General features: G+C 73.3%; 50 protein-coding genes and 1 pseudogene (1 of these 51 only partly in view). 33 read left to right on the top strand and 18 right to left on the bottom strand.

Going from position 1 to position 57,671, the window contains the following annotated elements; translation table 11 throughout:
• Positions 1-528: the 5' portion of an exodeoxyribonuclease III gene (locus tag PKA89_RS01190; RefSeq protein ID WP_324415944.1), read on the bottom strand. The gene continues 270 nt to the left of window position 1, outside the view; the window shows 528 of its 798 coding nt (coding positions 1-528); it begins with the start codon at positions 526-528; its stop codon lies beyond the left edge, outside the window.
• 239 nt (positions 529-767) lie between these two features.
• Between PKA89_RS01190 and PKA89_RS01185 the strand changes: the two genes are divergently transcribed.
• The 8 genes from PKA89_RS01185 (at position 768) to PKA89_RS01150 (ending at position 10,529) form a co-directional block, all read left to right on the top strand.
• Positions 768-2,561 (top strand): nucleoside-diphosphate sugar epimerase/dehydratase, encoded by a 1,794-nt coding sequence (locus tag PKA89_RS01185; protein WP_324415748.1) that lies wholly within the window; start codon positions 768-770, stop codon positions 2,559-2,561.
• The gene (locus tag PKA89_RS01180; protein ID WP_324415746.1) at positions 2,558-3,538 is read left to right on the top strand and encodes a UDP-phosphate glycosyltransferase; all 981 of its coding nucleotides are present in this window, start codon (positions 2,558-2,560) and stop codon (positions 3,536-3,538) included. The genes PKA89_RS01185 and PKA89_RS01180 overlap by 4 nt, the downstream gene beginning before the upstream one ends.
• Complete coding sequence (locus PKA89_RS01175; RefSeq protein WP_324415744.1) at positions 3,535-4,794, top strand: glycosyltransferase family 4 protein; 1,260 nt, start codon at positions 3,535-3,537, stop codon at positions 4,792-4,794. The genes PKA89_RS01180 and PKA89_RS01175 overlap by 4 nt, the downstream gene beginning before the upstream one ends.
• The gene (locus PKA89_RS01170) at positions 4,791-5,723 is read left to right on the top strand and encodes an NAD-dependent epimerase/dehydratase family protein (protein WP_324415742.1); all 933 of its coding nucleotides are present in this window, start codon (positions 4,791-4,793) and stop codon (positions 5,721-5,723) included. Before PKA89_RS01175 ends, PKA89_RS01170 begins: the two co-directional genes overlap by 4 nt.
• Complete coding sequence (locus PKA89_RS01165; RefSeq protein WP_324415740.1) at positions 5,720-6,763, top strand: polysaccharide biosynthesis protein; 1,044 nt, start codon at positions 5,720-5,722, stop codon at positions 6,761-6,763. The genes PKA89_RS01170 and PKA89_RS01165 overlap by 4 nt, the downstream gene beginning before the upstream one ends.
• On the top strand, positions 6,760-7,860 hold the full coding sequence (locus PKA89_RS01160) for an NAD-dependent epimerase/dehydratase family protein (RefSeq protein ID WP_324415738.1): 1,101 nt from the start codon (positions 6,760-6,762) through the stop codon (positions 7,858-7,860). Before PKA89_RS01165 ends, PKA89_RS01160 begins: the two co-directional genes overlap by 4 nt.
• Positions 7,860-9,002: a UDP-N-acetylglucosamine 2-epimerase (non-hydrolyzing) gene (gene wecB / locus PKA89_RS01155; protein WP_324415736.1), complete on the top strand. Its 1,143-nt coding sequence runs from the start codon at positions 7,860-7,862 to the stop codon at positions 9,000-9,002. Before PKA89_RS01160 ends, wecB begins: the two co-directional genes overlap by 1 nt.
• Positions 9,003-9,125: 123 nt before the next feature.
• Positions 9,126-10,529, top strand: a complete 1,404-nt coding sequence (locus tag PKA89_RS01150; protein ID WP_324415734.1) for an O-antigen ligase family protein — start codon at positions 9,126-9,128, stop codon at positions 10,527-10,529.
• A 125-nt stretch (positions 10,530-10,654) separates the two neighbouring features.
• Here the strand turns inward: PKA89_RS01150 and PKA89_RS01145 are convergent, their stop codons facing one another.
• The 4 genes from PKA89_RS01145 to PKA89_RS01130 form a co-directional block, all read right to left on the bottom strand.
• The gene (locus PKA89_RS01145) at positions 10,655-11,551 is read right to left on the bottom strand and encodes a glycosyltransferase (protein WP_324415732.1); all 897 of its coding nucleotides are present in this window, start codon (positions 11,549-11,551) and stop codon (positions 10,655-10,657) included.
• Between the two features lie 272 nt (positions 11,552-11,823).
• Positions 11,824-12,726: a hypothetical protein gene (locus PKA89_RS01140; protein ID WP_324415730.1), complete on the bottom strand. Its 903-nt coding sequence runs from the start codon at positions 12,724-12,726 to the stop codon at positions 11,824-11,826.
• 257 nt (positions 12,727-12,983) lie between these two features.
• Complete coding sequence (locus PKA89_RS01135) at positions 12,984-13,760, bottom strand: hypothetical protein (protein WP_324415728.1); 777 nt, start codon at positions 13,758-13,760, stop codon at positions 12,984-12,986.
• A 323-nt stretch (positions 13,761-14,083) separates the two neighbouring features.
• Entirely contained in the window at positions 14,084-15,376 is a 1,293-nt protein-coding gene (locus PKA89_RS01130; RefSeq protein ID WP_324415726.1) for a hypothetical protein, read from the bottom strand.
• Between the two features lie 321 nt (positions 15,377-15,697).
• Here PKA89_RS01130 and PKA89_RS01125 point away from each other — a divergent pair, with 321 nt between their 5' ends.
• The gene (locus PKA89_RS01125) at positions 15,698-17,914 is read left to right on the top strand and encodes an NADP-dependent isocitrate dehydrogenase (protein WP_324415724.1); all 2,217 of its coding nucleotides are present in this window, start codon (positions 15,698-15,700) and stop codon (positions 17,912-17,914) included.
• Between the two features lie 65 nt (positions 17,915-17,979).
• Entirely contained in the window at positions 17,980-18,795 is an 816-nt protein-coding gene (gene aqpZ, locus PKA89_RS01120) for an aquaporin Z (RefSeq protein ID WP_324415722.1), read from the top strand.
• A gap of 16 nt (positions 18,796-18,811) precedes the next feature.
• Here aqpZ and PKA89_RS01115 read toward each other — a convergent pair whose 3' ends face one another.
• Positions 18,812-19,588: a ceramidase domain-containing protein gene (locus tag PKA89_RS01115; RefSeq protein WP_324415720.1), complete on the bottom strand. Its 777-nt coding sequence runs from the start codon at positions 19,586-19,588 to the stop codon at positions 18,812-18,814.
• Between the two features lie 142 nt (positions 19,589-19,730).
• Between PKA89_RS01115 and PKA89_RS01110 the strand changes: the two genes are divergently transcribed.
• On the top strand, positions 19,731-20,720 hold the full coding sequence (locus PKA89_RS01110; RefSeq protein ID WP_324415718.1) for a malate dehydrogenase: 990 nt from the start codon (positions 19,731-19,733) through the stop codon (positions 20,718-20,720).
• Between the two features lie 114 nt (positions 20,721-20,834).
• Here the strand turns inward: PKA89_RS01110 and PKA89_RS01105 are convergent, their stop codons facing one another.
• Together PKA89_RS01105 and PKA89_RS01100 are read right to left on the bottom strand one after the other, a co-directional pair.
• Positions 20,835-21,938 (bottom strand): ionic transporter y4hA, encoded by a 1,104-nt coding sequence (locus PKA89_RS01105; RefSeq protein ID WP_324415716.1) that lies wholly within the window; start codon positions 21,936-21,938, stop codon positions 20,835-20,837.
• A 1-nt stretch (position 21,939) separates the two neighbouring features.
• On the bottom strand, positions 21,940-22,833 hold the full coding sequence (locus tag PKA89_RS01100) for a bifunctional methylenetetrahydrofolate dehydrogenase/methenyltetrahydrofolate cyclohydrolase (RefSeq protein ID WP_324415715.1): 894 nt from the start codon (positions 22,831-22,833) through the stop codon (positions 21,940-21,942).
• Between the two features lie 142 nt (positions 22,834-22,975).
• On the opposite strand from PKA89_RS01100, the gene PKA89_RS01095 reads away from it, so the two are divergent.
• Both PKA89_RS01095 and PKA89_RS01090 read left to right on the top strand, forming a co-directional pair.
• On the top strand, positions 22,976-23,296 hold the full coding sequence (locus PKA89_RS01095; protein WP_324415714.1) for a hypothetical protein: 321 nt from the start codon (positions 22,976-22,978) through the stop codon (positions 23,294-23,296).
• Complete coding sequence (locus PKA89_RS01090; protein ID WP_324415713.1) at positions 23,293-24,468, top strand: DUF418 domain-containing protein; 1,176 nt, start codon at positions 23,293-23,295, stop codon at positions 24,466-24,468. Before PKA89_RS01095 ends, PKA89_RS01090 begins: the two co-directional genes overlap by 4 nt.
• Here PKA89_RS01090 and PKA89_RS01085 read toward each other — a convergent pair.
• From PKA89_RS01085 to PKA89_RS01075, 3 genes are read right to left on the bottom strand one after another with little or no spacing between them, the layout of a single operon-like run.
• Positions 24,404-25,810 carry a DUF1116 domain-containing protein gene (locus PKA89_RS01085; RefSeq protein ID WP_324415711.1) on the bottom strand — a complete coding sequence of 469 codons (1,407 nt, stop codon included), beginning with the start codon at positions 25,808-25,810 and terminating at the stop codon, positions 24,404-24,406. The two genes, PKA89_RS01090 and PKA89_RS01085, sit on opposite strands and share 65 nt — an antisense overlap.
• Positions 25,807-27,297: an FdrA family protein gene (locus PKA89_RS01080; protein WP_324415708.1), complete on the bottom strand. Its 1,491-nt coding sequence runs from the start codon at positions 27,295-27,297 to the stop codon at positions 25,807-25,809. Before PKA89_RS01080 ends, PKA89_RS01085 begins: the two co-directional genes overlap by 4 nt.
• Positions 27,294-28,127: a DUF2877 domain-containing protein gene (locus PKA89_RS01075; protein WP_324415706.1), complete on the bottom strand. Its 834-nt coding sequence runs from the start codon at positions 28,125-28,127 to the stop codon at positions 27,294-27,296. Before PKA89_RS01075 ends, PKA89_RS01080 begins: the two co-directional genes overlap by 4 nt.
• A 76-nt stretch (positions 28,128-28,203) precedes the next feature.
• Between PKA89_RS01075 and PKA89_RS01070 the strand changes: the two genes are divergently transcribed.
• Positions 28,204-29,532, top strand: a complete 1,329-nt coding sequence (locus PKA89_RS01070; RefSeq protein ID WP_324415704.1) for a helix-turn-helix domain-containing protein — start codon at positions 28,204-28,206, stop codon at positions 29,530-29,532.
• A gap of 115 nt (positions 29,533-29,647) precedes the next feature.
• Entirely contained in the window at positions 29,648-31,225 is a 1,578-nt protein-coding gene (locus PKA89_RS01065; RefSeq protein ID WP_324415702.1) for an HNH endonuclease signature motif containing protein, read from the top strand.
• Between the two features lie 35 nt (positions 31,226-31,260).
• Here PKA89_RS01065 and PKA89_RS01060 read toward each other — a convergent pair whose 3' ends face one another.
• Positions 31,261-31,632: a MerR family transcriptional regulator gene (locus PKA89_RS01060; RefSeq protein ID WP_324415942.1), complete on the bottom strand. Its 372-nt coding sequence runs from the start codon at positions 31,630-31,632 to the stop codon at positions 31,261-31,263.
• Positions 31,633-31,865: 233 nt separating this feature from the next.
• Here PKA89_RS01060 and PKA89_RS01055 point away from each other — a divergent pair, with 233 nt between their 5' ends.
• The gene (locus PKA89_RS01055; protein WP_324415700.1) at positions 31,866-33,380 is read left to right on the top strand and encodes a SulP family inorganic anion transporter; all 1,515 of its coding nucleotides are present in this window, start codon (positions 31,866-31,868) and stop codon (positions 33,378-33,380) included.
• Positions 33,381-33,405: 25 nt separating this feature from the next.
• Here PKA89_RS01055 and PKA89_RS01050 read toward each other — a convergent pair whose 3' ends face one another.
• Together PKA89_RS01050 and PKA89_RS01045 are read right to left on the bottom strand one after the other, a co-directional pair.
• Positions 33,406-33,795 (bottom strand): hypothetical protein, encoded by a 390-nt coding sequence (locus PKA89_RS01050; RefSeq protein ID WP_324415698.1) that lies wholly within the window; start codon positions 33,793-33,795, stop codon positions 33,406-33,408.
• Complete coding sequence (locus tag PKA89_RS01045; protein WP_324415696.1) at positions 33,792-34,328, bottom strand: 2'-5' RNA ligase family protein; 537 nt, start codon at positions 34,326-34,328, stop codon at positions 33,792-33,794. Before PKA89_RS01045 ends, PKA89_RS01050 begins: the two co-directional genes overlap by 4 nt.
• Positions 34,329-34,398: 70 nt before the next feature.
• Here PKA89_RS01045 and PKA89_RS01040 point away from each other — a divergent pair, with 70 nt between their 5' ends.
• From PKA89_RS01040 to PKA89_RS01005, 8 genes are all read left to right on the top strand, one after another.
• Entirely contained in the window at positions 34,399-35,151 is a 753-nt protein-coding gene (locus PKA89_RS01040) for an SDR family oxidoreductase (RefSeq protein WP_324415694.1), read from the top strand.
• Positions 35,152-35,310: 159 nt separating this feature from the next.
• Positions 35,311-36,810 (top strand): solute carrier family 23 protein, encoded by a 1,500-nt coding sequence (locus PKA89_RS01035; protein WP_324415692.1) that lies wholly within the window; start codon positions 35,311-35,313, stop codon positions 36,808-36,810.
• A gap of 113 nt (positions 36,811-36,923) precedes the next feature.
• The gene (locus PKA89_RS01030; RefSeq protein ID WP_324415690.1) at positions 36,924-37,796 is read left to right on the top strand and encodes an FAD binding domain-containing protein; all 873 of its coding nucleotides are present in this window, start codon (positions 36,924-36,926) and stop codon (positions 37,794-37,796) included.
• Positions 37,793-38,305: a (2Fe-2S)-binding protein gene (locus PKA89_RS01025; protein WP_324415688.1), complete on the top strand. Its 513-nt coding sequence runs from the start codon at positions 37,793-37,795 to the stop codon at positions 38,303-38,305. Before PKA89_RS01030 ends, PKA89_RS01025 begins: the two co-directional genes overlap by 4 nt.
• Positions 38,302-40,701 carry an aerobic carbon-monoxide dehydrogenase large subunit gene (gene cutA / locus PKA89_RS01020; RefSeq protein ID WP_324415685.1) on the top strand — a complete coding sequence of 800 codons (2,400 nt, stop codon included), beginning with the start codon at positions 38,302-38,304 and terminating at the stop codon, positions 40,699-40,701. The genes PKA89_RS01025 and cutA overlap by 4 nt, the downstream gene beginning before the upstream one ends.
• Complete coding sequence (locus PKA89_RS01015; RefSeq protein WP_324415683.1) at positions 40,698-41,363, top strand: carbon monoxide dehydrogenase subunit G; 666 nt, start codon at positions 40,698-40,700, stop codon at positions 41,361-41,363. The genes cutA and PKA89_RS01015 overlap by 4 nt, the downstream gene beginning before the upstream one ends.
• Positions 41,363-42,262, top strand: coding sequence for a carbon-nitrogen hydrolase family protein (locus PKA89_RS01010; RefSeq protein WP_324415681.1), 900 nt, complete (start codon positions 41,363-41,365; stop codon positions 42,260-42,262). Before PKA89_RS01015 ends, PKA89_RS01010 begins: the two co-directional genes overlap by 1 nt.
• A 157-nt stretch (positions 42,263-42,419) precedes the next feature.
• Positions 42,420-42,569 carry a hypothetical protein gene (locus tag PKA89_RS01005; protein WP_324415679.1) on the top strand — a complete coding sequence of 50 codons (150 nt, stop codon included), beginning with the start codon at positions 42,420-42,422 and terminating at the stop codon, positions 42,567-42,569.
• Between the two features lie 10 nt (positions 42,570-42,579).
• Here the strand turns inward: PKA89_RS01005 and PKA89_RS01000 are convergent, their stop codons facing one another.
• Positions 42,580-43,344: a class I SAM-dependent methyltransferase gene (locus PKA89_RS01000; RefSeq protein WP_324415677.1), complete on the bottom strand. Its 765-nt coding sequence runs from the start codon at positions 43,342-43,344 to the stop codon at positions 42,580-42,582.
• Positions 43,345-43,507: 163 nt separating this feature from the next.
• Here PKA89_RS01000 and PKA89_RS00995 point away from each other — a divergent pair, with 163 nt between their 5' ends.
• The 6 genes from PKA89_RS00995 to PKA89_RS00970 all read left to right on the top strand — a co-directional run bounded on the left by PKA89_RS00995 (position 43,508) and on the right by PKA89_RS00970 (position 51,442).
• Entirely contained in the window at positions 43,508-44,005 is a 498-nt protein-coding gene (locus PKA89_RS00995) for a hypothetical protein (protein ID WP_324415675.1), read from the top strand.
• A gap of 105 nt (positions 44,006-44,110) precedes the next feature.
• Complete coding sequence (locus PKA89_RS00990) at positions 44,111-45,634, top strand: SPFH domain-containing protein (protein ID WP_324415673.1); 1,524 nt, start codon at positions 44,111-44,113, stop codon at positions 45,632-45,634.
• 13 nt (positions 45,635-45,647) lie between these two features.
• A complete protein-coding gene (locus PKA89_RS00985; protein WP_324415671.1) occupies positions 45,648-46,361 on the top strand; it encodes a GH25 family lysozyme in 714 nt (237 codons plus the stop codon).
• 97 nt (positions 46,362-46,458) lie between these two features.
• Positions 46,459-48,564: a hydantoinase/oxoprolinase family protein gene (locus PKA89_RS00980; RefSeq protein ID WP_324415669.1), complete on the top strand. Its 2,106-nt coding sequence runs from the start codon at positions 46,459-46,461 to the stop codon at positions 48,562-48,564.
• Positions 48,561-50,525, top strand: coding sequence for a hydantoinase B/oxoprolinase family protein (locus PKA89_RS00975; RefSeq protein ID WP_324415667.1), 1,965 nt, complete (start codon positions 48,561-48,563; stop codon positions 50,523-50,525). The genes PKA89_RS00980 and PKA89_RS00975 overlap by 4 nt, the downstream gene beginning before the upstream one ends.
• A 2-nt stretch (positions 50,526-50,527) precedes the next feature.
• A complete protein-coding gene (locus tag PKA89_RS00970) occupies positions 50,528-51,442 on the top strand; it encodes an NAD(P)H-binding protein (RefSeq protein ID WP_324415665.1) in 915 nt (304 codons plus the stop codon).
• 116 nt (positions 51,443-51,558) lie between these two features.
• On the opposite strand, the gene PKA89_RS00965 is transcribed toward PKA89_RS00970, so the two are convergent.
• Genes PKA89_RS00965 through PKA89_RS00955 form a run of 3 tightly spaced genes read right to left on the bottom strand, consistent with a single transcriptional unit; the run spans position 51,559 to position 54,350 of the window.
• Positions 51,559-52,182: a helix-turn-helix domain-containing protein gene (locus tag PKA89_RS00965; protein ID WP_324415663.1), complete on the bottom strand. Its 624-nt coding sequence runs from the start codon at positions 52,180-52,182 to the stop codon at positions 51,559-51,561.
• Entirely contained in the window at positions 52,179-53,444 is a 1,266-nt protein-coding gene (locus PKA89_RS00960; RefSeq protein WP_324415661.1) for a methyltransferase, read from the bottom strand. Before PKA89_RS00960 ends, PKA89_RS00965 begins: the two co-directional genes overlap by 4 nt.
• 6 nt (positions 53,445-53,450) lie before the next feature.
• Entirely contained in the window at positions 53,451-54,350 is a 900-nt protein-coding gene (locus tag PKA89_RS00955; RefSeq protein WP_324415659.1) for a hypothetical protein, read from the bottom strand.
• Between the two features lie 168 nt (positions 54,351-54,518).
• Between PKA89_RS00955 and PKA89_RS00950 the strand changes: the two genes are divergently transcribed.
• The 3 genes and pseudogenes from PKA89_RS00950 to PKA89_RS00940 form a co-directional block, all read left to right on the top strand.
• Positions 54,519-55,748, top strand: coding sequence for a CoA transferase (locus PKA89_RS00950; protein ID WP_324415657.1), 1,230 nt, complete (start codon positions 54,519-54,521; stop codon positions 55,746-55,748).
• Complete coding sequence (locus PKA89_RS00945) at positions 55,748-57,265, top strand: carboxyl transferase domain-containing protein (RefSeq protein ID WP_324415655.1); 1,518 nt, start codon at positions 55,748-55,750, stop codon at positions 57,263-57,265. Before PKA89_RS00950 ends, PKA89_RS00945 begins: the two co-directional genes overlap by 1 nt.
• 152 nt (positions 57,266-57,417) lie before the next feature.
• A pseudogene (locus PKA89_RS00940) lies at positions 57,418-57,671 on the top strand (carbamate kinase); the annotation flags it as partial.

Below are 57,671 nucleotides of genomic sequence, written 5' to 3'. Positions count from 1 at the left end.
CAGGAACCCGGCCTTGCCGCGGTTGCCCTTCCAGTTCTTGAGGTCGTCCGCGGTGTGCGCGACGTTGAGGTCGCCGGTCAGCACCGCCGGCCGCCCGTCCACGGCCCACTGCCCCACCCGCTCCCCCACCGCCGCGAGGAAGCGCTCCTTCTCGGCCTGCCGCGGGGTACCGGCCTGCCCCGTGTGCACGTACGCCGACGCGACCGTGACGACCTCACCCCCGACGACCACGTCCGCCTCGACCCAGCGCCCCGTGCCGGCGAACTCGTCCGCCACCTCGACCCGCACGTCCTTGACCGGGTGCCGCGACAGCACCGCCACCCCGGCGCGCCCCTTCTCGGCGGCCACGGCGTGCGCGACCTCCCACGCCTCGAGCGTGCTGCCGGCGAGCGCCGCCCGCAGCTGCGCGTCGTCGGCGCGCACCTCCTGGAGGGCGATGACGTCGGCCCCCGAGGCGACGAGCCAGTCCACCCCGCCGCGGCGCAGCGCGGCCCGGATGCCGTTGACGTTCGCCGAGACGAGGAGCATGCCCACCAGTGCACCATCCACCGACCCGGAGGAGCCACCCGCCCCACACCCAGGCGCTCCGCCGTCGCCACGCCGACGCGCCCCCCGACCCTCGACTCCGCGCCCTTGGTCGGTCACCGGTACGATGCGCCCAGGGGTGAGCGCGTTGGACGCCGACCGGCGAGTCATGACGAACGGTGCTGTACCACGACGAACGGGACGGGCGCGGTAGAGGGCGGAGGCATTGGATGAGACCGCGAATGCGGGCGATCCTCACGAGGGTCCGCTGGACGGTGCTCGACATCCTCCTCTGGGCCGGAGCGCTGACCGCCGCCACCATCCTGCGTCTCGACTTCGGCATCCCGCGGACCTATGGCCAAGGCTTGGTGCTCGCCACCGCCGTCGTCGCGTGTCTCCAGATCGTCGGCGGATGGCTCTTCGGCCCCTACGGCATCGACCACGAGCTCGGCTCCTTCGAGGAGACGAGCGACCTCGCCCGCACCACGGTGATCGTGGGATCCGTGCTGGTCGTCATCACCTTCGCGACAGACTCCGTCAGCCTCCCCCGCAGCGTCCCCATCACAGGAACGGTGCTCGCGCTGGCATTCATGTTTGCCGCGCGGTTCGTCGTGCGCTCGCGTCGCACGCGTCGCCGCCAAGAGATTGACGGCGTGCGACGGGCCATCGTGTTCGGTGCCGGTTCCGGAGGGCGCGTCCTCGTCGAGAGTCTCGCCCGCGACCCCGAAAGCGGGCTGGTCGCCGTCGCCCTCGTTGACGACGACCCCCTGAAGCAGCGCCTGCGCATCGCAGGGATGCGCGTGCGCGGCCGGTCCGCGGCCATCCCCGCACTCGCCGAGAAGTACGAGGCCGACACCCTGATCATCGCGGCGCCGAGCGCCGCCGCTGAGAGCGTGAGGAAGGTCTCGTCGATCGCGACGGATGCCGGGCTGTCGGTGCTGGTCCTCCCCCCGGTCAAGGACCTCTTCGGCCAGCGCCCGCGGGCCTCGGACCTTCACGACCTCGACATCGCCGACCTCCTGGGCCGCACGCCGGTCGACCTCGACATGGCTGCCATCTCCGAGCACCTGTCCGGTCGACGCGTGCTCGTCACCGGCGCGGGCGGGTCGATCGGCGCGGAGCTCTGCCGGCAGATCACCCGCTTCTTCCCCGCCGAGCTGTTCATGCTCGATCGTGACGAGTCCGGACTCCACGCCACCCAGATGTCCATCGAGGGTCACGCACTCCTCGAGTCCGAGTCGCTCGTGCTGTGCGACATCCGCGATCCCGCCGCCGTCAACCGCGCGTTTCGACGCACCCGCCCTGAGATCGTCTTCCACGCCGCCGCGCTCAAGCACCTGACCCTCCTCGAGCGCTTCCCCACCGAGGCCCTCCAGACCAATGTGCTCGGCACCAAGCACGTCGTGGAGGCCGCGCGGGCCGTAGGTGTCAAGACCTTCGTCAACATCTCCACCGACAAGGCGGCGAGCCCCTCGTCGATCCTCGGGTACTCGAAGCGCGTTGCCGAGCGACTCACGGCGGCCGCCGACGCCCTCGAGCCGGCGGCTCGGTACGTCAGCGTCCGGTTCGGTAACGTCCTCGGCTCGCGCGGCTCGGTCGTCATCGCCTTCACCGAGCAGATCCGCGCCGGAGGGCCGGTCACCGTCACCCACCCGGACGTGGAGCGCTACTTCATGCTCATCCCCGAAGCCTGCCAGCTCGTGCTCCAGGCGAGCAGCATCGGCGAGGGCGGCGAGGTGATGGTCCTCGACATGGGCACGCCGGTGAAGATCGTCGACGTCGCGACGACGATGATCGGGATGGCCGGCCGCACCGACATCGACATCGTCTACACGGGCCTGCGGGCCGGCGAGAAGCTCACCGAGGAGCTGTTCACCCCCGGTGAGGACGTGCACCAGTCGACGCACCCGCTGATCCGCACGGTCGTCGTCCCCGGTCTCGACGCCGACGGCCTGCACCTGCCGACGCAGGAGGACGACGTCCGGTCCTGGTTGCACGCGTACTCGGCGTCCGGATCGGTGGGCTCGAGGCCGTGACGTCCCTGCTCCTGACCGGTCTCGTGTGCGGGGGTGTCACTACAGCCGCAGGCGGCGTGCTCGTCCCTCTGCTGCGCCGTGCCAACCGTCTCGACCTGCCGAACCACCGTTCCTCCCACACCGTCCCAACGCCCCGCGGGGGCGGCTCGGCGATCGTCGCCGGCCTGTTGGTCGCCGCTGTCGTGGCCGTCGCGACCGGCGCGGCCTGGCCGTCCGACGTGGTGCTCCTCGTCCTTGGTGCGCTGGCCCTCGCCGCCGTGGGCCTGCTCGACGACACCCGTGGGCTGGAGCCGCTCCCCCGCCTGCTGGCGCAGGTCGTCGTGGGCGCCCTCCTCGGATGGCTGGTCGGGGGCGCGGCCGGTCTCGTCGTCGGGATGCTCGTCGTCCCGGCGGCTGTCAACATGGTCAACTTCATGGACGGCATCAACGGCATCTGCGCCGCTCACGCCGCCGTCGGCGGGGCGGGGGCACTGTTCGCCGGCGCCGCCTCTGGCAACGAGGCCCTCTCGGTGATCGGGGCGCTGACGACCGGCGGAGCCCTCGGCTTCCTCCCGTGGAACGCGCCGCGGGCCAAGGTCTTCCTCGGCGACGTCGGCAGCTACCTCCTCGGCGGGCTCGCGGGGCTGACGGTCACGCTGGGCCTCACCGCCGGCGCGGACGGATGGCGGCCCGAGGTCCTCGGCTGCCTCGCCGCGCCTTACCTGCTCTTCGCCGTCGACACCGCGGCCACGCTCGCCCGACGCCATCGGCTTGGGGAGCCTCTGCTCGAGGCGCACCGCGGGCACGTCTACCAGCGGCTCGTCCACGAGCGCGGGCTCGCGCACTGGGCGGTCTCGTTCTCCATGGCCGTGGCGGCGCTCGTCGTGACCCTCGTGGTCCGGGAGGGATGGCTGCCCGGCCTCCTCGCCGCTGCCGTCGTCGTCGGCGGTTACCTCGCGCTCGCGCCGCGACCGAGCCGGGGCGTGGTGACGCCGTGACCCTCAAGGTCCTCATGGTGACCCAGTGGTTCGACCCCGAGGGCGGGTCGGCCGCGCAGGCCGGGGTCATCGCCCGCTCTTTGAAGCGTCATGGTGCGCACGTCGAGGTCCTGACGGGCTTCCCGAACTACCCGTCAGGACAGGTGGCCGACGGCTACCGCATCAGGCCCTACCTACGCGAGACACTCGACGGAATCACCGTGCACCGGGCGCCCCTGTGGCCGAGCCACGACTCTGCGGCCACCCGACGCATGCTCAACTACCTCAGCTGGGCGGCGGGCGCGGGTGTCGTCGGCGCCCTGCGCGCCCCGCCTGCGGACGCGGTGCTGGTTCACTCCACTCCGGGTACGGCGGGCCTCCCCGCTCTGGCGCTCAAGGCCACCCGGCGTCTCCCGTTCGTCGTCCACGTCCAGGACCTGTGGCCGCAGACGGTGCTGGCGTCGGACTTCCTCGCCTCGGGCCGAGCGCGCCGGCTCGAACGGCCGCTGCACCTCATGTGCGACACGATCTATCGCCACGCCTCGGCCATCGCCGTCACCTCGCCCAGCATGGCGCCGCGCGTCGCCGAGCGGGGGGTTCCGTCCGACAAGATCAGGGTGGCCGCGAACTGGGCCGACGAGTCGATCTTCCGGCCCGTCGCGCGGGACGAAGACCTTGCACAGCGCCTGGGTCTCACCCGTCCGTTCACGTTCATGTACGCCGGAAACCTCGGCCCGTACCAGGGGCTTGACACGTTGCTCGATGCCGCCGCGCTGTTGCGCGACCGCACCGACATCGGCATCGCGGTCGTCGGGGGTGGTGTCCGGGAGCAGGCCCTCAGGAACCGCGCTCGAACCATGGGGCTCCAGGCAGTTCAGTTCGTGGGTCCGGTGCCGTTCGCCGAGATGACCCCCGTGCTGGCGCTCGGGGACGCCCACCTCGTGAGCCTCCAGGATCTCCCCCTGTTCCGCATGACCCTGCCGAGCAAGCTCCAGGCCACGCTTGCCGCCGGTCGGCCACTCGTCGGTGCGGTCACGGGGGACGCCGCCCTTGTCGTCAGGGAGTCCGGTGCCGGACCGGTCGTGACCCCCGGTGACGCCCCCGCGCTCGCGGGTGCCATTCGCAACCTGGCGGATCTCTCCCGCGAGGCCTTGGCGGACCGGGGCCGGCGCGCTCGGGCTCACTACGTGGACAACTTCAGTGAGGACGTGTCCTCGAGGGTGCTCCTCGAGCTGCTCGAGCAGGCTGCGGGCACACGCGCGAGGGCTGCCGCATGAGTCGAATCGCGATCGTCGGGGCCTCGGGATTCGTCGGCTCCCATGTGGCCGACCAGGCCCAGCGCAGGGGCCACGCCGTCACGCGCCTGCGCGCCCCTCGCCTGTCCGGCCCGGCGGACGCCGATCCGGCGGTCCGGGAGCTGGCTGCGACGCTGGCCGGCCACGCCGTGGTCGTGAACTGCGCCGGAAACCCCGACGCCTCGTCCGGCGACTCAGCGGCCCTGGATGCGGCGAACGGGGTTCTGCCCGGGGTCGTCGGCCGCGCGGCAGATGCGGCAGGGGTGACGCGGTACGTCCACGTGAGCAGTGCTGTCGTCCAGGGTCGCCGGGTGGTCCTCGACAGCAGCGAGGACGTCGACCCCTTCTCCGCCTATGCCCGCAGCAAGATCGCAGGCGAACGAGCAGCGGTCTCCGGCGGACCCACGCAGACGGTCGTGTACCGGCCACCGAGCGTTCACGCGGCCGATCGAAGGGTCACTCGTCAGCTCTCCCGTATTGCGCGGTCACCGCTGTCGAGCGTGGCAGGGCACGGTGACGACCCCACACCCCAGACGCACATCGACGACGTCGCCTCGGCGATCGTCTTCCTCGCCACGTGTCCGATCGCGCCTCCGCGCATCGTCCACCATCCCGCACAGGGCCTGACCACTGCCGGACTGCTCCGCCACCTCGGCGGTGGTCGCGAACCGCGCCGCCTTCCCCGCAAGCTCTCCCGAGCGGCGATGGCCGGTGCGCGCGGGGCGGCGCGGTTGGCTCCCCGGCTCTCCCCATACGCTCGTCGCGTCGAGATGACGTGGTTCGGGCAGGCCCAGGCCCCGAGCTGGCTCGAACAGCAGGGCTGGACGCCGGTCACCTCGGACGACACCTGGCGCGACTTGGGGCGACTACTTGTTGACGAGACATCCACCACCACGAAGGGACGACGATGACCGAGGCGCACGAGAGCCCGTTCGCCGACAGCACCGTGACCATCACCGGCGGCACGGGGTCGTTCGGCTCGACGATGGTCGAGCACCTCCTGGCCCGTGGAGTCGGGCGCATCAACATCCTCAGCCGCGACGAGGCGAAGCAGGACGACATGCGCCAGCAGCTCGGTGACGGCCGGGTGAAGTTCTTCGTGGGCGACGTCCGCGACTTCGAGAGCGTCGCCAACGCGGTCGTCGGCGCCGACTACGTGTTCCACGCGGCCGCGCTCAAGCAGGTGCCCTCCTGCGAGTTCTTCCCCGACCAGGCCGTCAAGACCAACGTCCTCGGCAGCCACAACGTCATCGAGGCCTCGCACCGCCACGGCGTGCGCGCCCTCGTCTGCCTGAGCACGGACAAGGCCGTCTATCCCGTCAACGCGATGGGGATGTCGAAGGCCCTGATGGAGAAGACCGCGCAGGCCTTCGCCCGCAACCACCCCGAGTCGGCGACGACGGTGTCGATCACCCGCTACGGCAACGTCATGTACTCGCGCGGCTCGGTCATCCCGCTCTTCGTCAAGCTGCTGCAGTCAGGTCGGCCGCTCACCCTCACCGAGCCGAGCATGACCCGCTACCTGATGTCGCTCCAGGAGTCGGTCGACCTCGTCGAGCACGCCTTCCTCCACGCGGCCCCGGGCGACCTCTTCGTCAAGAAGGCCCCCGCCTGCACCGTCGAGACCCTCGCCCGGGCCACCTCGCGCGTGCTCGGCTTCGGCGAGCCGGAGATCAACGTCATCGGTATCCGGCACGGCGAGAAGATGTTCGAGACCCTCTTGACCCGCGAGGAACTCGCCCGGTCCGAGGACCAGGGCGAGTACTTCCGGGTCGCCGTCGACGCCCGGGCGCTCGACTACGGCATCTACGTCGACCACGGGGAGCCGGGCGAGGCCGTGATCGAGGAGTACGACTCCACCACCACGACCCAGATGACCGTCGAGGAGACAGAGGCCATGCTCCTGACCCTGCCCGAGATCCAGGCCCTCCTCGCGGCGAGCCGGTCGTGAGGGTCGTCCTCACCGGGGCCGCGGGGTTCCTCGGCTGGCACACCCGGGTGCGGATGCACGCGCAGGGCGAGCACGAGGTCGTGGCCGTGACCCGCGATGAGTGGGCGGACCTGCATGCGCTGGTGCGCAACGCCGACGCCGTCCTCCACGTCGCCGGGGTCAACCGGGGCTCCGACGACGAGGTGGAGGCCGGCAACGTCCGGCTCGCCGAGGACGTCGCCGCCGCCGTCCGCGCGGCCGGCCACCCGGTGCGGGTCGTGTACGCCAACTCCATCCAGGACGGCAACGGCACCGCGTACGGCACGGGCAAGGCGAGCGGTGCCGGCGTGCTCGGCGCGCTGCGTACCGAGGGCCACACTGTCGTCGATGTCCGCCTGCCCAACCTCTTCGGTGAGCACGGCCGTCCTCGCTACAACAGCTTCGTCGCCACCTTCGTCCACGCCGTGGCGGCCGGTGACGTTCCGCAGGTCGCGGACCGCCCGGTCGAGCTGCTGCACGTGCAGGACGCCGCCCAGGTGCTCCTCGACGCGCTGACCACGGACGCCGAGCGCCTCGACCCTCACGGCAGCGAAGTTGGCGTCCAGGAGACCCTCGACCTGCTCCGTGAGTTCGAGGAGTCCTACTCGTCCGGCGAGTTCCCCGACCTGTCCACGCCGTTCCGGGTAGCCCTCTTCAACACCTACCGCGCGGCGCTCTTCCCGACTGGCTACCCGCTGCCGCTCCAGCCGCACGCCGACGCGCGAGGCACCTTCGTCGAGACCGTGCGTAGCCGGGGCGGCGAGGGGCAGTCGAGCATCTCGACCACCGTCCCCGGCGTCACCCGCGGTGAGCACTACCACCTGACGAAGATCGAGCGCTTCGCCGTCGTCCAGGGCCGCGCGACCATCGCCCTGCGCCGGATGTTCCACGACGAGGTCGTCGAGTTCGAGGTCTCCGGCGAGGCGCCGTGCGCGGTCGACATGCCCACCGGGTGGGCGCACAACATCACCAACACCGGGGATGATGTGCTCCTCACCCAGTTCTGGTCGCACGAGCTGTTCCGCCCGGACGCGCCGGACACCTTCCCCCACCCTGTCGCGCAGGAGGTCGGCGCCTGATGCTCAAGGTCATGACCGTCGTCGGCACGCGCCCCGAACTGATCCGCCTCTCGCGCGTCATCGCCCGGCTCGACGCCACCGTCGAGCACGTCCTCGTGCACACCGGGCAGAACTACGACTACGCGCTCAACGAGGTGTTCTTCCGCGACCTCGGCATCCGCGAGCCGGACCACATGCTCGGCGTCGACACCTCGTCACTGGGGGCGGTGCTCGGCGGCACCCTCGTGGCCGCCGAGAAGGTGATGCTCGAGGAGCGCCCGGACGCCGTGGTCGTGCTCGGCGACACGAACTCCTGCATCGCCGCCGTGATGGCCAAGCGCCTGCGAATCCCGGTGTACCACATGGAAGCCGGCAACCGCTGCTTCGACGAGAACGTGCCAGAGGAGACCAACCGCCGGCTCGTCGACCACGTCGCCGACTTCAACCTCGTCTACACTGAGCACGCGCGCCGCAACCTCCTCGCCGAGGGTCTGCACCCCCGCCGCATCCTCAAGACCGGCTCGCCGATGCGTGAGGTGCTCGACGCCTACCGGGACCAGATCCTCGCCTCCGACGTCCTCTCGCGGCTCGCGCTCGAGGAGGAGGGCTACTTCCTCGTCAGCGCCCACCGCGAGGAGAACGTCGACTCCCCCGAACGCCTCGGCGCCCTCCTCGACTGCCTCGTCGCGGTGCGCGAGCGCTTCCGCCTGCCGGTCTTCGTCTCCACCCATCCGCGCACGCGCAAGCGGCTCGAGGCCCTGCCCGAGTGGTCGGAGCCCGAGGGCGTGACGTTCAGCGAGCCGCTCGGCTTCCACGACTACAACCGCCTCCAGCTCTCCGCAGCCTGCTGCCTCTCCGACAGCGGCACGATCGCCGAGGAGTCGACCCTGCTCGGCTTCCCCGCCGTCACGCTGCGCGACTCCATCGAGCGGCCGGAGGCCCTCGACACCGGCGGCATCCTCATGACCGGCCTCGACGCCCACGACGTCGTCGAGGCGGTCACCGTCGCGATGGGCGCGCCCCGCGTCCGCGGCGAGATCGGCGAGCGCACCCCCGAGGACTACCTCATCGCCAACACCAGCGAACGCACGGTCAACTTCATCCTCTCGACGGCCCGGCGTCATCACGACTGGGCCGGGATCCGCGTGACGCGTCATGACTGATACGCCCAAAGACCCGCCACCGGCAACTGCACGATGGGCGGCCGGCGGCTCTGAGGCATCACTCTGCGCGCCCGGAGCACCAAGGCGCCGTAGGGTGCCGACGAACGATCGACAGGAAGCGACATGACCGGTGAGCGCGAGCAGCTCGCGGCACTACCTCCTGCCGAGTCCACTCGTCCATGGGCAGTCCGAGCGTGGGTGGCACGGCATGAGTCCCACCTCGCCGAGGTGCGGCTGTGGCTCGTCGCGGTCATAGTGGGAATGTCCGTGGCCAATCCCGGCCTCTTCAATCGCTACGGTTTCCTTCTCGCGCTGGTCGTTGCTGCCCTCTCAGGCTGGCGGAGCTACCGAGCCGACATGGTCGTCGTGGCCACGACCGCCTTTGTCGTCTGGCAGACGGTCAGCTTGACGTGGGCGGTGAACCCTGAAGCCTTGAACTTCGTCGTTACGGCCGCGAAGACCGCTCTGATGTTCTTGATCTTGCGCGTGGCCGTGAGCACACGGCGCCAGCTGCGGGTCGTCGCTGGTACGTTCGTCGCCGCTGCCGTGCTAGGGGTGCTGCGCCTTTTCGTCGATGGCTACAACTACTCAGCGTTCTCGACGATCCGTTACACCATCGAGGGGATCAACGCCAACTACCTCGGCTATTCGCTGACGGCCGCGCTTGGGGCTGCAGTCCTGGTGTGGGGGACCACCACCGCGCGAAAGGTCAGGGGGCTTCTGATCGCTGCCGCCGTCGTGGTCCTCGTTGGGGCTTGGCTGACCGGGACCAGGGGGGCGGCCCTGGGAGCGGCGGCGCTGGCCTTCTGGCTCGTCGGGTCTCGCATCCTCTCGCGCCCTCCCTTCCGAACCCTGCTCGTCATGGCCTTCTTGGCAGCGGTCGCCATCACGAGCGGTGTATTCGACTCAGCCCTCCGCGCCTTCGACGTCGGCGGGCGATCTACCGGTGATCTGTCTGGCAGGCTCGTCCTCTGGCCTGCAGCACGGGAGCTGTGGACGAGCTCACCGCTAGTCGGACACGGCCCAAAGGCAATGCGTTACCTGGGGCCCCTTGACATGGATGCGCACAGCGTCTTCCTCGAGATCTTGAGCGCCCTCGGTGTGGTCGGTCTTGCGCTGTTCTGCTGGCTCGTGTGGGCGACCCTGTTTCGGGGGACGGCTTCTCTGGGAAGCTCACGTCGCGCTCTACTGCTCGGGACGTTCGTCTGTTCCACGGGACCTGCGTATCTGACTGGCTCGTGGGAGGCCTCGCCAGGCGCGTGGATGGTGCTCTTTCTCTTCAGCAGCATCGGGATCCTCGAGACTGAATCTGAGACGGAGAGTCAGGTACACACCGTGCGAGCCAAACGGCCACGGATAGGAACGACTGGGAGATCCAGCTTTCTCGTCAGTCGACCACAGCAGCACGGACGCCCTGCAGAACACCGGGTCATGCCTGCTGAGATGGATGCAGCGATGCACGAGTGGTCTCTGGCGCGTCGTGAGGCGCTTGGGGAGGGTCGGGGTGCCTTTCCACCCAACGGGTGAAGCCTGCCGAGAACGCAGTCGGGACACCGAGGTCAGCGTAGGATTTGCACGCTCGAGCGACAGCCGTCCCTCCACAGTGTGCCGACGGGGCCACCGGACCCGGCGGCCCGTCCCTGGTGCAGGGGCTAACCCCTCCGGGTCGCAGCGCCCGGCGCAACCGTGAACTCAAAGGTCTGGCGGGCCTGAGCGAAGACGTGAGGCGGCTGGTCTGCACCCCTCCATTCGCGGTATGCGATAGCTGCCGCCCTTCGGCGGTTAGCGAGCACATCCGGCGTCAACCTTGTCCAAGCATCGATTTCGGTGGCCCACGCCTGCGCGTTGAGGCCCTGAACCACCGCTCCGCCACCACGCCGAACAAGATCCGACCAGGGTGTGGTGTCTGGGAGGACGACGGGGCACGACACCGACAGGGCTTCGGCAATCACATGTCCGAAGTTCTCCGATGCAGTGGGAAAAAGCATGACGTCGGCCGACGCCAAGTGTGCTCGGACGTCGTCGGGAGCCACCGGTCCGTGGAAGGTGACCCGCTTCCCGCTCGCTGTTGCGAGCGCACGACACCGACGGACGTAAGTCCCGTCCTCCTCGGTTCCGTAGACGTCGAGGGAGAGATCCCCCTCGACCCTCGCGAGGCCCTCCAGCAGGACATGCAGCCCCTTCTTGGGGACCAGACGGCTCAGGAACACCGCCCTGAGGGGGCCCGTCGGTCGTTCGCGAGGTACGTGGGGTTCCGCAGGAAGTTCCGTCTCGTTTTCGCGTACCAGGACCTCGACGTGCGGCCCGAGCGCGCACCGGATCTCCGTCGCCTCTCTCTCGGCGGACGCATGCCAGAGAACGCGGCGATGCAGCCCCAACGTGCGGTAGACGAACAGCACCAGCCGCTTCTTGCGCGACTTGAGCTCCAGCGCGCCGGGAGACAGCTCTCCGCGCGGCGCGACCATCACCGGTCGCGACCGGCGCACCAGGGCCAGCGCGACCTGAGGTAGCAGTGCAAAAGCCGGGTCGAAGAACGAGTTGAGGTACACGAGGTCGCTGTCGAGGGTGACAGCGGCTCTGGCTGCCGCCCACCGGCTGCGCCTCAAGTACTGCACACGATGCCGGCCATGCGGGACCCAAGAATGCTCGGGCACGGGGGACGCCAAGGGGGTCCCGTGATCCGAATGCCTCGTGATGACGTCGACCTCGATCCCCGCGGGCGCCTGAGAAACCAGGGCAGCGAGGGTTCGCACCGGCCCTCCCGCCCGGACCGCCGGCGTGAAGTAGGGCGCCAGCACGAGCACGCGCCAAGGAGTCGTCATCACCGGGCGTCGCTCGCCATGCTCCGGATCCTCGAGAGATCGTCCGCCTCGAAGGTCGACCTCAGGTACTCGTCATTGAGGTCTCGGGCGACGTTGTCCCGGGACAGCTTGACTCGCTGCGTCATGGGCACGGTGATGATGGGCATCGACCTGGACCGCACCTGGGCCACCCCGACGCCACTGCGCAGCGTGTGGAGGTTGAGCCAGATGTCATCGGCTCGGGGCGTGACGTCGAGGAACTCCCGGCCTCGTGCCCGGAGATGTTCCAGCACAGCCCGAGGAAACACTGTGCCCGACCCGCCCATGAGGTAGTGATCTCCGCGTACGGACGTGTCGACGCACGAGTCCCAGGTTCGATAGGGCGCGAGCGATGTCCCCTCGGGCCCGAAGCGGTAGTTCTTCACCCACCACGACACCACGGACCGCCGTCCACAGGACTCGAACCGCTCCAGCAGCTCAACGAGCCACGCCTTGGGATACACGATGTCGTCGTCGGCCAGCACGAGGACAAGATCATCCAGGGGGGACTCCTCGAGCACGTGGATGTACTTCTTGTGCGGCCCCAGAGACGCCTCGGCTGACCGAATCTCCAATCCTCGGCGCAGCAGGCGGCGCAGTCCCGGCGTGGACCTGGCCACCTCCACCACTTCAGCATCGACCCAGAGAACCAGCCGTCGTGGCCGAGAGACACCCCCTGCGATGGACTCGAGCGCAATGTGGACGGCGCCGAGCCGGGGAGCGAACGTCGTGACCGAGACAGTGGCAACTCCGCGAGGGTCGTTCACTGGCCGTCGAGACACCCGGTTGAGGACCTCGAGACGGATACGTCCGTACCACCGCCGCGAAGTCCGGACGACGTAGGCCGCAACCCGCCTGGGGAAGCGGCGGACGTGGTCCACCACGCCGCCAGGATGTCCCGGGGGCGCGAGCGGTTGGAACGCTGCCATCTAGAGCGCCCCGTCGACCGAGCGGAGCGCATCAGCGAGGCGTCCGCACGCCGCATGGAGGGCACCCCGGCTGGCAGTCCCCAACGGGCGAGGAACTTCACGTCCGGTCCCGCACGGGACGAGGGAGGGCAGCGTGGTGGGCGGGAGGTAGGTGACGACCGCGACCGCCGGCATCGACAGCACGGCCCGCCCGCTCCGGGTCCCTCCGCGCGTCACAGGACACCGACCGTGGACAGGAGGGCGCGGAGGCATCCCTCGGCCGAAGCCACGGAGAAGAGACGGACACCGGTGGCCTCGACCCGCCGACGCTCGATGGGCGACTCGACCAGCGCGGTGAGTCCGTCCAGCAGGGCCGCCGCCGAGTCGTCGCGGAGAAGGATGCAGTCGCGTCCGGAGTGGAGGAGGGCGGCGAGATCACTCGTCGGGTTCACGACCGGTGTCGTCCCCAGCACCATCGACTCGGCGACCTTCGACGGGAAGCCAGCGCGGGCGAAACGACGCTCCGCCTGTCGCTGCAGCACCGTGGCGTCGCAGCCACCGACCAAGGCGAGGGCCTCCTCCCGCGGAACCCGGCCATGGTGGACGACCCGGACGTCGGGCGCCGCGACCCAGCCGTTGCTCGGCGGGTCGACGCCGGCCACGTGGATCTCGAGCGGTGGCCCCTCCCACGATCTGGCCACGTGCTCGAGGTTGCTCAGCGTCGGACCGTCACGGCGCCCCGGCGAACCGACGTACCCCACCCTCAGGACGCCGTCGGCTACGCGACGGCTGCCGGAAACGCCCACCGCGGACATCACGGCCGGCACGACCTCGACCGGCGTGCCGTGTCGAGCGACGTAGCCGGCCAGCTCGCTACTGGCGACGACGAAGCCGGCGGCCCGGCGCCGGAGCCACGGCATGGCGATTCCGTTGGACAGCGCCAGCACCGCGGTGGGGCCCACTCCGGAGACGTCATCGAGCTCGTACCAGTCGACCAGCTCGCCGATCACGGGGACACCTCGGCGGCGTGCCCACCGGAGGGCGCGCGCGCTGAAGCGGATGTCCGCGCCGTAGAGCCAGACTGCATCCGGTCTCTCCGGGAGCCCGTCGAGCCAAGCGGCGAGTCCGCCGCCGACTGCCAAGACCCCAAACAGTCGGCGAACTCGACCGCCGCCGTGCTGCGCCCGTGACGAGGTGGTCCCGGCCGACACATCCATCACCTCGACGGAACACCCCAGGTTCGCGAGGGCGTCGAGCACCCCCCGGGACCGGACGTCGTTGGCGGCGCCACCGGCGTAGGCGTAGGTGCTGATGTAGGCGATGCGCGGAGATCTCACGCGACCACCCCGACAGGTTCGAGATCGGTCCGCATCGCCAGTCGGTAGCCGACGACGGCGGCAGGGAGCATGACGACGAGGTACCCGATGGTGGTGACCAGCGGAACCCACCCGTAGCCGAAGTGCACCGAGACCGCCCATTTGATCGGCACGATGACCGTGAGGAGGGCATATCCGACGAGCTGGGGCCTCAGCGCCCCTGCGGCGTTCTGCACCATGAAGAGCGGGGCTGCCAGCGCCTGGACGACGTTCCATGCCGCGAGTCCCCACGCGGCCGTGAGGTCTGCGTGGAAACTCGGCCCGAGCCAACGAGGGAGGATGAGGGGGAGCACGAGGACCGCGAGGACGGAGGTGGCGCCGACGAGTGCTGGGGACAGGACGAGCATCCTCCGGGTGCTGCGCCGAATCCAGTCATGGTCCCGGGCCCTGAGGGCCGCCGCGTAGTTGGGCCACAGCGGGATCGACAGCACGCTGACGAGGGTGCCGACGACCGTGAGAACACGGAGGAGCACCGAGAACTCGGCCGCGTCTGCCAAGCTCGTCGTGCGGCCGACGATCCAGGTGTCCAGCGAGATGCCGATCGCCATGAGCATGGTGATCGCGAGGAAGCCGAGGCCGAGACCCAGCAGTTCTCGGACGGTGCGCCGGTGCACGCTCGTGACGCGCGGCGTGATCGGGTGACCCAGCGGCCCCCGGAAGAAGTGCACCGTGTTGATCAGGGCGGTGGCGGGAGGCACGAACGCGGCCACGGCGACGAACCCGGCGCCGCCGATGCCGGCCCGTGCGGCGATGAAGATCGCCACCACACCGGCTGCGGTACCGGCGGCCTGCCAGCTGTTCGACCGGCCGATCTGCTTGGAGGCGTACTGCACCCTGACGATGAGGTTGGCTGCAATGCCGACCGTGAAGGCCGCCAGCGTCACGAGGACCACGGCCTCCGTCTCGGCGCTGCCCCTGCCCTCGTCGCCGGCGACGACGGCTCCCCAGTCCAGGAAGGCGGCGGACCCCGCGAGGCCGACGAGCAGCACGAGCGCGACGCTGCACACCGCCGCGTACGCAGACGAGACCAGGCGCCGCCCCTCGTCCATGTCGCCGGACTCCATCGACGCGGCCAGTCGGGTCATGAGACCGGCCCCCAGGCCGAGGTCGGCCCAGACCGCGAGGGCCGTGAGGGACAGGGCGGACGACCAAGCGCCGTACCCGGACGCGCCGAGCGCCCGCAGGGCGAGGGGCACCGTGACGATGGGTGCGACGGCAGCCACGCCTCGGCTCACTGCGGACGTCGCCATTCCCCGGATCACGAGGCCGGTCCGGGAAGTCACGGCCAGCCCCGGTGGGTGCGCGGACGCGTCCTCGACAAGTGGGCCGTCCGCCCCCGCACACGTCGAGCCGGATGCTGCGGGGCCGAGAGCATGACGCGTAGCCCCTCCATCTCCGAACGACCGACGACCCCCGAGGACGAACTCTAGCCGAGCGGGACGATGCCACTCACCCGTGGGCCCTCGCCCCGACACCCGCGGCGGCCCTGTCATCCAGGGCTGCCGTCGGGTAGGATTTTCTCTTGACGTCAAGATAACTGCCGCCACCACCGAGGAGCGTCGACGACGACCATGGCCACGAAGATCATCTACACCCTGACCGACGAGGCCCCGATGCTGGCCACGTACTCGTTCCTCCCGGTGATCGAGGCCTTCGCCTCCTCGGCCGGCGTCGACGTCGAGACGCGGGACATCTCGCTCGCCGGGCGCATCCTCGCCCTCTTCCCCGAGCACCTCACCGAGGAGCAGCGCATCGGCGACGCCCTGACCGAGCTCGGCGAGCTCGCGACGACGCCCGAGGCCAACATCATCAAGCTGCCGAACATCTCCGCCTCGATGCCGCAGCTCAAGGCGGCCATCAAGGAGCTGCAGGCCCAGGGCTACGGCCTCCCCGACTACCCGGACGACCCGCAGACCGACGAGGAGCGCGACGTCCGCGCCCGCTACGACAAGGTCAAGGGCAGCGCCGTCAACCCGGTCCTGCGTGAGGGCAACTCCGACCGCCGCGCCCCCGCCGCCGTCAAGAACTACGCCCGCAAGCACCCGCACTCGATGGGCGAGTGGTCGCCGACCAGCCGCACCCGCGTCGCGACCATGGGTGCCGACGACTTCCGCAGCAACGAGCAGTCCGTCGTCCTGCGCGCCGACGACACCCTGACCATCCGTCACGTCGCCGCCGACGGCACCCAGACCGTCCTCAAGGACGGCCTGAAGGTCCTCGAGGGCGAGGTCGTCGACGCCACCGTGATGCGCGCCGCCGCGCTCGAGGCCTTCCTGCGCGAGCAGGTCGCCAAGGCCGCCGCCGACGACGTCCTCTTCTCGGTGCACCTCAAGGCCACGATGATGAAGGTCAGCGACCCGATCATCTTCGGCCACGTCGTCAAGGCGTTCTTCCCCGAGGTCTTCGAGCAGTACGGCGCCGACCTCGCCGCCGCCGGCCTCTCCCCCAACAACGGCCTCGGCGCCATCCTCGACGGCCTCGACGCCCTCCCGAACGGCGCCGAGATCCGCGCCGCCTTCGAGAAGGGCCTCGCCGACGGCCCGCGCCTCGCGATGGTCAACTCCGACAAGGGCATCACCAACCTGCACGTCCCCAGCGACGTCATCGTCGACGCCTCGATGCCCGCGATGATCCGCACCTCCGGGCACATGTGGGGCCCCGACGGTGAGGAGCACGACACCCTCGCCGTCATCCCCGACTCCTCGTACGCCGGCGTCTACCAGGCGGTCATCGAGGACTGCCAGGCCCACGGCGCCTTCGACCCGACGACGATGGGCTCGGTGCCGAACGTCGGCCTCATGGCGCAGAAGGCCGAGGAGTACGGCAGCCACGACAAGACCTTCGAGATGGACACCGCCGGCCGGGTCGAGGTCGTCGACGGCTCCGGCGAGGTCCTCATGAGCCACGACGTCGAGGCCGGCGACATCTGGCGCGCCTGCCAGACCAAGGACGCCCCGATCCGCGACTGGGTCAAGCTCGCCGTCACCCGCGCCCGCGCCTCGGCCACCCCGGCCGTGTTCTGGCTCGACGAGACCCGCGCCCACGACCGCAACCTCATCGCCAAGGTCGAGGCCTACCTCCCCGAGCACGACACCGAGGGCCTCGACATCCGCATCATGTCGCCGGTCGAGGCGGCCAAGCTGTCGGTCGAGCGCATCCGCCGCGGCGAGGACACCATCTCGGTCACCGGCAACGTCCTGCGCGACTACAACACCGACCTCTTCCCCATCCTCGAGCTCGGCACCTCGGCGAAGATGCTCTCCGTCGTGCCGCTGATGAACGGTGGCGGCCTGTTCGAGACCGGCGCCGGCGGCTCGGCCCCGAAGCACGTGCAGCAGCTCGTCGCCGAGGACTACCTGCGCTGGGACAGCCTCGGAGAGTTCCTCGCGCTCGCCGAGTCCCTCCGGCACGAGGCCGAGCGCGGCAACGCCCGCGCCGGCGTGCTCGGCGACACCCTCGACCGCGCCACCGGCACGCTGCTCGACGAGAACAAGTCCCCGGCCCGCCGGGTCGGCTCGATCGACAACCGCGGCAGCCACTTCTGGCTCGCCCGCTACTGGGCGCAGGAGCTCGCGGCGCAGACCGAGGACGAGGCGCTCGCCGCGATCTTCACCCCCGTCGCCGAGCAGCTCGTCGCGCAGTCCCACGCCATCGACGCCGAGCTCATCGCGGTGCAGGGCAAGCCCGCCGACATCGGCGGCTACTACCGCCCGGACCCCGAGAAGGCCGCGGCCGTGATGCGCCCGAGCGCCACCTTCAACGGCATCCTCGACGCCCTCAAGCGCTGACCCGCCGACCGCGGCGCGCCGTGGGACAGGTGCGCCGCGGGGCCGGAGCCGCCACACTGAGCGCCATGACCACGCCCACGATGGTGCAGCGGCTCGGCGCCGAGCTGCTCGGAACGTTCTGGCTCGTCTTCGGCGGCTGCGGGTCGGCGGTCTTCGCCGCGATGTACCTGGCGCCCAACATCACCTCCGGGCAGAGCGTCCAGCTCGGCATCGGCTTCGTCGGCGTGGCCCTGGCCTTCGGCCTCACCGTCATGACGATGGCCTACGCGGTCGGGCACGTCTCCGGCGCGCACTTCAACCCGGCCGTGACCATCGGCGTGGCCATCGCGCGCCGGTTCGAGTGGCGCGACGTGCCGGCCTACGTCGTCACCCAGGTGGTCGGCGGGCTGCTCGGCGGGCTCGCCGTCTGGGGCATCGCCCGCGGCCGCGACGGCTTCGACGCCACCGGCAACCTCGCCGCCAACGGCTACGGCGAGCACTCCCCCGGCGGCTACTCGCTGCTCGCCGTGTTCATCGCCGAGGCGCTGCTCACCGCCGTGTTCGTCTACGTCATCCTCGGCGCCACCGACTCGCGCGCCCCGCAGGGCTTCGCGCCGATCGCGATCGGCCTGGCGCTGACCCTCATCCACCTCGTCTCGATCCCCATCTCGAACACCTCGGTCAACCCGGCCCGCTCCACCGCGGTCGCGTTCTTCAACGGCAACGGCGCCCCGGGCCAGCTGTGGCTGTTCTGGGTGGCCCCGATCTTCGGCGCGGCCATCGCCGGCGCGACCTTCCACCTCATCACCGGCGTCGACCGGCGCGACCGCGACATCGCCGGCGAGATCGACCTCGAGGACGTGCGGGTGGCCGACGGCGTCGACCCCGACGCCGCGCGCTGAGCGCCCGGGCTCGGGCTCAGGCAGGGCGCCGCTCGCCGGCGTAGTAGCGGAACAGCAGGTACGCCGCGACGGCGTCGAGGACGTGCCACGCCGCGTGCTGCTGCAGCAGTGAGTGGGGCCGGCACCACGCGTGCCCGGTCATCCCCGTGGTCCAGATGGCGAAGGCCAGCCCGAGGACCCCGACCGACGCCAGGCCGAACCGCAGGGCCTGGTGAGGGTCGGCGCTCCGGCGCCCGCGGACGACGAGGACCGCCTCGAGCGCGACGGCGCCGAGGAGCTCCGCCGCGAACGCCGCGTTGCCGCCGTGGCCGAGCAGCGGCACGTGCCCCCCGCGGAAGTGCGCCGCCATCCCGAGGGCGACGGCCACCGCGAAGACGAGCCACAGGACGCTCGGCCCGCGGCGGGTGACCCGCATCGCCGCGTAGCCGAGCGCGAAGCCGGACAGCAGGAACATGCTCAGCAGGTCGAGGTGGCCGCCGACGTCACTCTGGGTCGCGTGCATCGCCATGCTGCCCGGGCCGAGGAGGACCACGAGCACCGCGTACGCCGTGGCGAGCGAGGGGTGCGCGCCGAGCGTCAGGCCGAGCCGCAGCGGACGGGTCGCGTGGACGGCGACGAGGAGGCCGAGCACGACGAAGCCGAGGTTGCTCCACGTGTTGGCCGGCTGCCGGACCCATCCGGGCCGGGCCGCCTCGCAGAATCCGTCGCCGCGGCCGACGTCCGGCCCGAGCCATCCCCACCGGGCGGCGGCGAGCACGAGGGCCAGTGAGAGCACGGCCGTGACGGCGGTCACGACCACCGGTCGCACGGTGCGCCCGTCCGGCGCCGGGGACGACATGTGACCAGCCCAGCACATCGGCCGCCTGCCACGCCACGGTGCGCCGCTGATAGCGTCGAACCGACATAGAGACTCGCTCGTCCGAAGGGGTACATCCGTGAGCACCACGCCCGTCAAGGTGGCCGTCACCGGCGCCGCCGGCCAGATCGGCTACAGCCTCCTGTTCCGCATCGCGAGCGGCGCGCTGCTCGGCCCGGACACCCCCGTCGAGCTCCGGCTCCTCGAGATCACCCCCGCGCTCAAGGCGCTCGAGGGCGTCGTCATGGAGCTCGACGACTGCGCCTTCCCGACCCTCGCCGGTGTCGAGATCGGCGACGACGCCACCAAGGTCTTCGACGGCGTCAACCACGCCCTCCTCGTCGGCGCCCGCCCGCGCGGCCCCGGGATGGAGCGCGGCGACCTGCTCGAGGCGAACGGCGGCATCTTCGCGCCGCAGGGCAAGGCCCTCAACGAGGTCGCGGCGTCCGACATCCGCGTCACCGTCACCGGCAACCCGGCCAACACCAACGCCCTCATCGCGATGTCGAACGCCCCCGACATCCCCACCGAGCGCTTCTCGGCCCTGACCCGGCTCGACCACAACCGCGCCATCTCGCAGCTGGCCGCGAAGCTCGGCGTGCCGGTCTCCGAGGTCCGGAAGATGACGATCTGGGGCAACCACTCGGCCACCCAGTACCCCGACCTGTTCCACGCCGAGGTCGGTGGCCGCAACGCCGCCGAGGCCGTCGGCGACCAGGACTGGCTCGAGAACACCTTCATCCCCACCGTCGCCAAGCGCGGCGCGGCGATCATCGAGGCGCGCGGTGCGTCGTCGGCGGCGTCCGCGGCGTCGGCGACCATCGACCACGCCCGTACCTGGGTCGAGGGCACCCCCGACGGCGACTGGGTGTCGATGTCGGTGCGCTCCGACGGCTCCTACGGCGTCGAGGAGGGGCTGATCAGCTCCTTCCCGGTGACTGTGAAGGACGGTCGCTGGGAGGTCGTCCAGGGCCTCGACATCGACGACTTCTCGCGCGGGAAGATCGACGCGTCGGTCGCCGAGCTCGCGTCCGAGCGCGACGCCGTCAAGGCCCTCGGCCTCGTCTGAGCCTCACCCCCTCGCCGGGCCCGCATCCCGTCGAGAGGACAGAACACGCCGTGTGACCTCCGGGTCGCACGGCGTGTTCTGTCCTCTCGACGGCTTCTGCGTGTCGGGGGCCGGCTACGGGGACATCGACAGGAACAGGAAGGCCGCGAGCAGCACGAGGTGCACGGTCCCCTGCAGCCGCGTCGCCCGCCCCGGCACGACGGTGAGCACCGCGACGACCATCGTGATCGCCAGCAGCACGATCTGGGTCGCGCCGAGGCCGAGGTGCAGCGGCGTCGGCACCCAGATCGAGGCCACCGCGAGCGTCGGGATGGTGAGCCCGATCGAGGCCATCGACGAGCCGAGCGCGAGGTTGAGCGAGACCTGGATGCGCCCGCGCCGCGCCGCGTTGGCCGCCGCGAGCGTCTCCGGCAGCAGGACGAGCAGGGCGATGACGACGCCGACGAACGACACCGGCAGCCCGGCCGCCAGCACCGCCGACTCGATGGCCGGCGACTCGATCTTGGCCAGCCCGACGACGGCCACGAGCGAGAGCAGCAGGAGGGCGAGCGAGGTCGCCGCCTCCCGGTTCGTCGGCGGGTCCGCGTGGTCGTCGGCGTCGAGCGGGTCGCCGCGGTCGGAAACCGGCAGGAAGAAGTCGCGGTGGCGCACGGTCTGGGTGACGACGAACGCCGCGTAGAGGACCACCGAGGCCACCGCGGCGAAGGCCAGCTGCCCGCCGGTGAACTCGGGGCCGGGCTGCCCGGTCGTGACGCTCGGGAGGACGAGGCAGGTCGTGGCCAGGGCGGCGACCGTGGCCAGCGCGCCACCGGTGCCCTCGGCGTTGAAGTTCGCGAAGCCGAAGCGCCGGGCGCCGAGGAACAGCGAGAGCCCCATGATCCCGTTGACGGTGATCATCACGGCGGCGAAGACGGTGTCGCGGGCCAGGGTCGCCGCGTCGTCGCCGCCGCTGAGCATGAGCGTGACGATGAGCGAGACCTCGATGACGGTGACCGCGACGGCGAGGACGAGCGAGCCGAACGGCTCCCCGACCCGGTGCGCGACGACCTCCGCGTGGTGGACCGCCGCCAGCACCGCCGCGGCGAGCAGCAGCGCCACGACGACGACGAGGACCGGGCCGATGTCGCGCCCCCAGGTGAGGGCGAGGGCGACGAGGCCGACGATCGGCGCGACCGTCCAGGTACGAGCGAGGACGGGGTGCGTGCCGGCCGCGGCCACGTCAGCCGGCCCCGTGGGCCGCGTCCGCGGCTCGCCCGGCCGCGCGCTCGGCGGCCTCGACGACGTTCGAGAGCAGCATGGCGCGCGTCATCGGCCCGACCCCGCCGGGGTTGGGGCTGACGAACCCCGCGACGTCCCACACGTCGTCGGCGACGTCGCCGGCGACCCGGCCCTTGCCGGTCTCCTCGTCGACGACCCGCGAGACGCCCACGTCGAGCACCGCGGCGCCGGGCTTGACCATGTCGGCGCTGATGATGCCGGGCGCCCCGGCCGCGGCGATGACGATGTCCGCCTGGTGCACCTCGGCCACGAGGTCGCGGGTGCCCGTGTGGCAGAGGGTGACCGTGGCGTTCTCGGAGCGCCGCGTGAGGATGAGCCCGAGCGGGCGGCCGACCGTGAGGCCGCGCCCGACGACGACGACCTTGGCTCCGGCGATCGGCACGTCGTAGCGGCGCAGCAGCTCGATGCATCCGACCGGGGTGCACGGCAGCGGCGCCGGCTCCCCGAGGACGAGCCAGCCGAGGTTCATCGGGTGCAGGCCGTCGACATCCTTGGCCGGGTCGACCGCGGACAGGATGGCGTTCTCGTCGAGCCCGGTCGGCTGCTGGACGATGAAGCCCGTGCAGTCCGGGTCGTCGTTGAGCTCGTGGACGACGCCGAGGACGTCCTCGAGCGAGGAGCCGGCCGGCAGGTCGCGGCGCATCGAGCGGATGCCGATCTCGGCGCAGTCGCGGTGCTTGGCCCCGACGTACCACTGGCTGCCGGGGTCGTCGCCGACGAGGACGGTGCCGAGCCCCGGCACGACCCCCCGTTCGGCGAGCGCGGCCACGCGGGCGCGCAGCTCGTCCTTGATCGTCGCGAGGATGGCCTTGCCGTCGAGCGTCGTGGCGGTCACGGGCTCATCCTCGCACCCGCCCCGGCCCGCGCGCCGCCACCGGTCCACGAGCCGCCGGACCGGATCGACCGCCGCGTCGCGTCGTGGCGCTGGAGTGACTAGCGTGGTGCGTGTGGCGAGGTATGCGGTGAACGAGGCGGGGGTGGCCCACGTGCGGGCCCTCATCGACGCCCGGCAGTACGTGCTCGACAGCGACTGGGGCGAGGTCCAGCCGGACGCCGCCGCCGAGAACGCCTACCTCGAGAAGCACTCGTGGGAGGAGTACGGGGCCTGGCACCTCGGGCTCACCGAGGGCCCGGGCGACGAGACCAAGGCCCGCTACGCGTTCGTCGCCGGCGACTTCCGCCGCGTGCACCGCAGCGCCCTCATCGCCTGCGTCTACCGCGCCTCGGAGTGGCGCCACAAGGACGTCGAGCTCGCCGCGCACGACCTCCTCCAGCACCTCGACGCGACGAGCGGGTGAGCGCGGGAGTCGTCGCCCGCCGCTCCGGGCGCCACCGCACCCGGGGCCGCGTCCGCGTGCCGGAGCGCGTCGCCCCGGGCGCCACCGGTCCCCGGCTCGCCGGGCTCGACCTCGCCCGCGGGCTCGCCGTCCTCTCGATGCTCGTCGCCCACCTCGCCCCGGTCGGTGGCGTGCTCGACGTCAGCGAGTACCTCACGGCACCGCTCTTCGCCCTCGTCATCGGGGCCGGGACGGGTCTCGCGCTCGCCCGGCCCGGTGTGGAGGCCGGCCGCTTCCTCCTCGACTCGCTGCTGCGCGGGCTGCTCCTCGTGGCGCTCGGGGTGCTGCTCCAGGCGACCTACGACCAGGTCGACGTCGTCCTGCCCTACCTCGGGGTGCTCGTCGTGGTCCTCGGTCCGCTGGCCCTCGCGCTGCGCCGGCTCCCGCTGCTCGTGGTGGGCGTCGCGGCCGGGCTGGCGGTCGTCGGGCCGCTCGTCACCGAACGGGCCCGCGACGCCCTGGGGCCGGGGTCGGGGACGGTCGTCCGCGACCTCGTGCTCTGGCTCGCGGCCGGCCCGAGCTACCGCCTCGTCTCGTTCCTGCCGATGGCCCTGGGGGGCCTGGTGCTCGCCCTCGTCCTGCCCCACCTCGCCAGATGGCGGACGGCGGCCCCGGTCTCCGCGGTGCTGCTCGCGGCCGCGACCGTCGTGCACGCGCTCGGCGTGGCGAGCCCGGACGGGGCGGCCGCGTACTCGGGGACGACGGCGGAGGTGGTGGCGGCGACCTTCCTCGCGGCGGCGGTCGTCGTCGCGTCGTGCGCGGTCGTCGACCTGTTCGCCGGGCGGTCGCGGCCGAATGCCGTCCTCGCGCCGGTGCTCGCGGTCGGCCGGCTGGCCCTCACCGCCTACACCGTGCAGGTCCTCCTGCTCGCCCTCGTGGCGGTGTTCCGGCCCGGCGAGCGCGACGACTCGTGGCTCGTCCTCGCGCTCACGGCCGTGGTCGTCGTCGGCGCCTGCTGGCTGCTCGACCGCACCTGGGGCACCGGCCCGCTCGAGATCCTCGTCCGACTGGCCCGGGTGCCGGAGGACTGGCGCTCCGGCGCCGGCCTGCGCGACGCGGTCGGGTCGCTCAGCGCGGCACGGCGTCGGCGAGGGCCGCCACCGCCGCCACGAAGCACTCCTCCGGAGGGGTGACCAGCCCGGCGCCGACCTGCCCGGTGCCGGCGACCCGCCCGGCCATCCCGGTGTTGATCTGGGGCAGCTCGCCGGTGCGGACGACCTTGGTCACGTCGATACCGACCGGCGTCCCGCGGAACCCGAGGATCGGCACCTGGTAGACGGGGTGCTCGTCGACGGTCACCTCGTACATCCGCCGGGTCGCGGCGAGCGCGAACGGCACGTCGCCGCCGACGAACCGGACGATGGCCGGGGCGGCGGCCATCGCGAACCCGCCGATGCCACCGGTCTCGGTGATCGCCGAGTCGCCGATGTCGGGGTTCGCGTCCTCCGGTCCGTAGTCGCCGAGGAAGAGGCCCTGCGGGGTGTTGGCCGGGCCGGTGAACCACCCGTCGCCGGTGCCGGAGACGCGGATGCCGAAGTCCGTGCCGTTGCGGGCCATCGTCGTGACGACGGTCGAGCCCGGGATGCCCTCCGCGGCCCGGGTGGCCAGCTTGCAGGCGGGCATCCCGAGGTTGAGGAAGAAGTGCTCGTTGGCGCCGGAGAAGCGCACCGCCTCCGCGACGTCGGTGCTCGACGCGTCGGCCGTGATCATCCCGGGCAGCAGCTCGCGCAACAGCATGAGCGACCCGGCCCGGTTGCGGTTGTGCCCCTCGTCGCCCATCTGGAGCATCTGGGCGATGATCGCGCGGACGTCGACCGGGCCGGTGCTGCGGACGGCCTGCCGGAGGATCGGACCCAGGACGTCGCCCATCCAGCGGAGGCGCTCGATCACCTCGGCGCCGTACGCGCCGTAGCGCAGCACCTTGCCGAGGCCCTCGTTCAGGGAGCACCACGAGGTGTTGTCGTGCACCTCGTCGCGCAGGACGTACATCCACATCGACGGGCTGACGACACCGGCCATCGGGCCGACGGCGCCACGGTGGTGGCAGGGTTCGAGCTCGAACTCTGCTGCGGCAAGGCGCTGCTCGGCCTCCTCCGGTGAGTCGGCCAGGCCCTCGAGGAGGACCGCGCCGATGAGGGCGCCGCGCATCGGGCCGGACGCGCGCTCCCACTCCAGGGGCGGGCCGGCGTGGAGGAAGGTGCCGCGCTCGAGTCCGAGCGACTCGGACGCCGGTGCCACGTCGACGAGGGTCGCCTCGGCGGCGGTCATCCGGGCGAGGGCGGTGGCGTTGGCCTCCTCACGACGTGGGTCGGCCATCACCCGGGCCAGGGCGGCCTCGGTGCCGGGCAGCGGCGGGTGCCAGCCGGCGTCGGTGACGGCGACGGCCTGGTCGCGCAGCGCGTCGGCGAAGAGGGCGACGCCCGAGGTGGCGACGACCGGGTCGGCGCCGAGCAGGCCGCGGAGCGGAGCGGTCATCGGGTTCCTCCGAGCAGGGCGACGGCGTGCCGGGCGGCCGCCGCGTTGGACAGGAAGACGGACGCGCCGGCCGCGGCGAGCACGTCGGCGCACCGGGCCCGGCCCTGCGGGTCGGCGTCGGTCCCGGTGAGGGAGACGACGACCGGTAGCGCCCGGCCGTCGGCGTGCGCGGTGTCGCGGGCGTGGCGCACGGCGTCGGCGAGCTCGCCCGCGGGGTCGGGATGGGCGCCGTGCCCGAGGACGAGGTCGAGGAGCAGGACGCCGCAGGTCGGGTCCGCGGCCTCGGCGGCGATGCGTTCCATCCGCAGGGTCGGGTCGATCATCGGGTGCGCGCGGCCGCGGGTCAGCTCGTCGGCGCCGAAGTCGACGACGACGTGGCCGGGGTCGGTCGTCGTCGCGCCGAGGGCGGGCTCGTGGCCGAGGTTGGAGGCGATCGGGCCGAGCGCGTCGGTGGCGACGAGGAGCGCCTCCTCGGCGAGCGTCCCACCGCAGAAGAGACCACGCAGCGACGGGCCGGTGGTGAGGGTCGCGTCCTCCGGGTCGGCCTGTGTCGCAGGCCAGTCGGGCACGGCGACGCCCTCGGCCTGCAGGGCGGCCTCGGTCGCGGCGGTGAGGTCCGGGCGGCCGGCTCCGAGGGTCGCCCAGTGCACGCGCAGGCCGAGGTCGGCGGCCTCGGCCCGGATCGAGTCGAGCACCCCGTCGTCCGGTGGCTTGGAGACGACGAGCACCCACTCGGTCGAGGCGTCCTCCGCGAGGGCGCGCAGGGCCTGCCGGGTGGCGCGTCCGCCGACGGCGGCCTTGAGGTCGCGGCCCCCGACGCCGAGGCAGTGGCTGACGCCGACGCCCGCGGCGTCGAGGAGGCACATCGCCTGCTGTGCACCGGTGCCCGAGGCGGCGACGATGCCGACCGGCCCGGGACGGACGACGTTGGCGAACCCGAGAGCGACGCCTCCGACCAGCGCCGTGCCGCAGTCGGGGCCCATGACGAGCACGTCGGCGGCCGCCGCGGCGTCCTTGAGGGCGACCTCGTCCTCGACGGACACGTTGTCGGAGAACAGCATCACCGAGGCGCCGGCGGCAATGGCGTCGTAGGTCTCGGTCACGGCGTGCGCACCCGGCACCGAGACGAGGGCCAGGTTCGCCCCGCTGCGGCGCACCGCCGAGCCGAGGGTGGCCGGCGGTACCTCGTCGGCGCTGCCGGTGTCGGACGAGGACGCAGTGAGCGCGCGGAGGGCGTCCTCGACAGCGGCCAGCCCGGCGGCCACGGCGTCCTCGTCGTCGACGCGCAGGGCGACGACGAGGTCGTTGGGGCCCGCGCCCTCGGGCACGTCGAAGCCCATCTGGCGCAGCACGTCGACGTTGAGCTCGGTGGCCATCGCGACCTGGGCCGCCTGCACCCCCGGAGACCCGGCGACGGCCCGCGACACCTGCATGAGGCTCACCGAGTCGTGGTACGCCCCGCGACGGAGCTCGACGTGGACGGTCATGCGGCGATCCTTCCGGAAGGGTGCAGGACGGCGAGGGCGGCGACGACGCCGGTGACGAGGTCGCGGCCCGAGGTGTGCCCGACGGCGAGCGCCGCGGGCAGGGCGGTCGTGAGGGCGTCCGCGTCGTCCGCCGCGACGGCCGCGACGAGGGCGACCGCCTCGGGGGCCGCCCAGCCGTCGAGCGCGGCCTCGAGCAGCGCGGCGGAGACGGAGGTCGTGGCGTGCAGCCGGGCGCGGACGGCTCTCGCGAGGGGGGTGGCCAGGGTGGCCTCGTCCGCGGCGAGGGCCCGCCGGAGCAGGAGCGCCCCGGCGAGGGCGTCGTCGCCGCTCGGGGTGAGGCCCGGCCCGCGGCCGACGAGAGAGCGCACCGCGGGACCGGGGTCGGGGGTGGTGAGCGCGGCGCGGACGCCGTCGGCCAGCCAGGAGGGGGAGGCGGCGGTGGCCGCGACGAGCGCCCGGTGGACGCCGGCCGAGCGGTGACCCCGCGGCGCCGGGGCCGCACCGACCCGGGCCGGGCGCCAGGTGCGGGCACCCCGGACGACGACGCCCGGCAGGACGACCTCGCCGTCGCCGACGGTCACCGGGTCGCCGGGTCGCAGGTCGGAGAGGTCGAGCGGGCCGGCCACCCGCAGTGCGCCGGGGAGCGCGACGGCTCCGTGGCCCAGCACCGGGAGCACCCGGCCGGGTGCGCCGAGGTACGCGCCGACCCGCGAGCCGGCGAGCACCGCGCAGCGTCGCGGCCGGCCGTGGACGAGGTCGGCGGTGAGCGGCGAGACCGCCCCCGGGAGCACGCGTGGCCCGGTCGGGCGGGTGCGGTCCGGCGAGGGCATACGGAGACGCTAGTGACGCCGTTACAGTGTCCGGATGGTCAGAGTTGCCAACGATGGCGCCGATCGCGCACAGACCTTGCCAGCCGGCGCGCCGGCCGATGCGCCGGGCGCGTCACGCGACCACGCCGCCCTGGCCGCCCTCGTCGAGCACCAGCAGGCGCTGCTCGCGCGCGAGGACGAGGTGCACCGCGTGCTCGTCCGGGTCGTGCTCGACGGCGGCGGGCTGCCCGAGGTGGCGGCCGCGGTCGCCGGCTTCTTCGGCGGCGCGGCCACGGTGACGACCACCGACGGTCGGCTGCTCGCGAGCGCCGGTTCGCTCGAGGGCACCGACTCCGTCACCGACCTGCCGTGCTTCGACCGCACCGGCCGGCTCCTCGTCGAGGACGAGCCGGTCGGCTCGCGCAACCCGTCGGGGAGCGCGGACCCCGCACGCGCGTTCGTCCGCATCGTCGCCGGGTCCTCCGACCTCGGGATGCTCGGCGCCTTCTCCCCCGGGCCGCCACTCAGCCCCACCGACGTGCACATGCTCGAGCGCGCGGCGACCGTCGCGGCCCTGGCCATCACCAAGGAGCAGGCCGTCGCGGCGGTCGAGGGCAAGTACCGCGCCGAGTTCCTCCGCGACGCGCTGGCCGGGCGCGCCGGCGACCCCGCCGACACGGCGTCGCACGCCGCGTCCCTCGGCTGGGACATCGACCGGCCGCTCGTCGTCGTGGCCGCCGAGACCGACGAGAACGACGCCGAGTCGACCCGCAGCGCCGAGGAGGTGCGCGGGCTCCAGGACCGCTTCGTCCGCGCGTGGACGCAGGCCGTCCGCTCGCGCGACACCTCGGTGGCGGTCGCCGGCTTCAGTCAGGAGGTCGTCGTCCTGCTGCCGGTCGACGCGGAGGCCGATGCCGAGGCCGTGCTGCGGCCGGTCGGCGAGCTGGTGCGCGTGGTCCGCGGGGACGGCGGCGGCGGCCGGCGCACCTTCTCGACCGGCGTCTCGCGGCTCGTCACGAGTCCCGCCGACCTGCCGCGGGCGTACGAGGAGGCGCTGACCGCCGTGCACGTCGGCCGGCAGGTCAACGGCGACTCCGGTGTCGCACACTTCGACCGGCTCGGCATCTACCGCCTGCTCGCCCTCGTCCCCGAGTCCGCCGACCTGCGTCGCTTCGTCACCGAGAGCCTGCGCGAGCTGGCCACCGACGACGTGCCCGAGAACGCCGACCTGCGCAACACGCTGTCGGTGCTCATCGACACCAACCTCAACGTCGCCGAGACCGCCCGCCGGCTGTTCTTCCACTACAACACGCTGCGCTACCGGATCGCCAAGCTGGAGCGGATGCTCGGCCCGTTCACGACCGACCCGCAGCTGCGGCTGACCCTCGCCCTGGCCCTCCGGGTGCACCGGATGAAGGGTCTCTGACTCGCTGCGATAATTGTTCCGATCTCCTTCCACCGCAACGCGATTGGGCGACGGATGTGCTTGCTCTTCGAACGGGTGTCCGGTAGGATGGCGGCATCGAGGGGAGGGGGAGCCGATGGCCACGACGCAGCACCTGGTGGCGGCCACGCGCGCGGCGCGATCGTTCCTCGGCGGGGCCGCCCCCGACGCTCTGCTCGCCGGCTCCGTCGAGGACCACGCCGCCCTCGTCGGTGAGCTCCAGGCCCTCGTCAACCTCGCGACCGCGGTGCAGGACACCGCCATCGCGTCGCTCGCCGCCCTCGAGACCGAGCTCGCCGAGGACGGCACGCTCGTCGAGACGCGCCGGGTGCCCGGTCACGTCTCCCTCGACGCGCCCCCGGTCGTCTCCGGCGTGCTGTGCCTCTCCGCGGCGCACGCGGAGCGTCGGGTCCGTGACGCCGTCCGGCGCGCCGCCGACGGGCCGGAGGGCGCGGACACCCGGACCGGCCTCGGCGGACTCCACACGGCGATGGCCGCGGGCCGCCTCGACGCCGTCCGGGCCGGGGTCGTGGCCTTCGAGCTGGAGGGGGTGCCCCCCGAGGTCGCGGCCACCGTGGTCACCACGATCGACGACCACCTCGAGCACGACACCGCGACATCGCTGCGACGACGGGTCCGCCGGGTCCTCGCCCGCATCTCCCCGGACCTGCTGCGGCAGCGGGCCGTCCGCGCCCGCTTCGAGTCCTCGCTGCAACGCTGGGTCGACGAGCCCGGGGTCGACACCTGGCACGGCACCTTCCCGTCCGAGGAGGCCTGCGCGGCGTGGGCCGCCATCGACGCCCTCGCACAGCAGTACGTCGCCGACGAGGTGTGCGACCGCATCGACCGGGCCCGTGCCAAGGCGCTCACCGACCTCGTGACGCAGCAGGCGAGCATCGAGGTCCGCGTCGTCGTCGCCACCCCGGTCGGCTCGTCGGCGGCCGCCGCGCCGGCCGGGCCCCCGTCCCCCGCCGCGGGTGCCCCCACCGACCTCGTCGAGGTCGCCGGCTTGCGTCCGGGCGACCCGGTCCTCGTCGAGCGGGGCTGGCTGGAGCGGGCCGTCGAGCGGACCGCGCGCCTCTGCGAGGGTCCGGAGCTCCTCCGGTGCGACCCGGCCAGCGGCGCCCCCGTCGACCCGGACGGCGCCCTGACCACCACCGCCTACCGACCCGGAGCCCGCCTCGTCGCGTTCGTCCGGCAGCGCGACCAGCACTGCCGCTTCCCCGGCTGCCACGTCGCCGCCCGGTTCTGCGACCTCGACCACGTCGTCCCCTTCCCCGCCGGCCCCACCAGCGCGACGAACCTCGTCTGCCTCTGCCGCCGGCACCACCGCACCAAGCAGCGCCCCGGCTGGCGAGCCGTCCTCCATCCCGACGCCTCGACGACCTGGACCGACCCCACCGGCCGCGTCCGCACGACGCATCCCCCCGACCGGCTCCGCCTCGCCGTGCTGCCCGACACCGGGACCGACGCCGACCCGCCACCCCGCGGCCGGCCGGTGCTCGTCCTGCCCGACGGCCCCCACTCGGTCCTCGAGCACCAGCTCGAGCACCGGACCGCCGCGTCGCCCGCCTGCCGCGTCCACGTCATCCGCCCGCCGGTCGCGATGACCTACGACACCCGCCCGCACCACCGCTCCCGGCGAGCGAGGGCGACCGGCCCGCCGCCCTTCTGACCGCCCCGGGCGCCCCGAGGAGCCTCGACCGGGGCTCAGGAGAGCCGACGGCTCAGGAGGTCGATGAACTCGTCGGCCATGGCGAGCTGGCGCTCGAGCCCCTCCCGGCGCCGAGCCGCCTCGTGGAGGACGCCGTCGAGGCGCTCCCGCGCCTCCTGTCCGTGCTCGGTGGACGGCCCCTCGTCGAGGAGCAGCTCGATGTCGCGCAGGGCGACGCGCATCTGGTCGAGGGTGAAGCCCAGCGGCTTCATCCGGCGGACCAGCAGGATCCTCTCGACGTCCCCCTCGGTGTACAGGCGGAACCCGCCGTCACTCCTGCCGGAGGGCCGGAGCAGGCCGACCTCGTCCCAGTGGCGCAGGCTGCGCAGCGACAGCTCGGTCCGCGCGGCGACCTCGCCGATGTGCATGGCGCGGCCCGCCCCGGGCTCGGGCGGTTCCGCCGGGTCGTGGCTCACAGGCGCTCTCTCGTGGTGGACGTCCGGATTTCAAACCTCACGCAACGTAAGGGTACGGTGGGCGACGACGTCGCCGGCGAGGACGCCGGCCGCGCCCAGCGCGCACCCCCACCCTCTCACCCGTGCCCCCGGTGGCCGCCGTCGTCGAGCGCCGCCCCGGGACGAGCACGTCCGAACGGAGACCCGTGAGCACTGCCGTGTCCGACGAGCCCACGCCGACCCCGGAGCCGACCGTCCGGACCGCCCTGCGGTCCCCGCGGATGCTGCGCACCGAGGTCCTGGCCGGGCTCGTCGTCGCCCTCGCCCTCATCCCCGAGGCCATCTCGTTCTCGATCATCGCGGGGGTCGACCCCCGCGTCGGCCTGTTCGCCTCGTTCACCATGGCCGTGTCCATCGCGGTCCTCGGCGGACGCCCGGCGATGGTCTCCGCCGCGACCGGGGCCATCGCCCTGGTCATCGCGCCGGTGGTCCGTGAGCACGGGATGGACTACCTCATCGCCACCGTGATCCTGGGCGGCCTGCTGCAGGTCGTCCTCGGCCTGGCCGGCGTGGCCCGCCTCATGCGGTTCATCCCCCGCTCGGTGATGGTCGGCTTCGTCAACGCCCTGGCCATCCTCATCTTCCTCGCCCAGGTGCCGCACCTCGTCGACGTCCCCCTGGCCGTCTACCCGATGGTGGCCGTCGGCATCGCCGTCATCGTCGCCCTCCCGCGGGTCACCCGGGTCGTCCCGGCGCCCCTGGTCGCGATCGTCGCGCTCACCGGGTTCGCCGTCCTGGCCGCGCTGGACGTGCCGACCGTCGGTGACGAGGGCGCCCTGCCCCACAGCCTGCCGTCGCTCGTCGTCCCGCACGTGCCCCTGACCACCGACACCCTCCTCGTCATCGGCCCCTACGCCCTGGCCATGGCGCTGGTCGGCCTCCTCGAGTCGCTGCTCACCGCGAAGCTGGTCGACGACATCACCGACACGCACTCCCACAAGACCCGCGAGGCCTGGGGACAGGGCGCCTCCAACGTCATCACCGGCCTGTTCGGCGGGATGGGCGGCTGCGCCATGATCGGCCAGACGATGATCAACGTGAAGGCCTCCGGGGCGCGGACCCGCATCTCGACCTTCCTCGCCGGCGTCTTCCTCCTCGTGCTCGTCGTCGGGCTCGGCGACGTCGTCGCGGTCATCCCGATGGCCGCGCTCGTCGCCGTCATGGTCATGGTCTCCGTGGGCACCTTCGACTGGCACAGCATCCGGCCGGCCACCCTGCGCCGGATGCCGAGGTCCGAGACGCTCGTCATGGTCGCGACCGTCGTCGTGGTGGTCGCCACGCACAACCTCGCCATCGGCGTCGCCGTCGGCGTCGTCGTCGCGATGGTCATGTTCGCCCGCCGGGTCGCCCACTTCACGCGCACCCACCGCGAGCTCGTCGAGGCCACCGACGGCTCGGTCACCGCCCGCTACACCGTCACCGGTGAGCTCTTCTTCGCCTCCAGCAACGACCTGTACACCCAGTTCGACTACGCCGGTGACCCCGAGCGGGTGGTCATCGACCTGACCCACTCCCACATCTGGGACGCCTCCACCGTCGCCTCGCTGGACGCCATCACGACGAAGTACGAGCGCAAGGGCAAGACCGTCGAGATCGTCGGTCTCAACGACTCCAGCGCCGAGCGCCACGACCGCCTCACCGGTTCCCTGACGCCGCACTAGCCGGGGGTCGGCCGGTCGGAGGGCGTCAGCCGATGCCCAGGGCGGCGGCGAAGGCGTCCGGGTCGGCCACGGTGAAGGTCGCTCCCGGATGCCGGATGCGGCCGGTCGGGTCGATGGCCGGGACGGGGTCGTGGAACGCGACGCACACCCCGCGCTCGCCGTTGGTCGCGAAGGTGACGCCCCGGTCGGTGAAGGACAGGTGCGGCGGACCGGCGGTCTTGACGAAGGCGTAGCCGCCGGTCTGCTCCACGTGGGCCACGTTGTCCAGCGAGGTCTCCAGCCGCCACCACCCGAAGCGCGACCGCAGCACGCCGTCGCCCACCTCCACCCAGGCCGTCGCGGGCAGCACCCCGAAGGGCAGGCCGGCGATGCGGTAGCGGGGGTCGAACGCGAAGGTGAAGCGCTGCGTGGTCATCCCCCGACGCTACGGGGGCCCCGGCCACCGTGGGCCGGCACGAGCGGTTCGTCGAGGCGCCCGACGGAGTCCCAGTGCCGGGCGCCGACGAACGACACCTCCCCCGGCTCCGGACCCAGCACCGCCAACGCCTCGGCCACCTGCTCCCCCGTGAGCCGCCCGCCCAGCGTCACGTGCGGCACCCAGCGCCCGGGCTCCACGAGCGCGGACGACAGCGGCCCGACCGCCGCCGCGACGCCCGCCTGCAGCGCGAGCAGCTCTCGGGTGACGACGACGAGCCGGGCCAGCACGAACGGGCCGCGACCGAGGACGACCGGGGCGCCGAGCCACCCGGCCACCGGCAGCGCCGAGACCGGGTCGGCGAGCGCGTCGGCCCCCGGCCATCCCTCGCTCGTCGTCAGGGTCACGTGCGGCCGGTTGGAGGCCCCGCGGTGGTCGGCCCGGCTCGGCAGCCCGGCCCCGGCGAGGCGCGCCCACTCCGCCCGCACGCCCGCGTCGGCGGCCGGGTCGAGGAGCAGCTCGACGTGGTGCACCCCGCCATCCTCACCCTCTCGGGCCGGTCGCACGGGCCGGGATGTCGGTCGCGGCCCCTAGCGTCGAGCCATGGACCTCACCGGATGCCTCGCCGTCGTCACCGGTGCGGGAGCAGGGCTCGGCGAGGTGGTCGCCCGGGCCGCCGCCGCGCGCGGGTGCAGGGTGCTCGTCGCCGACCGGGACGGCGAGGCCGCCGAGCGCGTGGCCGCCGGCCTGCGCACGACCGGCGGCCGGGCCCGCGGCGTCGCCTGCGATGTGCTGCTCGACGACGACCTCGAACGGCTGGCCGCCGAGGCCGACGCCGAGGGCGGCGCTGCGCTGCTCGTCAACAACGCCGGCGGCTGGGGCGACGCCCCGGCGCAGTACCCCGAGGCCGACCCCGACGAGTGGTCAGCCGTGCTCGCGCTCAACCTGCGGGCCCCGATGCTCCTCCTCCAGCGCTGCCTGCCCGGCCTGCGCCGCCACGGCGGTGCGGTGGTCAACGTCGCCTCGAGCGGAGCACTCGGGCGCGCCCCGTACGGAAGCCCGCCGTACGGGGCCGCCAAGGCGGGGCTCATCCGCCTCACGACCTCCCTCGGCGGGCCGGCCACCGGCGGGGTCCGCGTCACCTGCGTCGTCCCCGGCTGGGTCGGGCTGCCACGGGCCCTCGAGGAGTGGGACGCCCTCACCGTCACGGAGCGGTCCGGCCGGCCCGCCCTCGTCCCTCCGGAGCACGTCGCGGCCACCGTCCTCGACCTCGCCGCGGACGACGCCCCCGGCGGCACCGTCGTCGAGCTCCTCGACGGCACCGGTCGTACCGTCCTCGCCCCCGCTCCGGCCTGACGTCGGCTGCGGATCCCGCGGCGCGACCTTGCCAACGGACCCGGGATCCGGCTGTCAACCATTGCCGGGGGTGTCGATGGACACGGTCACTAGGTTCCCGGTATCACAACACCTGTGAGCGGCGTCACCGACGCAGCCCCGGCGAAAGAGGTCACCCGCATGTCCCTCGGTCTCGGATGGAAGCTCAAGGGCGACGGCGCGTCGCTCGCTCCCGGTGAGGTCGTCGCCCCCGACGAACGCCTCTCGTGGGGTCGCACGGTCGGGCTCGGCGCCCAGCACGTCGTCGCGATGTTCGGCGCGACGTTCGTCTTCCCGCTGGTCATGGGCCTCAACGCCCAGCTGGCCATCATGATGAGCGGCATCGCGACGATCGCGTTCCTCCTCATCGTCTCCGGCAAGGTCCCGAGCTACCTCGGCACCTCCGCCTCGTTCGTCGGTGGGGTCGCGGCGATCCGCGCCCAGGGCGGCGACTCCGCCGAGGTCACCGGCGCCATCCTCGTCGCGGGCCTCGTCCTCGCCGCCGTCGGCGTCGCCATCCACTTCCTCGGCTCGCGCGTCCTCCACGAGGTGCTGCCCCCGGTCGTCACCGGTGCGGTCGTCATGCTCATCGGGTTCAACCTCGCCCCGGTCGTCGCCGGCATCTACTGGCCCCAGGACCAGTGGGTCGCCATCCTCACGATGCTCTTCACGATCGTCGTCGCCGTCGCGTTCAAGGGCTTCATCGGCCGCATCGCCGTCTTCCTCGCGCTGATCTTCGGCACCCTCCTCTCCTGGGGCCTCGACGAGACCGTCGGCAAGATCACCTCGGTCCTCGGCGGCGCCACGGAGGCCACGACCCACCTGCGCTGGGACACCTCCGGCATCGGCAACGCGGCGTGGTTCGGCCTGCCGCCGTCGACGACGACCGGCGCCGACGGCAAGGAGATCGTCGGCATCCACGCCCCGAGCTTCTCGGTGGCCGCGATCCTCCTCGTCCTGCCCGCCGTCATCGCCCTCATCGCCGAGAACACCGGCCACGTCAAGGCGGTCGCCGAGATGACCGGCCACAACCTCGACCCGGTCATGGGCCGCGCCATCGCCGCCGACGGCATCGGCACCGTCATCGCCACCTCGGTCGGCGGCTCCCCCACGACCACCTACGCCGAGAACATCGGCGTCATGGCGGCCACCCGCGTCTACTCCACGGCCGCCTACTGGGTCGCCGCCGTCGTCGCCATCCTCTTCGGGCTCTCGCCGAAGTTCGGCGCCCTCGTGGCCTCCGTGCCGGGCGGCGTCCTCGGCGGCATCACCGTGGTCCTCTACGGCATGATCGGCCTGCTCGGCGCGAAGATCTGGAGGGAGAACGGGGTCGACTTCGGCAACCCGATCAACCTCGTCCCGGTCGCCGCCGGCATCATCATCGGCATCGGCAACGTCGAGCTGAAGATCACCGACAACTTCTCGCTCGGTGGCATCGCGCTCGGCACCATCGTGACGATCGCCGGCTGGCACCTCGCCCGTGCCATCGCCCCCGGCGAGCTGCGCGCCGGCACCGAGGGGACGATGGTCTCGGTCGGCGACCACGTCTACGGCGACAGCGACGGTGTCGACGACCTCTACCAGGAGGGCTACCCGGGCGAGCGCGGTGCGCGCGAGCCGGGGCGCGACGCCCGCCCCTGAGCCACCGCGTGCGCCCCGCCCGGCCGCGACCCCGGGCGGGGCGCACGCATTTTCCCGACCGACGCACGGCCCGCCCCTACCGTGGGCCCGTCCCGAGAGGCAGGATCGAACAGGTGAAGCCCGCCCCCTTCGTCCACCACGCCCCACGCTCCGTCGAGGAGGCGGTGGCCGCCCTCGCCGAGGTCGGGCACGACGGCAAGGTCCTCGCCGGCGGGCAGAGCCTCATCCCGCTGCTGTCGATGCGGCTCGCCTCGCCCGGGCACCTCGTCGACATCGCCGGCGTGGCGGGGCTCGACACGGTCGAGGTCGCCGACCGGCACGTCCGGGTCGGGGCGATGGTGCGGCACGCCGGGCTCGAGCGGCACGCCGGGGCGGCCGCCGCGCTCCCCCTGCTCCGCCTCGCCCTGCACCACGTCGCCCACCCGGCGATCCGCACCCGGGGCACGACCGTGGGGTCCATCGCCCACGCCGACCCCTCCGGCGAGATGCCGGCCGTCGCCGCCCTCACCGACGCGGTCGTGGAGGCCGTCGGCCCGGGCGGAGCACGGGAGGTCGCCGCCGCCGACTTCTTCGTCGGCCCGCTGGAGACCACCCTCGCCCCCGACGAGCTCGTCGTCGCCGTGCGCTTCGGCCGGTTCACCGCCACGACCCGCACGGGCTTCGCCGAGTCGGCCCGCCGCTCCGGCGACTACGCCCTCGCCGGCGTCGCCCTCGCCGTCGACGCCGACGGCGACGAGATCACCTCGGCCCGGGCCTCGTTCGTGTCCGTCACGCCCGTCCCCGACGTCCTCGACCTCGGCCCGGCCCTCGCCGGGCGTTCCCTCCACGACCTCCCCCTCGACGCCGTCGCCGAGCTCGTGCTCGCCCACGTCGACCCCGAGTCCGACATCCACGCCCCCGCCGAGTACCGGCGGATGCTCGCCGCCGAGCTCACCCGGCGGGCCCTGACCACCCTGGCGCACGACACGACGGAAGGAGCGGCATGAGCGAGGCCGCGGCCGAGCAGCTGTTGGAGATCACCCTGCGGGTCAACGGGGTCCGCCGGAGCGCGCGGGTCCCGGCCCGCCGGCTGCTCTCGGACGCCCTGCGCCACGACCTCGGGCTCACCGGCACGCACGTCGGCTGCGAGCACGGCGTCTGCGGGGCGTGCACCGTGCTCCTCGACGGCGAGCCGGCCCGGGCCTGCCTCGTCCTCGCGGTCACCGCGCAGGCCCACGAGATCACGACGGTCGAGGGCATCGGCTCCGACCCGGCGAACCTCAGCCCGGTGCAACAGGCCTTCGCCGAGTCGCACGCCCTCCAGTGCGGCTTCTGCACACCGGGGTTCATCACGACGATCAGCGCCTTCCTCGTCGAGAACCCGCACCCCACGCCCGAGGAGGCGCGCGAGGCGATCTCCGGCAACCTCTGCCGCTGCACCGGGTACCAGAACATCGTCAAGGCCGTCGTCCGCGCCTCCGAGATCGTCGCCGAGCGCGCGGAGGAGGGCCGATGAGCACCCGCCAGGTCGGCGAGAAGGTCCAGCGCCGCGAGGACCCCCGCCTGCTCACCGGCAACGGCCGCTACGTCGACGACCTCGGACGCGGCGCGCTCCAGGCGGCCTTCGTCCGCAGCCCGCACGCCCACGCCCGGATCACCGACATCGACATCGCCGACGCCTGGGAGCTCGACGGCGTCGAGGCGGTCTACACCTGGGAGGACCTCGAGGGCCGGGTCGGCGAACCGCTGCCCGTCCTCATCCCGCACCCGGCGATGACCCACCCGCGTACCGGGTACTGCCTCGCGAAGGACGAGGTCAACCACGTCGGCGAGGCGGTCGTCATGGTCGTCGCCCGCGACCGGTACGTCGCCGAGGACGCCTGTGGCCGCATCCGGGTCTCCTACGAGACGCTGTCTCCGGTCGTCGGACTCGAGAACGCCCGCGCCGCAGCCCGTCTCGTGCACGACGACGTCCCCGGCAACGTCTCGGCCAACCTGCGCCAGGAGGTCGGCGACGTCGACACCGCGATGGCCGCGGCCCCGAACCGGCTCACCCTCGAGCTCGAGATCGAGCGCAGCGCCTGCATGCCGATGGAGGGCAAGGGCGTCTACGCCCGGTGGGACGCCGACGACGAGTCGCTGCGCCTCCACTCCTCGACGCAGACCAGCACGGGGGTGCGGGCCGCCGTCGCGGCCAAGCTCGGGATGCCGCTGGCCAAGGTCGAGGTCGTCACCCCCGACGTCGGCGGCGGCTTCGGCGTGAAGATCGTCCACCCGTGGCCCGAGGAGGTCCTCGTGCCGTGGGCGGCGCGCCGGCTCGGCCGCGACGTCAAGTGGACCGAGGACCGCCGCGAGCACTTCGTCTCCAGCGCGCACGAGCGCGGGCAGCTCCAGGAGGTCGAGGTCGGCTTCGACGACGACGGCCGGCTGCTCGCCCTCGACGTCCGCTTCTGGCACGACAACGGCGCCTACACCCCGTACGGCATCATCGTCCCGATCATCACCGCCACCCAGCTGCTCGGGCCCTACAAGCCGGGCGCCTACCGGGTCGAGTTCTGGTCCATGTACACCAACACCGTTCTCGTGACGCCCTACCGGGGGGCCGGCCGCCCGCAGGGGTGCTACGCGATGGAGCGCACCATGGACGCCATCGCCGCCCACCTCGGCCTCGACCGCACCGAGGTGCGCAGCCGCAACTTCATCCAGCCCGACGAGATGCCCTACGACCACGGCCTGATGTTCCAGGACGGCCGTCCGCTCAAGTACGACTCCGGCGACTTCCCGGCGTCCCTGGCCAAGCTCAAGGAGCTCGTCGGCTGGGACGACTTCGCCGCCTACCGCGAGCAGGCCGCGGCCGAGGGCCGCCGGGTCGGCCTCGGCATCGGCTGCTACGTCGAGGGCACCGGCGTCGGGCCCTACGAGGGTGGGCACGTGCAGGTCGAGACGAACGGCCGGGTCAACGTCGCCACCGGCCTGACCACCCAGGGTCAGGGACACCAGACGGTGCTGGCCCAGATCGTCGCGGACGAGCTCGGGGTGCGGCTCGAGGACGTCCACGTCACGACCGGCGACACCCGCCGGATGGCGTACGCGGTCGGCACCTTCGCCTCGCGCGGTGCGGTCATGTCGGGCAACGCGGTCGCGCTGGCCGCCCGGGTCGTGCGCGAGAAGGCACTGCGGATCGCCGCCGACGCCCTCGAGGTCTCGGCCGACGACCTCGAGATCGCCGACGGCGTCATCTCGGTCAAGGGTGCCCCCGGCAGCTCCATCGACCTCAAGACGGTCGCCGTGCTGTCGAACCCGTTGCGCTACGCCTTCGACACCTCGGCCCAGGCGGCCACCCAGTTCGCCGGCACCTTCGACCCCGACAAGCCGCCCGTCGCCGACGACGACGAGCCCGGCCTGGAGGGCCAGGACTTCTACTCCCCCACCCAGGCGACCTTCGCCAACGGGATGCACGCCGCGGTCGTCGAGACCGACCCGGTGACCGCCGAGATCCGCATCCTGCGCTACTGCGTCGTCCACGACTGCGGCGTCATGGTCAACCCGATGATCGTCGAGGGTCAGGTGCACGGCGGCGTCGCCCAGGGCGTCGGCGGCGCCCTCTACGAGCGGATGGTCTACGACGAGGGCGGGCAGCTGCTCAACGCCTCGTTCATGGACTTCCTCATCCCCTACGCCTCCGAGGTGCCGCACGTCGAGACCGACCACCTCGAGACGCCCTCGCCGCTCAACCCGCTCGGCCTCAAGGGCGCCGGCGAGGCGGGCACCATCCCGGTCAGCGCCGTCATCGCCTCGGCCATCGAGGACGCCGAGGGCTTCCCCATCCGCTCGATGCCGATCAGCCCCCCGGAGCTCTGGGCCCTGCGGCGCACCCACTCCCCCGACCCCGCGCAGGAAGGCACGTCATGAAGATCTCCGGAACCTCGACCCTCGAGGCGCCCGTCGACCGCGTCTGGGCCGCCATCCTCGACCCCGCCGTCCTCGCCCGCTGCATCCCCGGCTGCGAGGCGCTGCGCACGGTCGGCGAGGACCGGTACGCGATGACCGTCACCGCCGGCGTCGCGGCCATCAAGGGCACCTACACCGGCGAGGTGGCCCTCACCGACATGGCCAAGCCCTCGGCCCTCACGTTGCGTGCCAACGGGTCCGGCGCCCCCGGCACGATCGACGCCGACGTCCGCGTCACCCTCGCCCCGTCGGCGGGCGGCGGCACCGACCTCGCGTACGACGCCGACGCCACGGTCGGCGGCACCATCGGCGGGGTGGGCCAGCGGATGCTCGCCGGCGTGACGAAGAAGATGGCCGGCCAGTTCTTCAGCGCCCTCGACGCCGACATCGCCGGCGGCGGCGCGGCACCCACCGCGGCCGTCGCCCCGGCGGCCACCCCCGCCGGCGCCCCGGCCGGTGCCCCTGCCGGTGCCCCCGCGGTCGGCGAGACCTTCGTCGGCCGCGCCGCGAGCGCTCCGGCCGGCGGCACCTCGACCCGTGACCTCGTGCTCGCCGGCCTCGCCGGGGCCGCCATCGCCCTCGCCGGCGTCGCGCTCGGCGCCCGGATCGGGAGGCGTCGCTGATGCGTGCGTTCACCGTCGCCGCCGTGCAGGTCGCCCCGGTCACCGGAGCGCTGACCGCCGACTCGGTCACCGCCAACATCGACCGCTGCATCGACTGGACGCGGCGCTGCGTCGAGGCCACCGGCGCCGAGCTCGTCGTCCTCCCCGAGTCGTGCACGACCGGCTTCACCCCCGGCTGCCCGACCGAGGAGCTGTGGGAGCTGGTCTCGGAGGTCCCCGGCCCGGTGACCCGGCGCCTCGCCGACCTCGCCGCGGAGCTGGGCATCCACCTCGTCTTCGGCACCTACGAGCGCGGCGCGACCCCGGACGTCGTCTACAACGCGTCGGTGCTCGTCGACCCGCGTGGCGAGGTCGTCGGCGTCTACCGCAAGACCCACCCGTTCTGCTCCGAGGCGGTCTCCGGCGGTGGCTGGGTGACCCCCGGCGACACCGTCACCGTCGTCGACACCGAGCTCGGCCGGATCGGGATGATCGTCTGCTTCGACGGCGACTACCCCGAGCTCTCCCGCATCCAGGCCGTGCAGGGCGCCGAGGTCATCTGCCGCCCGTCCGCCCTGCTGCGCAGCGCCGACCTCTGGGAGCTCACCTCCCGGGCGCGCGCCTACGACAACCACGTGTTCGTCGTCGGCGCCAACGCCACCGGCACCGACGCCGCCGGGGTGCACTACTTCGGCAACAGCCACGTCGTCACCCCGATCGGGCACATCGTCGCCAAGGCCGCCTCCCACGAGGGGTGGGTCTCCGCACGCCTCGACCCGGCCGAGGCCCTGGCGTCGCTGACCCCCGGCTCGAACGTCGGGCAGGGGTTCGACCACCTGCGCGACCGCAACCTCGACCTCATCCGGAACCACCGCGAGGAGCTCGAGGCCCCCGCCAAGTCCTCCTTCCCGCACGCCTGAGCCATCCCCTCCCGACAGGGGCCGGACGAACCGGATCCGACCCCACCGGCGTGTCGCCGGCCGGAAGGGGTCACACTGCACTGTGACGTCACGACGCCCCGCGGCCCCGACCAGCTACTCCGCACGCAGCCCCTTCCGGGCGGCGGAGGCGGTCCCGGTGGAGGTGTTCGAGGTCGGCGACCGGGTCACCCACGACCGGTTCGGGATGGGCCGGGTCATCGTCCTCGAGTCGGCCGCGGTGCTCGTCGACTTCGGCGCGCAACGGGCGCGGGTCACCAGCCCGTACACGCGGCTCACCAAGCTCTGACCTGTCCGCGTCAGCCGGCGACGCGTCCGGCGGCCCACCGCGCGGTCGAGGTCATCTCGACCGGTCCGGGCCCGAGCCGCCGTTCCAGCTCGGCCCGCAGCTCCTCGCGCCGCACCTCGCCGAGCCGCTCGACGTAGGCGCCGGCCGGCCCGATGCCCTCGAGGAACGGGTCCCAGTACTCGGCGAACGTGGCGAAGCGCATCGGCACCTCGAGCACACCACCGCCGACGTCGGCGACGCCCCCGCGCGTGAGCAGGGCCTCCAGACCGCCGCTGCCCGCCGGCCGGTCGAGGGCCTGGTCCTCGGCACCGGGCCACAGGGCGGCCGCCGCGTCCCAGAAGGCCCGCAGCATCGCCATCCCGCTCGCGTAGTCCCACACGGCGGCCCCGACGACCCCGCCCGGCCGGGTGACCCGCACCATCTCGGCCACCCCGGCCTCGGGGTCGGGGACGAAGTTGAGCACGAGCAGGGCGAGCGCGACGTCGACCTCGTCGTCGTCCAGGGGCAGTGCCTCCGCCGTGCCCGGGAGCACCCGCACCGCGTCGCCCAGCCGCTCGCGGGCCGCCGCGACGAACGGCGGCGCGGGGTCGACCGCCGTCACCCGGCAGTCCGGGGCCCGGCGCAGCAGCTCGGCGGTGAGGTTGCCGGTCCCGCACCCGACGTCGCACGCCGAGGAGGGCGCGGGCACCGGAGCGACCGCGTCGAGGAAGGAGGGCGCGAGTGCCGTGCTCCACCGGCCCATGAACCGCTCGTAGGCGGCCGCGTCACCGAACACCGGCCCAGCGTGGCACCGGCCGGGCCCGCGCGCCAGACCCGCCGGGCCCGGTTTCCGCCGACGGCCGACGGGCCCGTGGTCCGAGCCGATACGCTCGCCGACGAGGGCGCCCGCGCAGGAGGCGCTCCCGATCGAGGCCCGGGGGCGGGAAAGGACTTCACCGATGCAGGTCGCGATGCTCGTCATCGGAGGGGTGGGCATCCTCCTGCTCCTCGTCTCGCTGGTCCTCGGCGACCTGCTCGACGGCGTCCTCGACAGCGTCGGACCCGACGCCCTGTCCGGGCTGGCCGTCGCCGGCTTCCTCGCCGCCTTCGGCTTCGTCGGGGCCCTCGTCCTCGACGCCGGCGCCTCGAGTGCGGTCGCCATCCTCGCCGGGCTCGTCGCCGGTGTCGCCGCGGGGGCGGGGGCCGGGTACGCGAGCACGCGCCTCATGCGCGGCGGCGACGAGGCGAACGTCCGCTCGGCCGGCCTGGTCGGCCTGTCCGGCACCGTCATCGAACCGGTCCCCACCGAGGGCTACGGGATGGTCAGCGTGGTCGCCTCCGGGCACATCACGCGGCTCAACGCCCGCGCCGACGAGCCCCTGCCCAGCGGGGCGGCGGTCGTCGTCACCGCGGTCCTCAGCCCGACGTCGGTCAAGGTCGCGCGCAAGCAGGACTGACCCCGACAGCCACCCGCCGCACGGAACCGGGGGACCGTGCGGCGCGTCCATCTCCTCACCCCGTTCACCCTGGGTGCCACCGCGCACCCGGAAAGGTCAGGAACCATGTTCGGCGTCTCGGTCGGCCTCGTCGCCGTCCTCGGGCTCGTGCTCCTCGTCGTCCTCACCGGTCTCGTCATCGCCTCGCGCTACCGCGTCGCCGGACCGAACGAGGCGTTCATCGTCACCGGCCGCAAGGGCAAGGAGGTGAAGAACCCGGAGACCGGCGAGATGTCCACCGACCTCTCCGGCCAGAAGGTCGTCATGGGTGGCGGCGTCTTCGTCGTCCCGTTCGTCCAGCGCCTCCACATCCTCGACCTCTCCAGCCGCCGGATCATGGTGCAGATCCGCGGCGCGGTCTCGGGCCAGGGCGTCAAGCTCAACCTCGACGGCGTCGCCATCGTCAAGGTCGGCGGCAACGAGGACTCCATCCGGGCCGCCGCCCAGCGCTTCCTCACCCAGCAGGGCGAGGTCGAGACCTTCACCCAGGAGACGCTCGCCGGCTCGCTGCGCTCGATCGTCGGCTCGCTGACCGTCGAGCAGATCATCCGCGACCGCGCGGCGTTCGCCCAGCGGGTTGCCGACGAGGCCGAGTCCTCGCTCACCGGCCAGGGCCTGGTCCTCGACACCTTCCAGATCCAGGACATCACCGACGACGGCACCTACCTCTCCGACCTCGGCCGCCCCGAGTCGGCCAAGGTCGGCCAGCTCGCCGCGATCGCCGAGGCCAACGCCCGGCAGGCCGCCGAGCAGGCGCGGATCGTCGCCGAGCAGGAGATCGCGGTCAGCCAGCGCCAGCTCGCGCTGAAGACGGCCGAGATCAAGGCCGAGACCGACGCCGCGCAGGCCCAGGCCGCCGCGGCCGGTCCGCTCGCCCAGGCCGACCGCGACCAGGCGATCCTCACCGAGCAGGAGAAGGTCGCCGTCCGCCAGGCCGCGCTCAAGGAGCGCCAGCTCGACACCGAGGTCCGCAAGCCGGCCGACGCGGCCCGCTACCGCGTCGAGCAGGAGGCCGAGGCCTCGCGCAACGCCGCCATCGCCGAGGCGGAGGCCCGCAAGGCGGCGAGCATCGCCGCGGCCCAGGCGGACGCCGAGAAGGCCCGGCTCACCGGTGAGGCCGAGAAGGCCCGCCGGACGGCGCTGGCCGAGGCCGAGGCCATCGAGGGCTCGCGCCGCGGTGAGGCCGACAAGGCGCTGCGTGTCGCCCAGGCCGAGGCGACCCGGGCCGAGGGTGAGGCGCAGGCGAGCGCCATCCTCGCGACCGGTCAGGCCGAGGCCGAGGCGATGAACAAGCGCGCCGACGCCTTCGCCCGGTACAACGAGGCCGCCGTCCTCCAGATGCTCGTCGAGGTCCTGCCGCAGGTGGCGCGCGAGGTCGCCGCGCCGATGGCGGCCATCGACAAGCTGACCGTCGTCTCCACCGACGGCGCCGCCGCGCTGCCGAAGCAGGTGACGGACAACCTGACCCAGACGATGGCGATGCTGCAGAACACGACGGGCGTCGACCTCCAGGCGCTGCTCCAGCGCTTCACCGGCTCGGCCACCGAGGCGGCGGTCGCTGCCACCCCCGCACCCGACGCGAGGGAGTGACTAGCCTGCACGGATGCTCCGGAGACTCCTGCGACTCGCCGTGGCGGCGGTCGTCGCCGTGCTCCTCGTCCTCGCCCTCGGCTGGGCGGGCCTGCGGTGGGTGCTCCCCCACTACCGGCCCGCCCTCGAGGACGGCGAGCGCTACGGCATCGACGTCTCGGTGCACCAGGGCCGCATCGACTGGCGGGCCGTCGCCGGGGACGGGATCGAGGTCGCCTACCTCAAGGCGTCGGAGGGGTCGACGTTCGTCGACGACCGGTTCGCCGAGAACTGGGAGGCGGCCCGGGAGGCCGGCGTCGGCGTCGGCGCCTACCACTTCTTCACGCTGTGCAAGGAGGGCACCGAGCAGGCCGCCAACCTCCTGGGCCGGCTGCGGGCCGTCGGCGCGGACGCCTCGACCTCGCTCCCGCCGGTGGTCGACCTCGAGCTGAGCGGCAACTGCGCGGCCCGCCCGCCGGCCGAGGTGGTCCAGCGCCGGCTCACCGACTTCGTCTCGACCGTCGAGGCCGGCACCGGCCAGCGGGTCCGGCTCTACGCCCTCGGCGACTTCACCGAGCGCTATCCGCTGCCCACCGCGCTCGAGGACCGCGAGCGCTGGGTGCGGCGGCTCGTCCTGCGCCCGTCCGACGACGGCTGGGCGTGGTGGCAGGTGAGCAGCCGGGCGCGGGTCGCCGGCATCGACGGTCCGGTCGACCTCGACGTCGTCGCGCCGGACCGACGCCCCTGACCGCGCCGCCCCTTGGCGAGGATGGCCGGGGGATGCCCGGTCCGTCGGCAGCATCTGCCAACGCGACAGCCCGGCGGCGCCGGGTTGGATCGTCACCATGACCGACGGGCAGCGCAGGCGCATCCGGGTGGGCATCGACACCGGGGGCACGTTCACCGACGTCGTCGCCGTCGACGAGGACTCGGGCGAGGTCGTGACGACCAAGACCCCGAGCACGCCGGCGAACCCGGCGGACGGGTTCATCGCCGGCATCGAGAAGATCCTCGGGGTGATGGGCGCCTCCGGGCACGACCTCACCGCGGTGTCGCACGGCACGACCGTCGCGACGAACAAGCTGCTCGAGGGCAAGGTCGAGCGGCTCGGGTTCGTGACGACCGAGGGCTACGAGTTCATGCTCGAGATCGCCCGCCAGGCCGTGCCCGACGGGTACGGCAACTCCTACTTCTGGGTCAAGCCGCCGCGCATCGTCCCCGCCGACGCCGTGCGTACCGTGCGCGGGCGCCTCGACGTCACCGGCGCGCAGGTGCGCCCGTTCTCCGAGGAGGACGCCGTCGCCGCCGCGCGCTTCTTCCGCGAGCGCGGCATCACGACGATCGGGGTCTGCTTCCTGCACGCCTACGCGAACGACGAGCACGAGCTCGCGATGCGCGAGGTGCTCCGGCGCGAGCATCCCGACGCGGTCGTCTCCATCAGCAGCGAGGTGCTGCGCGAGTACCGCGAGTACGAGCGGGCGATGACGACGCTCGTCGACGCCGCGGTCAAGCCGAACGTCAGCCGGTACGTGACGAACATCCACGAGCGGCTCGACGGCTTCACCGGCGGGCGACCGGTGCCGTTCTACGTCATGAAGTCCAACGGCGGCGTGCTCTCCGCCGACGAGGTCGTGCACCAGCCGATCACGACGGTGCTGTCCGGCCCGGCGGCCGGGGCGCTCGGGGCGGCCCTCATCGCCGAGAAGGCCGGCTTCGGCAAGGTGCTCACCTGCGACGGAGGGGGAACCTCCACCGACGTCTCGGTCGTCCTCGACGGCGAGCCGACGCTGACCACCGAGGGCTCGGTCGGCGCCTACCCGAGCAAGATTCCCATGATCGACGTCGTCACCGTCGGCGCGGGCGGCGGGTCGGTCGCCTGGGTCTCGCCCGAGGGCACGCTCAAGGTCGGACCGCACTCGGCCGGGGCCGACCCCGGGCCGCTCTGCTACGGGCGCGGCGGGACCGAGCCGACGATCACCGACGCCCACGTCGTCCTCGGCCGGATCCCCCCGCACCTGCTCGGCGGCGAGATCCCGCTCGACGTCGAGGCCGCCCGCTCCGGGCTCGTCGACCTCGCCGGCAAGCTGGGTCTCGACCTGGAGCGTTGTGCGACAGGCGTGCTGGAGATCTCGGCGTGGAACCAGGCGAACGCGCTCCGGCAGGTCTCGGTCAAGCGGGGCCTCGACGTCCGCGACTTCATGCTCACCACCTTCGGCGGCTCGGGCTCGCTGCTCGCCTGCCGCCTCGTCGACGTGCTCGACCTCGCCGGGGCGGTCGTCCCGCAGAACCCCGGCAACCTCAGCGCCTTCGGGCTGCTCACCGTCGACGTCCGCAACGACTACGTGCAGACCCACGTCGCGCGGCACGACGGCCTCGACGTCGGCGCGGTGGCGACGGTGCTCGACCGGCTGACCGCCCGGGGCGCCGCGGCCCTGTCGGCGGAGGGCTTCGCCCCCGAGCAGCACGAGTTCGTCCGCACCGCCGACCTGCGCTACTTCGGGCAGGCCTACGAGGTGCGGGTGCCGGCCGGGGCGGGTGCGGTCGACGCGGCGTGGGCCGAGGAGGTCGCCGCGCGCTTCCACGACGAGCACCGCCAGCTCTACGGCTACGACTTCCGGGACGACCCGACCCAGCACGTCGAGTGGGTCAACCTGCGGGTCACCGGCGTCGGCCCGATCACCCGACCCGAGCTGCAGCCGCTCCCCGAGCGCGAGGGTCCCGTCGGTGGCGGCCTGCCGGGGCAGCGGTCGGTGCGCCCGGTGTGCTTCGACCCGGACGCCGGCTACGTCGACACGCCGGTCCTCTGGCGTCCGGACCTGCGCGCCGGTGACACCTTCTCGGGCCCGGCGGTCGTCGAGGAGTTCGGCTCGACCGTTCCCGTCCACCCCGGCTTCGCGGTCCGCGTCGACGCCTGGGGCAACCTCGTCCTCACCAAGGAGACGACCCGATGACCGTCGACGTCGAGACCTACCTCGCCACCCCACCGGTCAACCCGGCCGGGCTGCCGACGACGTACGAGCACGGCGGCAGGCTCACCGCGCCGGGCAGCGCCGTCGACCCGATCCTCGTCGAGATCGTCCAGGGCACCCTGGCCAGCGTCGAGATGGAGGTCGAGACGGCCATCGCGCGCACCTCGCGTTCGCCGATGATCCGCGACGCCCACGACTTCCGGGCCGGCATCCACGACCGGCAGCTGCGCAAGCTGACCGGCCGCTCGTACTCGGCGCTGGTGCACCCGGTCGTGCGCGACTTCCCGCTCGCCGAGATGCACGAGGGCGACGTCTTCTTCCACAACGACGTCTACGAGTCCGAGGGCGGCATCGGCCACCTGCCCGACCTCTGCGTCACGGTGCCGGTCTTCCACGAGGGCGAGGTCGTCGCGTTCGTCCAGGCCTTCGGGCACCACGATGACATCGGCGGCGCCTGCCCGGGGTCAATGCCCAGCGGCGCGCAGAGCGTCTTCGAGGAGGGGCTGTCCGTCCCGCCGATCAAGCTGTGGGACAGCGGCGTCCCGAACCGCGCGGCCCTGCGGATCATGACCCGCAACAGCCGGATGCCGGACAGCCTGGCCGCCGACCTCGACGCCGAGTGCTCCGCCTGCCTCATGGGGGCCCGGCGGCTCGGCGAGCTGTTCGCCCGCTACGGCCGCGACACGGTCGAGGCGGCCTTCGACGCCATCCTCGACGCGACCACCGAGACCTACCGGCGCGAGGTCCTCGACAAGATCCCCGACGGCACGTACGTCTGGGAGGACTACGCCGAGCACGACGGCGTCGACGAGCCGATGCTGCACACCCAGCGGATCACGTTGACCAAGACCTCGACCGGGGGCCCCGGCCCCGGCGACGGCGGGCCGCGGCTGGTCATCGACTTCACCGGCACGAGCGCGCAGGCCAAGGGTCCCATCAACCACTGCGGCGACTACGTCGGCGGCAACTTCCTCAAGAAGTGGCTCGCCCCGATCCTGCGCAACCTCGCCGACACCCCCGAGCGGATGGCCGAGCTCGACGTCAACGAGGGCGTCGTGCCGCTCATCGAGATGCGGTTCCCGGAGAAGGGGACCCTGCTGACGCCGGTGTACCCCGCGCCGACGAACGCGCGCACCTTCGTCATCCTGCGGCTGCTCGGCGTGCTCGCCGGTGTCGTCGCGAAGGCGGTCGACGGCCGGATGCCCGCCGACCAGGAGACGATCCGTTACACGGGCGTCTACGGCAAGGACCGCGACGGCAACGACTACCTCATGCGCGAGGTGCTCGGCGGCGGTTCCGGAGGGCGCTACTACGCCGACGGCGAGGACACCATCCACGTCGTCCCGGACTCGCGGAACCTGCCGACCGAGTTCACCGAGAGCCGTTTTCCCTTCCGGGTCGAACGCCTCGGCCTCGCCGTCGACTCCGGAGGGGCCGGGCGGTACCGCGGCGGCCTGGGCTACGAGAAGCACATCCGGATGCTCGAGGACGCGCACTTCATGTCCATCGCCGACCGCTCGATCCTCGCCTGCTGGGGCGTCAAGGGCGGGCGGGCCGGCCGGCCGTTCGAGGTGACCATCGACCTCGGCGGGCCGGACGAACGCACCGTCGACGCCCTCGCCGACCCCGAGCCGGTGCGCGCCGGGCAGGTCATCCGGATCCGGACGACCGGTGGCGGTGGCTGGGGCGACCCCCTCGAGCGGCCGTACGACGAGGTGGAGCGCGACCTGCGCTGGGGCAAGGTGTCGTTCGAGGGGGCGCGAGCCGACTACGGCGTCGTCGCCTCCGGGACGAGGGACGAGCCCGTCGTCGACGTCGAGGCCTCCGACGCGCTGCGCGCCGAGCTGCGCTCGGCCCGGGGCGAGCAGCCCTTCTTCGACCGGGGCCCCGGGTACGCGCGCCTCGCCGGCGGCAGTGCCGCGGCCGACGTCGACTGGCTCTGACGGTGCCGACGGGACCGACGGGCGGACCGGTCCTCGTCGTCGGGGCCGCCGGCAAGACCGGCCGGGCCGTCACGGCGGCGCTGCGCGCCCGCGGGGTCCCGGTCCGTGCGGCGATCCGGCCCGGGCGCGTGGCGTCGGCCCCGGCCGGCACCGACGCGGTGCCCGTCGACCTCGCCACCGGGGCGGGCCTCGAGGCCGCCCTCGACGGCTGTCGTGCCGCGTACCACCTCGCCCCGAACGTGCACCCGGACGAGGTCGGGATGGCGCGCCGGGTCGCCGCTGCCGCCCGGGTGACCGGGCTCCCGCACCTCGTCTTCCACTCGGTCCTCCACCCCGACGACCCCCGGATGCCGCACCATCTCCGCAAGGCCGAGGCCGAGCGCATCCTGCGCGGGCTACACCGCAGTACCTGCCGTGATCACGACGAGTACTGCGGCGTAGCCGGCGACGTGGGGCGAGCGCTGGGGGTCGTGGTGCTGCGCCCGGCCGCGTACCACGAGAACCTGCTGGCCCAGGTGCTCGACGGCGAGGTCGTGCTGCCCTACTCGGACGGGTCGCCCTTCTCGACGGTGGCCCTCGGGGACGTCGCCGAGGCGGCCGCGACCGTGCTGCTCGACCCGGGCCACGGCGGCGAGGTGCTCGACCTCGCCGGCCCGGAGGTCCTCACGACGGCCGCGATGGTCGAGCAGGCGGCCGAGGTCCTCGGCCGGCCGGTCCGCATCGTCCGCACGACCCCCGCCGCGTGGGCGGCCGGGCCCGGGGCGGGCCTCGACCCCGTCCGCCGGGAGGCGCTCCGGGCGATGTTCGCGGCCTACGACGAGGACGGTCTCGTCGGCGACCCGGCCGACCTCGCCGCCCTGCTCGGCCGCTCCCCCACGCCGTGGCGCGACACCGTCGCCACGGCCGCAGCGCGCTGACCGACCCGCCGACCTTCCGGCTCCCGAGGGGAGGCAACACGCAGGGCATCCGGCGTCGCCGTCTGCGTGTTGCCTCCCCTCGGCGACGTCGGGGCCCCTCCCTGTCGTCGCGGCGGTCAGCGGGCGGTGACCCGGGCGATCCGTCGGGCCAGGGCTCGCGGGAAGCGCGCCGCGATGGCGTCGACGATGCGCGGCACCGGCTCGACGGCCCGCAGGGTCGGGCCGAGGGGCGCGCCGGGCAGTGCGTCGACGGTGACCATCCCGATGGTCGACGCGGCGAGGGCGCCGGCCAGCCCGTCGGCGTCGACCGCGCCGTCCAGCCCGTGCGTGCGCACGACGCGGCGCACGGCCTCGGTGACCACCTCGCGCCACGTGCCGAGGCTGTCGGCGAGCGCGGCCGCCATCTCCGGGTCGTGGTGGCTCGCGGCCATGACGTGGACGAGCAGGGCGGCGCTGCCGTCCGCGCGCGAGCGCTCCCCGAGCCGCGAGCCGACGGCGTACAGGTCGGTGAAGGTCGTCGCGGCCGCGAGCTCCGCGGCGTAGTCGTCGACCATCGCGCGGGTCGCGGCGGCGTACGCCGCCCGGAGCAGGCCCTCGACCCCCTCGAAGTGGTAGAAGATCAGCGCCTGGTTGACCCCGGCCTCGGCCCCGATGGCGCGCGCGGTGAGCCCGCGGGCACCGGCGCGCGCGGTGAGCCGGACCGCCGCGTCCATGAGGTCCTGCCGGGTCGTGGTGCTCACGGGGACACCGTACGGGCCGGCCGGGGCAGCTCCCGCGGACCGAGGCCACAGGCGTCGGCGACCGCCTGGACCGCGACGTCGAGGACCGGCAGCCGGACGAGCCAGCCGAGCCAGGCCCACGGCAGGGAGACGCGTTCGAGGCAGCGCGCGAGCGCGGCGACCCCGCGGTCGTCGACGCCCGCAGCCGAGAAGCGCATCCGGTTGAGCTGCACCGGAGCCCGCTCGGCCGCACGCACCTCCACGCCACGGGGCCCGGCGAGCACCACGGCCTGCCCGGTGCTCGCGCACAGTCCGCAGGACTCGGACACCCACAGCACCGCCGGGTCCGCGACGTGCGGACGCCACCGCGGCAGCCAGCCGCGGACCGCGTGCCGGTACGCCCGGTACCCCGCCCACCTCGCCGCGAGCAGCCGCCCCTCGTGCGGCTCGGCCACCGCGACCGAGAACACGGCGGCCACGAGCACGCCGACGAGCAGGGCCGGCGAGCCGGCCGCGAGCGCGAGGAGGAGCAGCAGCGCGACCGTGCCCGCCTGCATCGGGTTGTGGAGGTAGGCGTACGGACCGGTCGCCACGAGCCGTTCCGGCGGGTCCCACGGGAACGGCGTGCCGCGGCCGACCCGGCACAGCTCGGCGACGGCGGCCAGCGGCGGGACGGCGAGGACGACCGCCGCGGCCAGGAGCAGGCCACGGACGACGAAGCCATGGTCGACGACGTCGGCCCACCCGAGCCCGTCGTGGGCCAGCGCGAGGGTCGGTGCCGCCCACCCGAACAGGCCCGCAAAGGTCATCCCCTGGAGCACGACCCGCACGGCGAGCCCGCGGCGCCGCACGGTCAGCCGACCGAGGGCGAGGGCCGGCGCGGCCACGAGGACGAGGAGGACCGCCTCGCCGACCAGCCAGTCCGGGTCGAGCCGCACGAGTGGCGCCAGGTGCGGGACGACGAGCACGTCGGTCCAGAGGAAGCCGCACCACCACAAGCCCGGATGCCCGCCGGCGAGCACCGGCAGCGCACCCCAGGCCAGCGCCCAGCCGAGGCTCGTCTCGAGCGGCAGGCCGAGGACCGTCGTGGGGCCCGGCGCGAACGCCCACCACACCCCGGCGGCCTCGACCGCGAGCATTCCCACCCAGGCGAGCAGCGTCGCGAGGACCGCTCCCGGCACCCGGGCACGGAGCACACCCCGCCGGTGCCCCACCACGACCGCGACCACCACCACGAGCAGCGGCCCCAGGAGGGTGAGGTTGCGCAGGACGGTGGCCGACACGGTCGGTCAGTCCAGCCCGGCGAGGAACGCCTCGGTGCCCGCGTCCATGAACACCGAGGTCAGCGGCCCGAAGTAGAGCGACGGGTCGAGGTGTCGCTCGTACCGGATGCTCATCGTCGCCCGGCACCCGTCGGCCGTGCCGGCCCACGCGAGCCGCCCGGAGCGCACGGTCACCCAGCGCTCGAGGCGGCTGGTGTCGCCGTCGACGACGAAGTCGACCGAGCGCGCCGTGCGGGCCACGACCCGGGTGGTCAGCGTCCCGCCGGCCACGGCGAGGCGCCAGGTGTCGCCCCGCTCGAGCCCGGTCCCGTCCGCGGCCGTCGGCGTGGGGTACGGGAAGAGGTGGAGCAGCCGGCCGCGGTCGACATCCGGGGCGATCCGCGGTCCGCGGTCCAGGGCCGTGACCAGCTCGGCGCAGGTGGGGGCCAGCACCCGAGTGGCGGTGGCCGTCTGGTCGGGATGGACGCGAGCCCCCGGCACGACCCCCTCGAGGGCGACGACCGCGAGGAGGGGCAGCGCGAGCAGCGAGCCACGCTCCCGCTCCCCGTACCGGACCAGGCCGTAGGCGAGGGCAGCCACCCCGTAGACGAGCGGAGCCGCGAGCAGCACGCAGACCGCGGCCTCCTGGAGCAGGGCCGAGGCGAGCAGGAGGACGACGGTCACGACCTGGAAGACCGTGCCCCAGCCCCCGCGTCCGCGGACCAGCCCGACGCCGAGGGCGAGCAGGCACGGCACGCCGACGAAGAGGAGGGCGGAGTCGAGGCGGTCGGTCGCCGCGGTCAGCGCCACCCCCGAGAGCCCGACCAGCCCGACGATGACGCAGAGCAGCAGGACCCGCGACCGCCCGGGCCCCTCGCCGTCGGGTCGGAGGGCGGATGGTGCGCCGGACGCCGGCTCGTCGGTCATGGTTTGAGCATATGCTCAATTTGAGCGAATGCTCAACCCTACGGATCGTGACTGGCAGAAGGTGACAGCGCGGGACCCGACCCACCGGCCCGGGACGACGATGGGCGCCCCCGCGCCGGCGGCTAGGTTGGCGGCGTCCCCCACCCCGAGGCCGAGGAGCACGCCGCCGTGACCGGACCCGCCGGACCGACCGGACCCCTGGACGGCATCACCGTCGTCGACCTCTCGCGCGCCCTCGCCGGCCCGCACGCCGCGATGCTGCTCGGGGACATGGGCGCGCGCGTGGTCAAGGTCGAGTCCCCGACCGGCGACGACACCCGGGGCTGGGGGCCGCCGTTCGTCGGCCCCGAGGACGACCCGGTCTCCACGTACTACCTCTCGTGCAACCGGAACAAGGAGTCGATCGTCCTCGACCTCAAGTCCGACGACGGCCGCGCGACCCTGACCCGGCTCGTCCGGCACGCCGACGTCCTCGTCGAGAACTTCCGGCCCGGGGTCCTGGACCGGCTCGGGTTCGACGTCGAGCGGCTGCACGACCTCAACCCCGGCCTCGTCGTCCTCTCGATCAGCGGCTTCGGCCACGACGGCCCCGAGGGCGGCCGGCCGGGCTACGACCAGATCGCCCAGGGTGAGGCGGGCCTCATGTCGGTCACCGGACCGGGGCCGGAGGAGCCGCAGCGCGTCGGGGTGCCCATCGGGGACCTGCTCGCCGGGCTGCACGGCGCGTTCGGTGTCGCGGCGGCGCTGCGCGAGCGCGAGCTGACCGGACGCGGACGGGTCGTGCGCACCTCGCTGCTCGCCTCGGTCGTCGGCGTCCACGCCTTCCAGGGCACCGCGTACACGGTCGCCGGGCAGGTCGGCCGGGCGCAGGGCAACCACCACCCCTCGCTGGCCCCCTACGGCCTCTTCCACGCCAGCGACGGCCCGGTGCAGGTGGCCGTCGGGTCCCAGGGCCTCTGGGTGCGCTTCGCCGAGGCCTTCGGCATCGACCCCGACGACCCGCTGCTCGCGACGAACGCGCTGCGCGTCGGCAACCGGGCGCACCTCGTCGAGGTCATCGACGCCGCGTTCGGGTCGTGGGCCGCCGAGGACCTCCTCGCGCGGCTGGCCGAGCTCGGCATCCCGGCCGGCAAGGTGCGCAGCATCGACGAGGTCTACGACTGGGACCAGACCCGGTCGCAGGGGCTCGTCATCGGCGTCGACCACCCGGTCCTCGGCCGCATCGAGCTTCCGGGTCCCCCGATCCGGTTCGACGACAACGCCTTCGGTGGCGGACGCTCGACGCACCTCCCGCCCCCGGGCCTCGGCGAGCACGGTGCCGCCATCCGCGCCTGGCTCGACTCCGCCGACGTCGACGAGTCGGCCGGCACGGCGCAGCAGGCCGACGGCGGCGCCTGATGGGCGACGCGCAGCGACCGACCGCGCCGACCCGGCCGCACCGGCCCGGCGCCCACGAGCTGCTCGCCGCCGTCCTCGACGAGGGCAGCTTCCGTTCGTGGGACACCGCACCCCTCACGGTCGCCGAGGCCGGCAGCGACTACGCGCGCGAGCTCGAGGCCGCCGCCGAGCGGGCCGGCACCGACGAGGCGATCGTCACCGGCGAGGGCAGCATCCGTGGCCACCGGGTGGCGGTGGTCGTCGGCGAGTTCCGCTTCCTCGCCGGTTCGATCGGCCGGGCCGCCGCCGAACGGGTCACCGCGGCGTTCGAGCGGGCGACGGCCGAGCGCATCCCCCTCTTCGCCGCCCCGGCGTCCGGCGGCACGCGGATGCAGGAGGGCACCCCGGCGTTCGTCACGATGGTCAAGATCTCCGGCGCGGTCGCGGCGTTCAAGGCGGCGCGGCTGCCCTACATCACCTACCTGCGCCACCCGACGACCGGCGGGGTCCTCGCGTCGTGGGGCTCGCTCGGGCACGTGACGGTCGCCGAGCCGGGGGCGACGATCGGCTTCCTCGGCGCCCGGGTGTACGAGGCGCTCTACGGCGAGCCGTTCCCCGAGGGCGTCCAGGTCGCCGAGAACCTCTACGCGCACGGACTGCTCGACGCCGTGCTGCCGGTCGAGGCGCTCCCCGACATCGCCGGCCGGTTCCTCGCCATCCTCGCCGCGCCCCGCGTGCTGACCCCGGTGCCCGACGTGCCGAAGGAGCCCCTGGCCGACGTCCCCGCGTGGGAGTCGGTGACCCGCTCGCGGCGTCCCGAGCGCCCCGGGGTGCGCACCCTGCTCAAGCTCGGCGCCTCCGACGTGCTGCCCCTCTTCGGCACCGGCTCCGGCGAGTGGGACCGCAGCCTCTTCCTCGCCCTCGCCCGGTTCGACGGCGCGACCTGCGTCGTCCTCGGACAGGACCGGCGGGCCGAGGCGCTCGAGGCGCCGCTCGGCCCGTCCGGGCTGCGGGTCGCGCGGCGCGGGATGCGGCTCGCGACCGAGCTCGGGCTGCCGCTCGTCAGCCTCATCGACACCTCCGGTGCGGCCCTGTCGAAGGAGGCCGAGGAGGGCGGGATGGCCGGCGAGATCGCCCGGAGCATCGCCGAGCTCGTCACCCTGCCGGTGCCGACCGTGTGCGTCCTGCTCGGCCAGGGCACCGGGGGCGGGGCGCTCGCGCTGATGCCGGCCGACCGCGTCCTCGCCGCCCAGCACTCGTGGCTCTCGCCGCTCCCGCCCGAGGGCGCCTCGGCCATCCTCCACCGCACGACCGACCGGGCGGCCGAGCTCGCCGACCAGCAGCGGGTGCGCTCGCTCGACCTGCTGCGCGCCGGCATCGTCGACCGGGTCGTCGCCGAGCACCCCGACGCCGCCGACGAGCCGGAGGCGTTCTGCCGCCGGCTGGCCCAGGCGGTGCGGCACGAGCTGGCCGAGCTGGCGGCCCTCGACCGGACGACGCGGCTCACCGCCCGGCACGACCGCTGGCGCGCCCTCTGACCGACGGCCCGTCCGGTGCGCCCGCCTGCCCAAGCCGGCGACCCCCCTTGGGCAGAACCTGACAACGCGACGCCGCACCCGGCGTCCCTAGGGTCGAAGCCCGGGCACCCCGCCCGGGACGAGTGCGGATCGAGTGCGGAACGAGGTGAGCGATGCGGGTCCTGCTGGCCCTCGGCGGCAACGCGATGACCGGGCCCGACGGCAGCGCCACCCCCGGTGCGCAGATCGAGGCGGTCACCGGCGCGATGGAGGCCGCCGCGCGGCTCGTCGCCGCCGGCCACCAGCTCGTCGTCACGCACGGCAACGGGCCGCAGGTGGGCAACCTCCTCGTGAAGAACGAGCTCGCCGCGCACGTCGTCCCGCCCGTACCGCTCGACTGGTGCGGCGCCCAGACCCAGGGGACGCT

It is taken from the genome of Phycicoccus sp. (genome assembly GCF_035325325.1).
GTDB lineage: Bacteria > Actinomycetota > Actinomycetes > Actinomycetales > Dermatophilaceae > Phycicoccus.
This window is presented reverse-complemented; position numbering and strand designations above follow the sequence as displayed.

Excerpts from the sequence above, each read along its gene's own strand:
- PKA89_RS01185 (WP_324415748.1), top strand. The coding sequence starts at position 768 with ATGCGGGCGATCCTCACGAGGGTCCGCTGGACGGTGCTCGACATCCTC.
- PKA89_RS01170 (WP_324415742.1), top strand. The coding sequence starts at position 4,791 with ATGAGTCGAATCGCGATCGTCGGGGCCTCGGGATTCGTCGGCTCCCAT.
- PKA89_RS01165 (WP_324415740.1), top strand. The coding sequence starts at position 5,720 with ATGACCGAGGCGCACGAGAGCCCGTTCGCCGACAGCACCGTGACCATC.
- wecB (WP_324415736.1), top strand. The coding sequence starts at position 7,860 with ATGCTCAAGGTCATGACCGTCGTCGGCACGCGCCCCGAACTGATCCGC.
- PKA89_RS01150 (WP_324415734.1), top strand. The coding sequence starts at position 9,126 with ATGACCGGTGAGCGCGAGCAGCTCGCGGCACTACCTCCTGCCGAGTCC.
- PKA89_RS01130 (WP_324415726.1), bottom strand. The coding sequence starts at position 15,376 with ATGGCGACGTCCGCAGTGAGCCGAGGCGTGGCTGCCGTCGCACCCATC.
- PKA89_RS01125 (WP_324415724.1), top strand. The coding sequence starts at position 15,698 with ATGGCCACGAAGATCATCTACACCCTGACCGACGAGGCCCCGATGCTG.
- aqpZ (WP_324415722.1), top strand. The coding sequence starts at position 17,980 with ATGACCACGCCCACGATGGTGCAGCGGCTCGGCGCCGAGCTGCTCGGA.
- PKA89_RS01085 (WP_324415711.1), bottom strand. The coding sequence starts at position 25,810 with ATGACCGCTCCGCTCCGCGGCCTGCTCGGCGCCGACCCGGTCGTCGCC.
- PKA89_RS01080 (WP_324415708.1), bottom strand. The coding sequence starts at position 27,297 with ATGACCGTCCACGTCGAGCTCCGTCGCGGGGCGTACCACGACTCGGTG.
- PKA89_RS01075 (WP_324415706.1), bottom strand. The coding sequence starts at position 28,127 with ATGCCCTCGCCGGACCGCACCCGCCCGACCGGGCCACGCGTGCTCCCG.
- PKA89_RS01065 (WP_324415702.1), top strand. The coding sequence starts at position 29,648 with ATGGCCACGACGCAGCACCTGGTGGCGGCCACGCGCGCGGCGCGATCG.
- PKA89_RS01060 (WP_324415942.1), bottom strand. The coding sequence starts at position 31,632 with ATGCACATCGGCGAGGTCGCCGCGCGGACCGAGCTGTCGCTGCGCAGC.
- PKA89_RS01050 (WP_324415698.1), bottom strand. The coding sequence starts at position 33,795 with ATGACCACGCAGCGCTTCACCTTCGCGTTCGACCCCCGCTACCGCATC.
- PKA89_RS01040 (WP_324415694.1), top strand. The coding sequence starts at position 34,399 with ATGGACCTCACCGGATGCCTCGCCGTCGTCACCGGTGCGGGAGCAGGG.
- PKA89_RS01035 (WP_324415692.1), top strand. The coding sequence starts at position 35,311 with ATGTCCCTCGGTCTCGGATGGAAGCTCAAGGGCGACGGCGCGTCGCTC.
- PKA89_RS01025 (WP_324415688.1), top strand. The coding sequence starts at position 37,793 with ATGAGCGAGGCCGCGGCCGAGCAGCTGTTGGAGATCACCCTGCGGGTC.
- cutA (WP_324415685.1), top strand. The coding sequence starts at position 38,302 with ATGAGCACCCGCCAGGTCGGCGAGAAGGTCCAGCGCCGCGAGGACCCC.
- PKA89_RS01015 (WP_324415683.1), top strand. The coding sequence starts at position 40,698 with ATGAAGATCTCCGGAACCTCGACCCTCGAGGCGCCCGTCGACCGCGTC.
- PKA89_RS01010 (WP_324415681.1), top strand. The coding sequence starts at position 41,363 with ATGCGTGCGTTCACCGTCGCCGCCGTGCAGGTCGCCCCGGTCACCGGA.
- PKA89_RS00995 (WP_324415675.1), top strand. The coding sequence starts at position 43,508 with ATGCAGGTCGCGATGCTCGTCATCGGAGGGGTGGGCATCCTCCTGCTC.
- PKA89_RS00990 (WP_324415673.1), top strand. The coding sequence starts at position 44,111 with ATGTTCGGCGTCTCGGTCGGCCTCGTCGCCGTCCTCGGGCTCGTGCTC.
- PKA89_RS00985 (WP_324415671.1), top strand. The coding sequence starts at position 45,648 with ATGCTCCGGAGACTCCTGCGACTCGCCGTGGCGGCGGTCGTCGCCGTG.
- PKA89_RS00980 (WP_324415669.1), top strand. The coding sequence starts at position 46,459 with ATGACCGACGGGCAGCGCAGGCGCATCCGGGTGGGCATCGACACCGGG.
- PKA89_RS00975 (WP_324415667.1), top strand. The coding sequence starts at position 48,561 with ATGACCGTCGACGTCGAGACCTACCTCGCCACCCCACCGGTCAACCCG.
- PKA89_RS00955 (WP_324415659.1), bottom strand. The coding sequence starts at position 54,350 with ATGACCGACGAGCCGGCGTCCGGCGCACCATCCGCCCTCCGACCCGAC.
- PKA89_RS00945 (WP_324415655.1), top strand. The coding sequence starts at position 55,748 with ATGGGCGACGCGCAGCGACCGACCGCGCCGACCCGGCCGCACCGGCCC.